A 57,671-nucleotide genomic window follows, 5' to 3' on the forward strand; every position below is an offset into this window, starting at 1 on the left:
AAGCCCACAGTTTCCATGTCCGCAGCACCGCGAATTATTGTTATTGGCGCCCGCTCCGTGCGCCAGGGCACCGGGCCGTTTCTCGCCGCAGGCCTGTCACGGGCCGGCGCCGATGTCGCCGCCGTGGTGGGCACGACCGAAGCCAGCGCCGCCGAGGCGGTTACCGGGCTGAGGCGGGACTGGCAGCTGGAAACACAGGGCTTCGCCGACCTCGACCGCGCACTGGCGCAGGTTGAGCCCGATGCCGTGGTCATCAGCTCACCCTGGCGCTTCCACGCACAGCACCTGGAAACCGTGGCGGCGGCCGGCTGCCACTGCCTGGTGGAGAAACCCCTGGCCTGGCCTGCAAGCCTGGCCGAGGTGGAGCAGTTGGTCGCGATGTTCCGGTCCCACGAACTGCTGTTGCAACAGGTCGCCCAGTGGCCCACTACCCTGCCTGCATTCGCCCGCCTGCATGGCGGCCTACCCGAACGACCGGGCCGGTTCATCATGCGTCTGAGCCCGCTTTCCATCGGTGAGGACATGATCACTGACTCGGCACCCCACTTCCTGAGCATGCTGCATGCGCTGGCTGGCCCCGGTGACTGCGAGGAGGTGGCTATTAACCACCGGGACGCCCAGCTGGCCCTGAGCTGCCACTACCGGCACGCTGGCGGCAGTATCGAGGCGACCCTGCTGCTGGCAACCTGCGCACAGCGCCCGCGGCCGGCCTGGTACCAGGTTGACGCCCTGCGCGCTGACCGCGAGGTAACACTCCCGGAATACACCCAGTCACTCGTCTGCGCTGAGCACAGGGTGGAACTGGAGGACCCCATGCACCAGGTCGCCGCGCAGTTCCTGCAGGACCTGCGCAGCCACAGACGCACCGATGGCCCCGCCCTGCTGGGCGCCCATCGCAACCTGCAACAACTGGCCGCCGCATGGCGTTAGCGCGAAAGCGCATGCCCCTGTAGAATCGGCGCTCAAGACATGCCCAAGCAAACACACCGAGGTTCCCTGTGAGCGACACAATCCCCCTGACTGATCTCGACGCACCCGCCGGCGAAGAAAATGCCGAGCAACTGGAGCTGGCCAGCATTCATGATTTCGCTACCAAACTGGTGCAGCCTGGCAGCAAGGAAGCGCTCGAGCATTACGTGCGCTGGCAGGTTGCCGTGCGCAACGCCGAGGATACGGACGCCACAGAACTGGACCCGGACAAGGTGCCGGACTTCGCCCCCATTTCCATCAACCTGGATCTCACCACGGCCTGCAACTACGCCTGCGACCACTGCGTGGACCTGGATATCCTCAATACCGGTATCCGCTTCGATCATGACAAGCTGCTGGAGTCCCTGAAGGTGATGGCGGATCGCGGCATGAAGTCGGTCATCGTCATCGGTGGTGGAGAACCGACGCTCTACCCCAAGTTCGAGGAAGTGATCCGCTTCATGAAGGACCTGGACCTGCAGATCGCCATTGTCTCCAACGGCACCGGCAACGAGAAAATTGCCAAAGTCGCCGACTGCATGGACAAATCAGACTGGGTGCGACTGTCGCTGGACTCGGGCACCGACGCAACCTTCCAGCCCATGCACAAGCCGCGCAAGAACTTCACCCTCGAGGGCATCTGCGCCAAGGTACCGCTGATCAAGGCGGCCAACCCGGACGTCACCGTGGGCTTCTCCTATATCGTGACCTGGCGCGGCGCGGAGATTAACGATACGTCTATCGTGGAGAACCTGCACGAGATCGCCCAGGCGGCAAAGCTGGCCAAGGACAACCAGTTCGACTACATCAGCTTCAAGCCGTTTCTCACCCGCGATGAGGTCAACAACGCAGAGGTGATCGACATCAACGCCAAGTCCGGCCTCGACGACATCATCGACCGCATCACGGCGCAGGTAGACGAGGCCATGAAACTGGCCGACGACAGCTTCCGCGTGCACCAGTCCACCGGCCTCAAGGCCATGCTCAAGCGCCAGACGCAAACCCTGGCCAAGCAGCCGCAGCAATGTCACATGCAGTTTTTCCGGCAGGTGCTGTCACCGCTGGGCCTGTACAACTGCCCGGTGTACCGCAACCAGGAACACGGCAAGCTCGGTGACAAGAACGCCAACGCGGGTGTGGAGTCCTACGATGCCACCCGCGCGGTCACCGCAGACCTGGTCAAGCACTTCAACGCCACGGTCACCTGTGAGAAGGTCACCTGCCTCTACAACGATGTGAACTGGTGGATCGAGAAACTGATCGCCAACCCGGATGAGTTGGCGAACCTCAAGTGGGACGATTCCGCGGAGCCGGATTACTTCCTCTGATCACCACTTCGCGTTTGCGCGAGGTGTTGGCTCAACGGTCCGCTTTACCCAGGTAACCACTGCTCCAGGGTCCGCTGTTGCGCGATGTCGGTCCTTGGCTCTCCGCGCCGCGCCTGCGCCGGTTCCCCTCTCTGGGACCGCAAAAGCGCCATCCATGGCAGCTCGGGCTCGCACATCCATGTGCTCGCACGTCCCTGAGAGGGGAACCGGCGCAGGCACGTCGCTAGCTTCTGTCACACAGCTGTTACCGGACGCGCGAAAAAAAACTCTTCTTTAAACGCTGTTCAAAGAGCGTCGGTTATGGTGTGTCCCTTTCCGGGGGCGTGCGAGCACATGGATGTGCGAGCCCGAGCCTAGCAGGGATGCTGCTTTTTGGCGGTCCACGGAAAGGGACACACCATGACCGATGATCGGGCCGCCCTAAAGATCCTCAAAGGGCCTAAAGCACCGCCGATAGTTCCTGCTCACAAGCCTCATAAACCGCATCCACCGTGACCCGCGTCATGCAAACCTGCTCCTCCAGCGGACACACCTTCTTGTGGCACGGGCCGCAGGGCACATCCACCTTGACGATAGTCTCGTTGCCATGGGATGTGTCGGTCCAGCGTTGCTCCGTGGGCCCGAATACCGTGACCCGGTGCGTATCGAAGGCACGCCCGAAATGGCGCGGGCCAGTATCGTTGCCCAGCAGCAGGTCCGCGTCGGCAATCAGTGACTTCAACTCACCGAGGGTCAGGCATGGCTCGGTGAGCAGGAACGCGCGCTCACCCATCGCCGCCACGATCGCCTCCGCCAGCGGCTCTTCCCCCGGGCCCGGGCTGATGACGATGGCGGCATCGTGGCGCTGCACCAGGCGGTCGGCGACAGCCGCGAAACGCTCGGGGTACCAGCACTTGGAAGCGCCGAAATTGGCGCCGGGGCACAGCACCACCAGGGGTTGCTCGGGGCGCACCCCCTCGGCGACGAGTCGCCGTTCCACTGAGGCGTCGGCCTCGTCCGTTACATAAAGCGCCAGCTCATCGCCCGGATGCGGCATACCCAGCGCATTCGCCAGCACCGCGTAATAGTCACAAAGGGGCATAGGTTCGTAGCCACCCTTGATACGGTTGGGCACCGGAATCCGGTCGGTCAGCAGCAGGCCGCGGCCGTCGCGATTGAAACCGATACGGCGTTTTGCGCCGGCGCGAAAGCACAGCCAGGCGCTGCGCAGGGAATTTGGCAGCATCACCGCGAGATCAAAGCGTTGTGCACGCAAGCGTGCCAGCAGTTCACGCTGCTGCTGTTTGGCCTCGGCGGTTTTCTTGCGCGGCGGCCAGAACTCGCAGTGCGCCACCCATGGGCTCCCTTCCAGCAGGGGGTAGAGATGACGGTTCATCAGCAGGGTAATGCGGGCCTCGGGGAAGCGCGCAAACAGCGCATGCACAAACGGCGTGGCCATGACCACGTCACCGACCCAGGTTGGCAGCACCAGCAATACGCGCTGCGGCTCGGATTCGAATTGCAGGGCTTGCATCGCGCTTTCTGCCTACTTCGCCGTGGAAAGGGCCGGAGTATATATTCCGCAGTCAATCCCCGCTACACTGCGCTGCAGAACCCGCAGGCAGCGACCGCAGCAGAACCCGATGGATAGTTTTGAAAAAATCTTCGGCAACCCCCATGACCTGGTTCCGATTCTCGAGGAGCGCCGGGCACGGGGGGAAACCATTGTCTTCGGCAACGGTTGTTTCGACCTGCTGCACGTGGGCCACGTGCGCTATCTCGAGGCGGCGAAAACGCTTGGCGACATACTGGTTATCGCCGTCAATACGGAAGCGTCTATCGCCACCAATGACAATCGGGAACCTTCTATCAATCCCTGCGAGGAGCGCATGGAAGTGATTGCCGCGCTCGAAGCCGTCGACTACGTGGTCCCGCTGAACGCCGCCATACCGATACCGCTGATCGAACTCTACAGGCCTCACATCCAGGCCAAGGGCACCGACTACAGCCTGGACAAAATGCCGGAACGCTTCGCCGTGGAAGCGGGTGGCGGTCGCATCGAATTTGTCGGCGATGAAAAGACCCACAGTTCTACTGCGCTGCGCAATGCCCTGCGCGAGCGCGGTGAAATCTGATTACTGAAAAGGAACGCATCATGAAACCTACCCTCTCCGCACTTGCCGTCGCCGCCCTCGCCCTGGTCACCGGTTTCGGCCAGGCCGTCGCAGCCGAACCCGATCCGGCGCTGGTACAGGTTGTCGAGTCGCGCAGCGAAGCGGATCGAGCGCGGGACGGCGACCGCCATCCCGTGGAAACACTGACCTTCTTCCAGGTGAAACCGGGTATGACCGTGGCCGAAACACTCCCCGGAGGGGGCTGGTATACACGCATCCTGGCTAACTACCTGGGCAGCGAAGGCACGCTCTATGGTGTGAACTACGTGGATCGCATGTGGCCCATGTTCAGTTTCGCCACCGAAGAGTTCATAGAGCGACAGCTTAAAGCCAGTGCCGCATTTCCCGGCAAGGTAGAAGAGTTCACCGACAATGGTATCTCGGCGAAGGGCTTCACCTTCAACACCTTCCCGCCGGAAGCAGCCGGCACCGTGGATCGGGTGCTGATGATCCGCTCGCTGCACAACCTGAATCGTTTCGAGGCCAGCGCGGGCACCCGCAGCCAGGCTCTGGCGGCTGTACGCGCCATGCTCAAGGAAGATGGCCTGGTTGGCGTGGTACAGCATCGCCTGCCCGAATCCCAGCCTGAAGAGGGTGCAGACGGCAGTCGCGGCTATCTCAAGCAGTCAGATGTGGTCGCCATGTTCGAGGCCGCGGGCTTCGAACTGGTGGCGAGCAGTGAAATCAATGCCAACCCGAAAGACCAGCCCGGCGCCAATGACAGTGTCTGGCGCCTGCCCCCCTCCCTGAGGGTGGATGGCGACGACCCTGAGCAACGCGCAGCCATGCAGGCAATCGGCGAATCCGACCGCATGACCCTGCTGTTTCGCAAGGGCGCCTGACGATCCGGCGCTACCAAGAAATAACCTTTGGTTATGCTAAGAAATAATAAAATATCATAAAGTAATTTCTTGCCCTCTGATTTTCCCCTCCTATACTTTCAGGACAGGCGACGGATTCGGCATCACGCATGGGGTGAGCCGCAATCAGGAAGCGTCGCCTGCCTTCGGGGATTGCGTGTGGACATTAGTCAGAGATGGCCACAGCCAGAGGAACGTGAACGATCCGGTAGCGGGCCGGAACCAGAACAACCTGGGCAGTTTGTTATCGCTTTTCCCCTCGCGCGCCGCCGGTCGAACTCTCCCGGCGGCGTTTTTTTAATTCCGAAAACCAAAATCTCACGCGCTGCTAATAGCAATGCGCTATGCTTGGCTCATTACACAGGGAACCAACATGGCCAGTATTGAGCAACTGCTAGCGGACATCGAGGCGGCCCCCGAGGGCCCGCAGATTACCGCCATTTTCGATTTCGACGGCACCATCATCGCGGGTTATTCCGCCACCGTTTTCATCCGCGAACAACTGCGTCGCGGCGACGTGTCACCGCGTGAATTCCTGGAGATAGCCGGCGCCATGGCCAACTTCGGCCTCGGCAACCTGGGCTTTTCCGGCATGATGGCCGTGAATGCCCAGTTCATGCGCGGCATTGATGAAGACACCTATTACGAGGTGGGCCAGGAGTTATACACGCGCCAGATCGCCCGGCGCATCTACCCCGAATCCAGGGCCCTGGTCGATGCACACCTTGCGAGGGGCCACACGGTGGCAATCATTTCCTCGGCGACTCCCTACCAGGTACAACCCGCGGCCAACGATCTCGGCATTGAACACGTACTGTGCACACAACTTGAAATCGAGGACGGCAAGTTCACCGGCTCCGTGGTGCGACCCACCTGCTTCGGACAGGGCAAGGTAGACGCCGCACAAGACCTCGCTGACAAGGTGCAGGGCGACCTGGACGAGGCCTTCTTCTATTCCGACAGCACAGACGACCTTTTGCTGCTGGAACGCGTCGGCCACCCCCGCGCCCTCAACCCGAGTGAAAAGCTCGAGCGACTGGCGCAGAAGCGCGGCTGGACATCGGCCAGCTTCGGCAGCCGGGGTCGGCCCAGTGTCAGCCAGTTCGTGCGTTCGGTAGCTGCCACCGGCAGCCTGGTAACCAGCTTTATTGCCGGCCTGCCCATCTACGCGCTGACCGGCTCCAAGCGTGATTCGGTGAATTTTTCTTTCTCCCTGTTCGCCGATACGGCCAGCGCCCTGATCGGCCTCGACCTCCGGGTAAAGGGCGAGGAGAACCTCTGGCTACAGCGACCGGCGGTGTTTGTTTTCAATCACCAGAGCAAGGCCGATGTGGTAATCATCGCGCGCCTGCTGCGCCGCGACATAGCCGGTATCGGCAAACAGGAAATCAAGACCGAGACGCCGATCCTGGGCAAAGTCCTGGAGTTCGGCGGCGTGGTATTTATCGACAGGGGCAACGCCAAAAGCGCTATTGAGTCCATCTCTCCCCTGGTCGAAGCCATGCGCAACGAGGGCAAATCCGTGGTGTTGGCGCCAGAGGGCACCCGCACCGTGTCACCAAGACTGGCGCCCTTCAAGAAAGGCGCTTTCCATATTGCCATGCAGGCCGGCGTGCCGATGATCCCGATCGTCATCCGCAATGCCGGTGACGTTGCCCCCAAGGGCGACTTCGTATTTCGGCCGGCCACGGTGGACGTGGAAGTACTGCCACCGGTAGACACCAGTGAGTGGACGGCTGCGACTATCGACCGGCATGTGGCGGAGGTACGCAACATGTTTGCCCGCGCGCTTGGCCAGCCAGAGGTCGATGTGCCGGCGGGCAAAACGCCGGGCAAGCCCAAGGCCGCAGCAAAGAAGAAAGCGTCGGCCAGGCGCAAAAGCGCAAGCACGAAAGACCAGCAGGCGCCAAAGGTTGCGTCTAAAGCCAAGACCAAGATAACAGCGAAGCCGAAAGCAAAACCAAAGGCCAAGCCTAAGCCTAAGCCTAAGCCGAAAAGCAAAGCGAAAACCCAGGCCAAAACAAAAACCAGAGCCGCCGCACGCCGACCAGCAGCCGGGAAAAAACCCGCTGCCGGATCGCGCTCGGGGGCGGGCAAGAAAAGCAGTCGTTAAACTGACACCCGGGAGGCAGATTGAACCTGGAGCCACTTTACAATAAGAAAAACCCCTGGCCGCAACGTAATGCGCAACAGGTGCTGTTCATTCTCGACACCCGCAATAGCCTGGAACAGGAGGTGCTGCGCGGCTGGATCCAGCATCATGCCAGCGCTGACAACCAGGCCTTCGACGCCCCACAGGTGAGTATTAACCTGAAGGACGAACGCACCGGCTTCGACAGCGGCCAACTGGTCATGTCTCTGGCGCTGCCCGCCGATACACTGGTGGTGCCACTGCGCATGGTGTGGACGCCTTCCGAGGAAGGCGCCGTCACGCTCGGGCGACTGCGACACCTGGTCACCGGCGACCCGCGCAAACCCTCGGCCCGGCGCGGGCGGAAGATTCTCGAAGAGGCTCCGGATCGGGTACACCTGCTGGTCGGCAAGCCGGACACGGTGGACAACCTGCGTCACCGCTTCGAAAACAACAACACCGTCAGCAGCAGTTCATCGCAGGAGGCCTTTGCCAACTTCGTGGCGCGCCAGGCCTCGGTGGTGCTGGACATGGCCGAGCGCCAGCTCAAGGGCGGTCGCTACAAGATGCCGCGACACGTTGCCTCAACCCTGATGGCCAGCGCCGGTTTCAACGCCGCTGTGCAGGAACTGGCCGACGCCCAGGACCGCCCCAAGGAAGAGCTGATGAAGGAGGCAGCTGAGTACATGAAGGAGATGGTGAGCACGCCCAGCTCTTTCTGGCTCGACGTGTACGCGCGTTTCAACACCTTCTGCCTCGGGCTGGGTTACGAGGAGGATATTGTCTACGACAGGCAAGCGGTAGAGAAACTGCGCGAAGTGGTGCGCAACAACCCCGCCATGTTGTTGTGGACCCACAAGACCTACCTCGACGGCATGGTTGTGCCCAAGGTGATGTGGGACAACGACTTCCCGATGCCGCACATGTTCGGTGGCGCAAACATGAACTTCCCCGGTCTGGGTTACCTGCTGCATCGCGCCGGGGCCATTTTCATCAAGCGCAGCTTCCAGGATAACGAGTTGTACAAACTCACCCTGCGTCACTACGTTGGCTACCTGATGGAAAAGCGCTTTCCGATGAACTGGGCGTTTGAGGGCACACGCTCACGCATGGGCAAACTGATGCCACCGCGCTACGGCCTGCTGAAATATGTGCTTGAGGCCTGCCACACCACCCAGGCAGAGAACATCCACATCATCCCCATTTCCATCAACTACGACATTATCCGCGACGTGGAGGAGTACGCCACCGAGCAGACCGGACGCGGCAAGGGTGCCGAGTCACTTAAATGGTTTATCGGCTACGTGCGCAGCCTGGCCAGGCCCATGGGCAAGGTCTATATGGATATCGGCGAGCCGGTGGTGCTGCCGCAGGCGCCGGACCCGGAAGACAAGCTGGCGTTGTCAAAGATTGCCTTCGAGGTCGCGGTAGAAGCGAATCACGTCACCCCCCTCACCTTTCCCTCGCTGGTTACCATGAGCCTCCTCGGCGCTGCGCCCAAGGCGCTCACCGAGGCGGAAGTAGTGGAAGACCTGAATGCGCTCCTGGGCTGGGCAGAGAGCCGCGGCGTGCGCATATCCCATGATTTCGACCGCAGCTTCGCCGACCAGATGGAAGGCCTGCTGGGCATTATGATCGACGAGAATATCGTCACCCGCTACGACGAGGGGCCGGAAATTGTCTACGGTATCTCGCTGGAGCAACACCCGGTAGCCAGCTACTACCGCAACACCGTGATCCACTTCTTCGTCAACAAGGCAATCATCGAGCTGGCACTCGTACGCGCCAGTGAAGAAACCGGGGCATCGGCACTGGAATTGTTCTGGCAGGAGGTCGATCACCTGCGGGACTTGTTCAAGTTCGAATTCTTTTATGCGCCCAGCGAAGAATTTCACCGCCAGATTCGCGAGGAAATGTCGCGCTACGGGGACGACTGGGAAGAGTCGCTCGGCCAGGGCGCCGCGGGTTTCGGTAAACTGCTGCAGAACATGACACCGCTGGTTGCCCACGTCACCCTGCTGACCTACGCCGAGGCCTACTCCGTGGTGGCGTCGCTGCTGGCGCGCAAGGAAGGCTATGAATCGCTGGAACTGAACGATTGCGTGTCAGAAGCGCTCACTTATGGGCGTCAGGCCTACCTGCAGCGCCGCATCTCCAGTGAATCCTCCATCGGCAAACAGCTGTTCAAGAACGGATACCAGATGCTGCAGAGCCGCGGCCTCACCGAGGGCGGCACCGACAGCCTGAAAGAAGAGCGACGCGAACTGGCGCGCGAGTTGCGCGAACTGTTGCGCCGTATTGAAGTGATTCGCGCAATTGGCGTTGCCAACCGGGGCGCTGGGAACTAGGGCCCGGTCACACTGCGGCAACGCGCCCTGCCGCAATACAAATACAACGCCCTTCGAGGCGCGAGGAGAAAATTTGCTGATACCAACTATAAAACAGCCCGCCCCGGGAGCACCTGCTTCGCTGGATAGCACAGCAGCAGGCAGCCCGCTACCGGGAGCTGGCCCTGGGAGATACCTATGCAGCATTTGAATGTAGCCGTATTGGGCGGCGGCTCATGGGGCACCACTGTGGCCTCGCTGGTGGCGCGCAACACCGATGTCAAAATCTGGGCGCGCGATGCCACTACCGTGGACGAGATCAACAGCGAGCATCGCAACAGTCGCTACCTGCCCGGCGCCACCCTCCATGAAAAGCTGGTGGCGACGCACGACATCGCCGAGGCGGTGAGCGATGCCGACGTGGTGGTCATGGGCATCCCATCGCAGAACTTCCGTAACGTCCTGGAGGAGGTGAAGAAACATATCCGCGCCTGGGTGCCGGTGATCAGCCTGACCAAGGGCCTGGAACTGGACACCCGCATGCGTATGACCGAGATCGTGCAGGAAGTCCTGCCCGGTCACCCGGTCGGCGTGCTGACCGGCCCCAACCTGGCCAGGGAGATCATGGCCGGGCAGGCGGCTGCGGGTGTCATCGCGATGGAGGATGAGATCATCGTGCAGGCGCTGCAAGACGTGTTCAAGAGCGGACTGTTTCGCGTGTACACCAACACCGACGTGATCGGCTGCGAGCTCGGTGGTGTGCTGAAGAACATCATCGCCATTGCCGTGGGCATGGGCGATGGCCAGGGCGCGGGCGACAACACCCGCGCCGCCCTGATAACCCGCGGTCTGGCGGAGGTGAGCCGACTCGGTGTCGCCATGGGCGGCAGGCCGGAGACATTCTCAGGCCTCGCGGGCATGGGGGACATGATCGCAACCTGTACCAGCCCACAGAGCCGCAACCGCCATGTCGGCATCGAACTCGGCAAAGGGCGCGATATGGAAGACATCATCGAGGAAATGACGATGGTCGCGGAAGGCGCCAAGAGCGCCCCGGCGGTCATGGCTCTGGCCCGGAAATATGATGTAGAAATGCCGATCGCCTCTGACGTCTACAGAGTGCTGTCCGGCGACGCCACTGCAAGCCGCGCCTTCCGCGGCCTGTTGCGCGTTGAAGCCGGGGCGGAATCGGAACCCGGCTGAGGCGCAGCCCGACCGAGCGCGGCCCGACCGAACGCGGCCCGACCGAACGCGGCCCGTCCGAACGCGGCCCGTCCGATTCTGGCGTTTTTTTGCTCACTAGGGCAATATAAGCTCATATAACTGTAGGAGCGGCTACAGCCGCGATAAGGTTTGGGCAAACCGGGTACTGGCCGACAGGTGATCGCGGCCATAGTCGTTCCTGCAAACAAAACAAAAACATAACGGACGTGTAAGACCATGAGAATAGCCAAGACGCTAGCCGTTTCTGTGGCCATGTGGGCGCTCGCTTCGACAGCGGCCCACGCCGGCACCTCGAAATTCACTGATCTGCCCGGCAACCCCGAGCTCAAATCTGCCTCTGCGTTGGTCATGGATGATGAAGGCAACGTGATTTACGGCAAGGACGTGAACGCCGTGCGCCCTATCGCCTCGATCACCAAGCTGATGACAGCCATGGTGGTGCTGGATGCAGGCCTGTCGCTGGATGAAAAGATCACCATCACCAAGGCGGATCGCGACCTGATTCGGCTCACCGGTTCACGCCTGCAATACGGTGCCAGCCTCAGTCGCCGGGAGATGATCCTGCTGGCGCTGATGTCCTCGGAGAATCGCGCCGCCACTGCCCTTGGACGCACCTACCCCGGCGGCATGGAAAACTTCATCGCGCACATGAACCGCAAGGCCAGGGCCCTGGGCATGCAGAACACCCGCTTCGCCGACCCGGCCGGGCTCAAGGCCGAGAACGTGTCTACCGCTGCGGACCTGGCGCGAATGGTGAAGGCCGCAGAAGCCTACCCCCTGATCACCGAGGCCTCCACGACCACACGCATGGATGTCTACCCGTTCAAGGGCCGCGGACACCTGACCTACGGCAATACCAACCGACTGTTGAAAAATGCCAGCTGGGATATCGAACTGTCCAAGACAGGCTATATCAACGAGGCTGGACGCTGCCTGGTAATGAACGCCACTATCGAGGGCGAGGACGTTTCCATCGTGCTGCTCAACTCCTTTGGCAAGCTGACGCCTTTCGGCGATTCCAACCGACTGCGCAAGTGGATGCTGGCAAGTAGCTGATGAACCCGGTCATTCCCGCGCCGGCGGTTATCCGCCATTGCGGAATCCGGGAACAGCGGGCGGGACGTGCCACCGCGTACTCGCTCCCGCCCATTGTGGGCGTTACCTCAATAAAGTTTGCCGTACCTGTTCTGGCCGCCCTCCTCCTTGCAACACCAGCCCTGGCCAGGGAAGAACCCAAACCTCTTATGCAGGCTTTCCTCGGCAGCCTCAAACTCGACGACCAGACCGCCAGCTGGGACGATGTCAGCGATGAAGACGTCGACGTGGAATTCCCGTCATCACTGCCCAGTGGCGGCATCGAGGCCGAATACCGCTATGGCGGCAACGATGCCTTCGGGTGGGGCATCAACTCTGGCGGCAGCATCGGCTGGAAGAACAGCGACACACGCATTTCCGGCGGATTTTCCGGTGACACCGGTGGCGTCATACGCTTCGACTTCGACAATTCGCTGTTTATCGGTGAATTGCACCTCGGTGGATATGCCCGCGCCCACCTGGGCCCGCGTGTTTCAGTCTACGCCGCCGCCGGCCCCATGATCATGTACGGTCGACACAAGGTAGAAGAGGAGGATGTGGCCGCGCCGACGGCAGAGCGGGAGGTCGAGATCAGCACCAGCGAAGAATCCAGTTTCGCTTTTGGCTACTACAGCCGCGCCGGCATCGACTTCCAATACAGCCCCGGGCAGCACCTTGGCCTGGGCGTGCGCTACATGGCCGCGAAAATGGATTTCGACGACACCGTCGGCACACTGGACCTGCGTGGCCCGCAGTTCGTTTTCACCTATAGTGCACAACTTTAGCGCAGGGACTTCAGCGCTGTTGGTAAAACAGGGGCAATGGCCATTGCCGGGCGCGGCCACTTTTGACTGCGAGTGGTATAACTGCTATCTACACTACTGTGCCCTGTGGGAACTCAAATATGAATAACCGAAGCAGCGGTTTCGACCTGGCCTTGACCTGTTTCCTGCTGTGTGTGCTCGGGCTGCTGGCTGGCTGCAGCACAGCAACGCTTGAACGAGACGCACCTGCGAAGGCGCTATCTCGCGCCCTGCCGCCGGCCAGTTCCGGGCCGCTGGCTGCGATGGCTGCCGATATTCGTGCCGATCACGGCACCGAGTTTTCCGGTTTCCACATTCTCGACAGCAGCCGTGAAGGCCTCATGTGGCGCCTGGCCCTGATCGACTCCGCCACCACCTCACTGGATATACAGACCTACCTCTGGTATCCCGATTCCAGCGGCCTGCTACTTCTGGAGCGCGCCATACTCGCGGCTGAGCGCGGCGTAAAAGTGCGCCTGATTGTGGATGACCTGATCCTGCAAGGGCATGACCAGGTGATCGCCAACCTGCACGCCGCACCCAATATTGATTTCGGCATCTTCAACCCCTGGGAAGGCCGCAGCTCGCTGCTGGACCGGGCCGGTGAGATGATCGCGCAGATGGAGCGCCTCAACATCCGCATGCACGACAAACTGATGATTGTCGACGGCCGTGCCGTGATTATCGGCGGCCGCAACATTGGCGACCATTATTTCGGCCTGAACAAGATCTACAACTTCCACGACACCGATTTGCTGGGCGTTGGCCATATCGCCCTCGAAGCCAATGACATGTTTGACCATTTCTGGAACAGTGAATGGGTCGCCACCGCCGATGCGCTTAGCACCAAGCCGGACCTCGCCATTGCCCGCCAGCAACGCCGCAACATCCAGCAGGCTGTGGCCACGGCCCCCGAACTATCGGCTTTTCCGCGCGAACCAAAGCAATGGGATGCAGAACTCAAGGCCCTGCCGGATGAGCTGCACCCTGGTCGCAGCAAACTGGTCTACGACGAGGCAGCGCGGGAACAGATTTCGCAGAAGATGGCCGGCAGCATGTTCAATTTTTTCAACATCGCCGAACAGGAATTGCTGATACAAAACGCCTATGTGATCCCGGGTGACGATGCCATGGAATTCATAGAGCAAAAAGTTGAAGCCGGCGTAAAAATCCGCCTGCTCACCAATTCACTGGCTTCACATGACGTTCCCGCGGTGAACAGCCACTATGAGAAGTGGCGTGGCAAATTCGTGAACGCGGGAATAGAGCTCTGGGAATTCAGGCCCGACCCCGCCATACAGGCCACCGTGGTCGACGTGCCGCCCGTGAAGGCGGAATTTACCGGCCTGCACAGCAAGTGCGCCGTGGCCGACCGCAGGTATGTCTTCGTCGGCTCCATGAATATGGATCCACGCTCCCGGGCTATTAATACCGAGATGGGCGCCATGGTCGACTCTCCGGGGCTCGCCGCTGAAATGGCGGCGATTATCGAACGCAACATGAGCGGCGAGAATGCCTGGCAAGTCAAGATGGATGACGCCGGCAAGCTGTACTGGGAAAACAGTGAGGAGCGCGTAAGCAGGCAACCTGCCCGCGACGGTATGCAGCGCCTTATGAACACCCTGATGAAGCTTGGGCCGCAGGAGCAATACTGATCTCGTGAGTAATTACACCCTGCCAGCTGGCCCCATGGTCACGCCCCCCTGGCGCAGTGCCTTGCTGCTCCCGTTACTGGTGCTGCTCACGGCCTGTGCCATTCGTCCGTACCAGGGCCAGCAGCTTGCCCAGGCCGGGTTTCTGGACAGAGTCGTGGTGCAGGAGATTGGCGGCATCACCATCAGTGCCGCGGTACCCGACGCGGAGGAAACCGAGGCACTGACAGGGCTCGATCTTTACGCGCAGGGTATCCAGCCGGTGTGGCTGCGGGTGGAGAACAACAGCCCAACCCGATCGCGGCTGGCATTGTGGAGCATCGACAGGGACTATTTCTCGCCCATCGAAGTAGCGTACATGAACCGCAGGCCGTACTCTCGCCAGGGTTACGATGCCATGCAGCGCTGGTTTTACCAGAATGCCTTACCGCGCTTCACCGAGTCGGGCGGGGTTAGCGAGGGGCTGGTGTTCACCCATCTCCGGCCCGGGACCAAGGGCTTCAACCTGACTGTCTTTGCCAACAAGACCGCGCATGACTTCACCTTCTTCGTGCCACTCCCCGGTTTCGTGCCGGACTTCATGGAAGTTGATTTCACCGCACTGTATGCGGACAGCGAGCTGCGTGATCTGGCAGTGGGTGAGCTGCGACCGGTGCTGGAGAATGAGCTGGGCTGCTGCGCCACCGATGCCAGCGGGGAACTGGATGGCGCGCCACTCAATACTGTGCTGATCGGAACCGGCCAGGCCGTGCGCCGTGCCATGCTGCGCGGAGAGTGGGATGAGATGCGTTCCGACGACCCCCGACGCATCTGGGCACAAGCGCAGAACTTCCAGGGGCGCCCCCCGGATGCCGTGTTCAGCAAGAGCCGGCGCGACGGCGATGAACGCATACAGCTGTTACTGTGGATGTCTCCCTGGCAGTTGCAGGGCACACCGGTGTGGGTTGGTACAGCGGCCTATCTCACCGTGAATCACGGACTGGGCGGGCCTGCTGAGCTGGACGCCATGCTGCGGGACGTGAAGTTCCTGCGCCGCTTTGCGCAGGAGAGTGTAACGGCGGACCTCGACAGCGCCCAGCGCTTCCTGCTGCAGAATATCTGGTACAACGGGTCCCTGGCCCTGACCGGCAATGTGCGCGGCATGCCGCCGGTGACGGTAGACAATCCCCGCGTGGGCTTTGGCGGCGTCGCCTACTTTACCGACGGCTTCCGACTTGTCGCAGTACTGTCGGAAGAACCGCGGGCACTGGATGAAACGCAGTTCGTATACGACGTGGTGCTGGACGAACTCCTGTCTGGAGAGAACCCATGAGGGCTGGCAAGCTACTGGCGCTGGCGGCCGCTTGCCTGGCACTGGGCCTGGGCCAGGCGGCCCGGGCCACCGAAGTAAGCGAACTGTTTCAAGGCAAGCAGGTGCCGCCCCCCAACCAGCGTATCCAGGTGCAGCGCCAGGGCGACATAGTGGTTGCCACTGCGGTGCCGAGCGCCGCCGAAACCCGGGAGATCTTCGGCGTGGACCTGTACAAGAAGAACGTGCAGCCAGTTTGGATTCAGTTGGAGAATCGCAGGAACGTGCCGGTGCTGCTGACGCCCATGGGCGTGGACCAGGCCTATTTCACCCCTCGCGAAACGGCGAATCGCGGTCGTGAAGTCAGCGTGGGGGCGCGCGCGCAGGATTTTGAGAAGCGCGGACACCTGCGCCTGGCGGTCAGGGCCAACAGCATCCAGTCGGGCTACATCTTCACCCGGGTCGACGAGGGCACCAAGTCGTTTAACGTTGACATCGTGAGCGAGGATGACGCGCAGTTGATGACGTTTTTCGTCCCCGTGCCGGGCCTGAAAATAGATCACTATGAAAAGGAATGGGACAAGCTCTTCCCCGAGGACCAGATCAGGGACGTGTCATTGCCAGAGCTGGTGGCAGAGCTGGAGTCCATGCCCTGCTGTGTAGTAGACGCCAAAGGCAAGAACCGCGGCGACCCACTCAACCTGGTGCTCATTGGCGACAATCTCGATCTCTACTACGCCTTTCTGCGCGCCGGCTGGGACGAAACCGAGACCATTCACGGGGCCTCCCTGTGGAAAACCGCCGCGTCCGCGCTGACAGGCGGTCTGTATCGCTACTCACCGGTAAGCGCGCTGTATGTGTTCGGCAGGGCACAGGACGCCGCTTTCCAGCGTGCCCGCACCAGTATCCATGAGCGCAACCATCTGCGCATCTGGATGACGCCGTTGCGCTACGAGGGAAAACCGGTCTGGATCGGTCAGATCAGCCGCGATATCGGCGTGCGCCTGACCTGGAAGACCATCACCACGCACAAGATCGACCCGGACGTGGACGAAACCCGCGAGTTCCTGCTGGAAGACCTGGCCTACGCGCAGTCTCTCAAGGGCTATGGTTACGTTGCCGGGGTGGGCGCAGCCAGCTACGACGCTCCAAGGGGGAACCTCACGGGTGACCCCTATTTTACAGATGGCAAACGCCTGGTGCTGTGGATCGCCGAGGAACCCACAGGGCTGGATGAAATTGAGGTTATGGTCCTGACGAGCCCGGCAGAGTCAGGCCAGTAAGCCTACCCCGGTGGGCAGGCCGGGCCGCATTTGCGTTCCCCGGGATCTGCCTTTCCTTTAAACTGGTGCCATGCGCTTTCAACAACTGCCATTTCTGGCCTGTGCACTGGCCTTGCTCCTGATCAAGGGCTGCGAGCTCACCCGCCCCGAACTGCGCATGCTGGTGACCAACCACGAACAACTTTCGCACCTGGAACTTAAGAACATTATTGAGGAGCAGTCGCAGCTTCGACTCAGTGAGGCGTTGGTCCCGCCCGACGTGGACCCGCTGGAAGCCCTGCGCAGCGGCGAGACGGATCTGGCGCTGGTTGAGAACAGTGCCGCATTCGTCCCGGGTGTCCGCGCCGTGCTGCCGGCTTACGAGAGCGTGCTACACATCGCCATTCGCAACGATTACAACCCGGCGGACTACAGCAAACCCTTGATGGGCGCACAGTTCTACGCCGCCAACCGATCAGCGGCAGCGGCCAGCTTCATCGATGTGGTGACGCGGCGCCAGGAGTTGCAGCCCGGCCAGTTCGGCGTGTCACGCGAGTTCGATGCCAACAGCACAGACATCATCGTATATTTCGGGCCGATCAACCCGGAGAAAACCGGATGGCTGCCACCGGGTTTCAGCCTGGTTTCACTGGACAATCAGTTCAACCCGCAACGCGACTTCTACAAGGAAGGCATCGGCTACCTGGTCCCCAATATGAAGCCGAAGTTGATTCCGGCGTTTACCTATGAGTTACCGGGCAACCGCGAGCCCCTGCTCACTGTCGCCGTCGATACGCTGTTAGTTACCCGCAAGGATGTGGCCGAGCGCGCGATCTATGAACTGACAAGAACGTTCCTGGAGCAAAAGCAGAGGCTCACCGCGCTGGCACCACACCTGTTCGCCGGGATCAATGAATCATTCGATCCGCTGGATCTGAGCTTTCCGCTGCACGAAGGGGCACGCGCCTACCTGGAGCGTGAAGAACCCGGTTTCCTTGAGCGCTACGCCGAACTGATCAACTTGCTGGTGTATATCGCCTTCCTTATGATTTCTGCATTCCTCGCCTTCACGCGGTGGCGCGAGCACCGGCGCAAGGACCGTATCGATGTATTCTATGATCGCGTGCTCGCCATCCGGGATGGCAGCGCTGGTGTTGATATTGCGGCAAGGTTGGAAGCTCTGGACGCCCTGGAAAGGGAAGCATTTGCATCGCTTGTCGCAGAGAAACTGGCCGCCAACGAAAGCTTCAGGATTCTTACGGACTTGATTGCGGTGGCGCGCGACGAGGTTCGCTACAGAGCGAATGATGCAGCGGCCGCGGCGAAACAGACACCTGCAACCAGAAAAGGATAATACCCAGCGGATGACAACAACACGTTTCTTTCCACCGTTGGCAACAGCCTTGCTGGCAGTATTGCTGACCGGCTGTGGCAATACAGCCTACTTTGAGCCCGCAGTGCCTGCGACCGATGAGAGTATCGTCTATTTGTATCGCCCCGCCGCGAGCAACCCAGGCAAGAAACCACTGCGCACCAGTTACCCGGAGATACTCGTCGACGGGGAAGGGGTCGGCTTCCTGCACTATGGGCAGCGGCTTGAGCTTTCGCTACCACCCGGACGGCACACATTTGTTGCCACCGGGCTAACACCTGAGGCGCGCTGGAAGCCCGAGGACCGGGAATATACGCTGCAAGTAGAGCCCGGCGAAGTTCATTACCTACGCCTGCGCGTGGAATTCGACACCGATCACATGACGATTGGCAGCTTTCGCGACCAGTACCTGATCCACCTGCACCCGGTAGAGAGCGATATTGCGCGCTACCAGATTCGGGAAACCAGAGCCGCAGACTGAAAACTGCCGCAAATGTGATAGCGCAATTCCCTTGATTGCGTTAAAAGAACAATCTTAAACAGGCGATGGCGCTCAGCGACACGCTGCAACCGCAAGGAGAACAATATGAACAAGGCCACCAAGCTGGCTTCAACAATCGGCCTCACCGGCTGTATGGCCCTTTCTGCTGCACAAGTCGTGGCACAAGACCATGGCTGGGAATTCAACGTGGCCCCGCTTTACCTGTGGGGCAAAAGTATCGACGCCATCTCGGCAGCCGGAGGCAGGGAACTGCCCGTGGACCTGACCTTCAAGGATGAGGTGCTGGAGAACCTGGAATCTGCTTACGCCATTCACTTCGAAGCGAGTAACGACAAACTCACCTTGTTCGCCGAGTACAACTACGCCAACCTCGAGCCGTCCGGCGGTACCAGCATTGGACCGATCGATGTCAAAGCCAGGATCGACTTCCAGGACATCATGACAGAGGGCGGGGTTACGTACGCCTTCGCCGAGACCGGCTCCATGCGCTGGGAGGCCCTTGGCGGCCTGCGTTACTACAAGCAACATGCCGAAATAAAGTTTTCGTCCAATCGCCCGGGCAACATCCCGCTCCCCAACAAACTGCGCATCGGCGACAGCTGGGTGCATCCTTTTGCGGGGTTGCGGGTCATCACCCAGTTCAACGAGCGCTGGAGCCTGCGCCTGCGTGGTGACTATGGCTATGAAGACAGCGACAACTCAGCGCTGCATGGCATTGCTCTTTTCAACTACCAGTTTCGTGGCTGGGGCTCAGCCTTTTTCGGATACCGCTACTTTGATATGGACTACCAGGGCAGTGGCAAAGGCCTGGACGAATATGCCTTCGACGGCGACCAGCAGGGGCCTTTGATCGGGCTCAATCTGCATTTCTAGCTACGCCGGGAAATACACTTGTATGTGTCTTACGCTGTGGGCTAGATAGGCGCAATCAATCTGCACCCCGCAAAAAAAAGCCGCTGTAAACCAGCGGCTTTTCCTGATCACACTATCTGCTACTTCTTCTTGCCGGCTTTGGGCTGTCAACGATAGTTCGCTGGCCACAGCAAACTGAGTCCGCAGTAATCCCTGGATGGCGACCACACCGCGCATCAATGTCGCAAAATCAGACGAAATCGTGCTATCACTGCCGAGCTTTTAGGAAAAAGAATACTCGTATGGATAGCAGTGATAAAGAAGCTCGATCGCCACGTCGCCGTGGCCGCCCGCCCGCCCCGCCGGGGGTCTCGCGCAATCATCGTGTGGTGACATTTGTAAATGACGCCGAATTCGAGCGTTTGCACGAACTTGCGCGAAGGGATGACGAGACCCTCTCAATGGCTGCTTACCGCTTACTGACCAAAGAGCTGAACGCCCAGCAATGAGTCAGGCGGCGCGGCTTGTATGGGAGGGCAGCTCACCGAACATGCGCTTGTAGTCTGCCGCCAGCTTGCTCATGTGCCAGAAGCCCATGCGAGCGGCGACATCCCCGATAGACTCCTCACGACTGGAACAGAGTAACGCCTTACGCACCCCACTCAGGCGAACTGCCATCAGGTATCTCTTGGGGCCGATGCCGAATCGCTCGCGAAACGCGCGTTCCAGAGTACTGATGCTGCAGGCACTGGCGCGACACAACTCATCCACGGTAATACTTTCATCAAGCTTGTCATGGATATAGTGCAACGCAGCGCGCAGCGCACGCGAACGATTCTTGGTCCGATCGGCGACCTGATCTCCGGAGGCAGAAAACGCCAAGGCGAGTTCCTCAGCGATTTGCGCTTGCAAACCCTGTAGCAAAGAGGGAGGCACATCCTCCGACAGCAGAGATCTGTTCAGCAAATCCAGCATTAGCACCCTGAGCGCCTGGGCACGGCCCGGAGGCACCCGCATGTGGCGGCTGCCAAGCCGGGCCCGAAATGCTTCGGGGCCCAACCCCAGTCGCAGCAGCATTGCTTCGAAGGGCTCAGCGGCAAAGCTAGCCGTAAACGCTCCAAAATCGCTCTCGCTTACCGCATCAAGACCCTCAGTGCTGTCAAACAGGGTAATAGTGTCACTTCCAACCTCGCGGTCTCCAAATTTGACGGGGGCCTGGTCGCGCACTGGCAAACCGAAGGTGTAACTATCTTTGGCCAGCTCACCCATTTGATGAGTACGACCGTTGAGCTGGGTTTTCAACAGCAGAAAAGACGTTGTGGCAAAGGCGTCAATTGCAACAGGCGCCCTGCCTGCCTCAAGCTGGCGCATATCAAAATTCCAAATGGAGCCGGGCACCACCTCGGACAATTCTTCGACAGAATCCAGCCTGACGCTGATCGAGTGACTCGTTTCTGTCATGATTCCCTGCGACTCCAAGATTTGACCATATTTTATCGCGCATGCTAACCATAGCGAGTTCTGAATTCTATTACATTTCCTGCAATATTAACTCGCTGTGCAATTTATATTGCAGGAAAAGTAATAAGTACTAATAGCAGAAATTCGTCAGCCAACATCGCGGTGATCAGGGAAAAACCTCAACACAGTCCTTCAGCACAGGTGCGCTGAGGTGGTCGAAGTCCTCGGAGGAGAGATTTTTCTGGATTGCGTGCAGAGAACATGCCCGGCCAGAGGAACAGTGCCATGAGCGCAGCTCTGGCATATGTGGCTGGAGAAGATGGTGCAGTATGCACCCGGTTCGAATACCACCGGAACGGCAGTTAGCGCAATAGCTATGGCACAGATCAAACAGGTCTGGGCATGTTCATCGACCGGGGAAGAACGCCGATCAACGTCCATCGCTGCTCCCCAGAAACAAAGGAAAAAATACATCTTTGCCTGGCGATCCCGGTTCCGGGCACTGGAAAGTATCAGGTGTTGTGAGTGGAACGATGGAACAGATTCAAAAAATCTTCCCTGCGCTTCACGAGACCCTGTTCATGGGTATACCGCATCACCCGTTCCAGTTCTTTCCGGTTGGCCTCGATCCCGTAACGCCAGTAGTCCCGCCCCATCAACTCTCGCGTCTGCTCAAACTCCTGGGTCACCCACGGTAGGGACACTTTCAGCGACGTGGTGGTTTCCAAGTCGCTGTAGGCGATCTGCTTGGCCGAGCTGTACATCTCGTATACGGCCATGGGTAAACCCGGATTCTCTTCGATCGCGCTGGTGCGCACCCCCACCACGTGCATAATCGGAAACAGCCCGGTCTTCCTGAAATACGCCTGCTCCGTGGCCTTGACGTCGTGGAACAGGCGCTTTATGCCGGAATCCCCGTCGATAAAGGCCTGTGGCGTTATCGCGGTAATCAATGCATCGCACTGACCACTGAGCAGGAGCTCACTTTCATCCACGCCAGCTGGGCCGGGTTTCAGCGGAAATCCCTCCGGCAGGAAGTATGGCGACTCGCCGCCGGGCTCGAAGGCACTCCAACCACTGCCGCTGAGCTCGCCGGCATCGGATGACTTGGTGGTCTCTATCCACTGCATATCGTCGGCTTCTACACCGTACTCATCCTTCAGAAACCCGCGAATCCAGGTATTGGCACTCATGCCGTAACCAGGCGTACCCACCCGTCGGCCCTTCAAATCCTCTGGCTTTTCAATACCGGAATCCGCCCGCACGAAGATATTTCGGTGCCGGAATACACGAGAGATAAACACGGGAATGAGGGTGTAACCACGGTAATCCTTGTTAATGAATTTGTTTACATAGGGAATCAGCCCCAATTCGCTAACCTCGTAGGGCTTGTCATCGCCGAATGCGAGCTCATTAACCGAGTAGATATCTTCGTAGTGAAAACTGACCTCGGCGCCTTCGATCCCGGCACGCCCATCCATAATGCCTTTCACCCGGTCGTAGTCGTAACCCGCAACCTTGACCTGGGGCAATTGCCGGCGCACTTCGGAGGTCGCACCAAGAGAAGTCCCCAGTAGTGAAGCACCACCGGCAATGGCTCCGGCTGATTTCAGTAGATTGCGCCTAGTGCTTGTGGTCATCGCATTGTCCATTGATATCACGTTTTCGCTGGAGCATTCAGCAGTAACATTGCGGTGAGTATTCTCACCGCACTGCCGAGAAACGTCTCAATGCCAGGACATAAACCTCTCGACGGTTTCCACGCTTTCAGGGCGCAGATTCTCGATGCCGGTATATGGCCTGTCTTTTCCAAGTTTGTTATGGGGGTACTTCTTGATGGTCATCATGTGCCGTTTGGCCATATCCTGGAAGCTGGCGCCGCTCCAGAGGGAATGCCCGATCAGGGGATGCTCCTCTCGGGGATCGCGGTAGACGTTGTAAACCCCTGCAGCAGCCGCTGGCATGCCGGGCGCCGGCAGGTGCATTTTCCATTCCTGCTTCACGACTGCTCGCAACAGTTCGTTCTGGTAAACATAAACGTAATCGCGGCGTCCGTGGCCATTTCCCTTGAACAACACCGGCGTCTGGTCGATACCATCGATCACCCGGTCACGAGGGACATGCTTTTCTGCCTGTGCGACCCGCGCAAACGTGGTGAACAGGTCCGAAGCATGGACGATATCTGCTGCACGGCTACCTGCTTCAATCGCACCAGGCCAGCGTGCATAGGCATCCACGCGAATACCGCCCTCTGTGAAGTCGGTTTTACCGCCACGGTAGACCAATTGGCTCATACCGGAGGTGCCCTCATAGTGGTACATCAGGCCGTTGTCAGCCATGAACACCACCAGAGTATTTTCAGACACGCCGAGCTTGTCCATCTCGTCGAGTATGTCGCCAAACCACTCATCAATCACTTCGAGCTTATCCGCCATAAAGCCCCCATTCAGAGAGCGGGCCTGCTCGGGATGCACGAAATTCAACGGATACAGCGGCCAGTACTGTAAAAAGAAGGGCTCGTCTTTCCCGGCCATATCACGCAGCTGTTCGATAGTCTGCCGCTGGTAACGCTCGTTCATGCGCTCATAGTGCGCCTGCGTCCAGGTCTCCCCGGGCTTGAGATCCACCTCGCGTGCCTTGCCGCCCTTGCGTGCCTCGACGCCGGTGACCAGACCATTAGGCTTGAACTTCTTATCAACCGCCAGGCTGTTGTTCTGGGTACCCTCGTACCAGCCCAACAAGTTGTTGGCGCGGGCAGATTCTGGTGACATCAGCGCCAGTTGCACCTGTTGATGCAATGGGAAAGCGGCAAAATCAAAGCCCTGGTTGTGAGGATAGGCCTGCTCAATATCACCCTGGTGCCACTTGCCTATATGCGCAGTGTTATATCCCGCCTTGGAGAGCACTTCGGCGATGGTCACCTCACTAGCACCCAGCCCCTCACCGACAAGCGCCACCTTGACCTCCTTGATTCCCGTCCGCACCGGGTGGCGACCAGTCAGGGTGGCTGCCCGTGTGGGAGTGCAGGAGGGTTCCGTGTACATGCGGTTTAGCGACATGCCCTGGCTGGCAAACTGGTTAATGCGAGGGGTTTGCACACCCATCACGTCATTCAAAGCCGGCTTACCCATCTGTCCGAAACTAACATCATCGATCAATACGAATACGATGTTTGGACGCTTGTCTCCGTTGGCTTTGCGAATATCGGCGAGCTTCTGGTCTATTTCCGCATCTTCCCTGGCCCACTCATCCTCGTACTGTGATTGCAGGAAATAGTACTCCCCATCATGAATGATGGGCTTCGCCGCCATGGTCGGCGCAATCATGGCCACACCGACAACCAGGCCAATTAGACTTCCAAGCGCCCTGCAGCGCCCGTCTAGTGTTTGCTTCTTCATATTCTGCTCCAAGCGATAATCACTATGATGCACAGGTCAGACCCAGCATCACTTTTTCACTGGTAGTAGAGCTTAGTGACTGCCCACGGGCTGCATTAGCAGTAAATCGTCAACTTCCCGGAACACAGCGCGAAGCAGATGACGAAGATCGCATAACGGATGCGATGGCCAAGCCACTGGCCTGCATAGGCAACACTGATCCAATTCTGCTGATCGCTGCAACCGCTGTATTGCTCACGCTGCCACTGATGGTCTGGGTATCCCCGGTGCGGCGAGCGTCGGTGTGAGCACATGCACGGCCATGCGCTTTTGTAATACACTGGTTTATCACTTATCACTTATCACCCTATTACCTGCACAAAGGACAATCGCCATGCCAGCACTGATTCGCCCTATTGCCCTCGCCGCCTGCCTCTCGACCGGCGCCATTGCTGACACCATTGAGCTGGCCGATGGTACCCTCCTGGAAGGCGACTTCATTGGCATGAGTAACGGCATCATGATGTTCGACACCGGGGCAGGTATCGAAGCTTTCCCGGAAAACGAGGTCGTCGCTATCTATAACAGCGAGGGCGTTGCGGCTCGCGAAGCCAACGCAGGAGAAGCACAGGATACTGCGGCGACGGCAGCGCAAGCCGCAAAGACCATTACCGTCCCCAGCGGCACCCGGCTGGTTATCCGCGTCGCCGAGAGCATCGATACCCGGCGCCACTCTGCCGGTCATCGCTTCCGCGCCCAGCTCGAGAGCGCGCTGAGCGTTGATGGCATCACCGTCGCGCCCCGGGGCACCATGGTGTATGGACGTGTCGCCCAGGCCAGTACCGGGGGGCGAACTGTGGGCTCAGCCAGTCTCAGCCTGGAACTTACCGACATTATGCTCGACGACCAGATGTACGAAATCAGCACCCAGGCGCTGCAGGCACAGACGCAGAATGAAGCCGGTCGAACCGCAGGTCGCACAGCCAGGGCGGCAGCCATAGGCGGCCTCTACGGTGGCAGTTCCAGTGCCAAGAAAGGTGCCAAGATCGGACTGGGCGCCTCTATCCTGACCAGCGGCGCCAGCATCAATATACCCGCGGGCACGCTGGTCGAGACCAACCTGCGCACCGCGCTGACAGTGCCACGCTAGGGCACGACCTCCCGGTACGGCGATGCCCGGCAAAGACTCTACTGATTCCAGCGTAACCCTCGCTGCAACGCCCGGCGTCGCCAACACCGGTTCATACTGGCAGGCTGCGCCTGCTTTCAATCCGTCTACGTCGCTGGGCTTTCAGCGACAATCCCAATGCTGCTGAAGCGCCTGGCACTCCTGGCAGCCGCCCTGTCGCTGCTGCTGGCCGCGGCCCTTGGCGCAGCGTACGCCTGGTTGCAGCACGACCCGCAAAACATCAGGGTTCCACTGGAGTGGCTGGCAGGGCATGTGCTGGACCGTGAGCTACGTATTGGCGAGGTGACAACCGTGCAGCTGGGCCAGCACACCCGCCTGGCGGCTCGCGACGTCACCCTGGACAATCCAGGCTGGGCCACGGAAGCGTACTTCGCCCAGGCGCGTTATCTCGAGGTAGAACTCGACCTACCCTCATTATGGCGCCAGGGACCGGTGGTCCTGGACTATCTCGAGTTGGCTGGTGCCTCACTGAACCTGCAGCAAACTGGCGACAGGCCAGGCAACTGGGATTTCTGGCCGGACGCAGAGCCCTCTCCCGACGCCGAGGACGGGCCACTGCCGATCATCATCTCCCGCGCCCTGGTGCATGACAGCATCGTTAAATTTGTTGACGATGACCAGGACGTGACAGCAGCGTTGCAAAGAGTGCACCTGTCAGAAGATTCCGCCGGCATGCTGGCGCTGGCGGCCAGTGGCAGTATCAACGGTTTTCCCCTGCAGGCCTCAACCAGGGCGGGACCTTCGCGCGCGCTGTTCACCGGCCGCGACCTGGATCTCGACCTGGAGCTGAGCTGGGGTCAGTTGCAGGCAACACTGGGCGGTACTGCGGGTGACCTTGGCGCCCTGGAGAACGTGGCGATGCAGTGGTCCCTGCAGTCTCCAACCAGTCGCCCGCTACTCAACCTCCTCGGTGCACACGAGGTGCGCGACGGGCCAATTGACCTGCGGGGCAGCATCGCGACCACCGGTAGCGGGCTTCAAGTCGACGCCCGCGGCCAACTCGACGCTTTCGCACTTGTCCTCAATGGCGACCTCGGCAAGCCGGAACAGCTTGACGATCTTGATCTCTCGTTTGACCTCAGCGGCCCGTCCCTGCATGAGGCGGGCACCGTACTCGACCTGCGCAGATTGCCAGATGTCCCTTTCGCACTCTCCGGCAGCCTGTCGCGACAGGGTCGGCTGCTGGTATTCGACAGCGTCGAGGCGCAGGTTGCCGAGAGCCAGCTGACAGCATCAGGGCGCCTGCCTGATTTCCCCGACATTGATGACTGGCGCGTCAGCTTGCGTGGCAGCGACATCGACCTCGCCCTGCTCGGCCCCGCACTGGGCCGGGAACAACTGCCCGAGCGCCGCTTCTCACTGGCGGGCGACCTCTCTTCCAACGCTGCCGGTGTCGAATTGCTGAATATGGTCCTTAACAACGAGGATTCCCGACTCGAGATCAGCGGCATCGTCGGTGAGGCACCCGAATACGCCGGCACCGAACTCGAACTGCAACTCAGCGGCGATGATATCTCCGGCAATGCGCCCTGGATTGGCCTGGAAGGCATGCCTGAAACGCCCTTCACGCTCACGGCCACAGTCCACCTTGATGAGCATCACTGGGTGATGCAGCAGGCAGAACTGATATCGACCGACCTGGTCATCGGCATGCGGGGCAAACTCGAACGCAGCGGACAAAGCCCGGGAATCGACGCCTATGTACAGGCGTCAACACCGGACCTGTCTGCAACCCTGGCCGCGTATCAACTGCACAGCAACCACATACCGCCCCTGCCCGCCGCCTTCTCCGGCCAGGTCAGCGGCAACCGCGAGCAGTTGCACTTGCGAGATGGCAAACTGGCACTGGGCCAGGCAAGTGCCGCAATCAACGGCACGCTGGGCCGGGCCGATAGCGTTGCGGGCATGAAACTGCGCGTTCATGCAGAAACGGCGGATTTCCGCGAATTACTCGAGTCACCGCTCCCCGGCAAAAAGGCGCTGGGCCTGGAACTGGCAGCTGAGCTCCATGCGGACAACAAAGCGATTCACCTGCGCGGCCTGAGTGGACAGATGGGTAACGACACCGTCACCTTCGACGCTGACACAGCGGTATATTTTCAAGACGCCAAACCGAAAGTCCGCGGCGAGTTCGACATAGCAGGGGCAAGCATCAGCAAACTCCAGACCTTGCTTGAGCTGGATTTGCCGCTGACCGACGGCGCCTTCAACATCAATGCGAACATCGCAGGTGACGCCGGTGTTTACCGGGTATCGCCATTGAGCGCGACTTTCGGGGAAAGCGATCTCAACGGCAGCATCGAGTTGCGCCAGGGTGATACCCCCGGTATTCACGCCGCACTGCGCTCCAAGCAACTGCACCTGCCCTCCTTACTGCCAGACCCGGAAGACCTGGAGGCAGAGGAAGAGGCCCGCGGGAACCCCGGGGATACGGCACAGCAGGAGGACTTCAGCGACGAGTTGACCGCGGCGGAACTCAAGGAGCGGATCATCCCCGACAGGCCGCTGCCGCTGGCATGGATGCGTCATATCAACGCCAGTCTCGAATACAGTGCCGAGACCATTTATCTCCGGGAAGACGCGTCCAGCCAAGGCTCCCTGGCGCTGCGAGTGGCCGATGGCAAGCTCTCGGTGGCGCCCGTGGTCTGGGGCGGTACCTACACTGCGGGGCGCGCGATGTTCAGCCTCGATGCCACCACCGACGACTATGCCTTCACCCTGATGATGGATGGCGAGCGTTTCCCGCTGCTCTGGCTGGTAGCCGGCGAGCCGGACTACACAGCGAAATCCATGTTCAAGGCCAGCCTCACGGGACAGGGGAATACCGCCAGGGCGATGGCGGCCAGCCTCAATGGCGGCGTGCTCTTCCACGGCGAGGGCGGGCGCGTGACATACCGTGGCATGGACCTGATCATGGGCGACCTGTTCAGTGAAATCCTGGATGCACTCAATCCCGCTACGCAACGCAAGCCTCACACACGCGTCAAGTGCAATGCCGGTGCACTGAGCATCAAGGACGGTGTGGCAGAGGCCATTCCGGGATTCATGGTGCGCACCAGCAAGTCCGATATCCTGGCCGCGGGGTCGATCAACCTGAAGAACGAGCGCCTGGATCTCGCCTTCAGCACGCGTTCGCGCAAGGGTCTGGGCATCAGCGCCGGACGCACGTTGAGCAAGTACGTAAAACTGGGCGGTACCCTGGCCAATCCAAAGCTGACCCTGGATGCGACGGCAGCGGCCGTCCAGGGCAGCGCCGCGATTGCGACAGCGGGTTGGTCGATCCTGGCAGGGGGCATCTGGGACCGCTGGATCGCGACCGCGGGCGATCCCTGCGGCAGGCTCATCAAACAGGCGCAAAAAGACAAGCGGAGGGACTACGATAGCCTCCTGCAACTGGGCATTCCCGGGACACCCTCAGCGGAGCGCGCGGACCCGCGACTTCCCCAGCGCTGAGGGCGACGCGCCAGGCATCGACCTCGCCCCCTGCAGGGTCTCGCGACTTGACCGGTTGATCGATGACTGAAAGACTGTCGCCGGGTAACTAACCGTGGCAGACAATATGATCACCCGCAGACAATTGCTCAAGCACAGCGCCTCACTGGCGGCATTGACAGCACTTCCAGCCGGCGCCCTGGCGGATGCAGCCGCCGTCATTCGCAGACCGATTCCCAGCTCAGGCGAAACCATTCCGGTGATTGGTATGGGCACATCACGCACTTTCGATGCCGGCGCGGACCCGGAAACGGTGGCACGGCTGCGCCATGTGATGCAGATATTTTTTGCAGGTGGCGGCAGCGTTATCGACTCGTCGCCGATGTACGGTGAAGCCGAGGCCCGGGTCGGTGACGTGCTGCGCACACTGTCGCCGCGACCCGAGGTGTTCTCGGCAACCAAGGTATGGATAGAAGGACGCGAAGCCGGTATCGAACAGATGCAGCTTTCGGCGCAGCGTATGGCAGTGGAGCATTTCGACCTGATCGCAGTGCACAACCTGGTCGACTGGAAGACGCAACTGGCAACCCTCAAGCAATGGCGTGAAGAAGGTAAGGTACGCTACATCGGCATTACCACATCGCACGGCCGCTTCCACAGCGAACTGCTGGATATCATGCGCAGGGAGCCACTGGACTTTGTGCAGTTCACCTACAACATCGGCAACCTCACCGCGGAAGATGAACTGCTGCCACTGGCGGCAGATCGCGGCATTGCCACCATGATCAATCGCCCCTATCAGCGCGGATCGCTGTTCCAGCGCACCAGCGGACACGCGCTGCCCGAGGTCGCCACCGACCTGGGCTGCAAGAGCTGGGGCCAGTTCTTCCTCAAGTACATCATCGGCCACCCCGCCGTGACCAGCCTGATCCCCGCGACCTCCAAACCCCATCACATGGAAGACAACATGGCGGCCAATGTCGGCGCCGTACCGGATGCGGACCAGCGCGCGGAGATGCTGCGCGCATTCCGCGCGCTGCCCGCCTGATTGATGAGTCCGGAAGAGCGTACGCCGCTGCAGCGGCTGATGGCGCTGGCCTGCGAGGTCGAGCCACGGGAAGTCCGCGCCACGCTGGCGTCTTTTTCGCTGGTACTGGTGCTGATGGGCTCCTACTACATCCTGCGCCCGGTGCGGGATGCCATGGCCAGCGACTGGACCGACGCGGAAGTCAGCTGGCTGTGGACGCTCACCTTCTTCTTCAGCGCTGCGGCCGTCTCCCTTTACGGGGCCGTGGTCTCGCGCGTCAGCGTGCGGCGCCTGGTACCCGGCATCTATGGTTTCTTTGCGCTGAGTTTCACCCTGTTCTACTTCGGCACCCAGTTCTCCAGCGACCGCACCCTGGTGGACAAGAGTTTCTATGTCTGGGTCAGCCTGTTCAGCCTGTTTCATATTTCCGTGTTCTGGACCTTCATGGCCGACACGTTCAGCCAGCAACAGTCCAAGCGCTTGTTCGCATTTATCGGCGCAGGCGCCAGCGTTGGCGCTATCGGCGGGCCGGCGATGGCCACGGCACTGGCCGGCAGCGGCAACACCGACCCACTGCTGCTGATCGCGGCAACCACCGTATTGCTCACGCTGCCTCTGGTAGCCTGGGTACAGCGGCTGAAGTCGCAGGACATGGGCAACGTCAATGTCAGCGCCACGGACAAGGACTTCGACTACCTGGGGGGGAATCCGCTGGCGGGATTTGGCGATTTCATCAGCAGCCCTTACCTGCTGGGCATCGGCCTGTTCATTTTCCTGTACACGGCCATCGGTTCGTTTGTCTATTTCGAGTTGAAGAACCTGCTCGCAGATTACAGCCGGGCTGAACGCACCCAGATCTGGGCCGCCATGGACCTGGTGGTCAATACGCTGACACTGCTGATCGCCATGTTTGCCACCGGGCGCATCGCCACGCGACTGGGCCTGCCCTTCACCCTGTCCAGCATTCCGCTGCTGATCGCCGTCGGCATGTTGTTACTGGTCGCCGCGCCCTCGGTGGCGGCGGTGGTCGCGATCCAGGTAATTCGCCGCGCGGGCAACTACGCGGTATCGCGGCCCGCCCGGGAAATGCTGTTTACCGCTGTAGACAGGGAAACCCGCTTCAAGGCCAAACCGGTCATTGATATTGTCGTCTACCGCGGCGGCGATATGCTGAACGCCTGGGGATTTACCGCGCTCACCCAGGGCCTGGGCCTGGGTATCGCCGCCACGGCGGGCGTGGGTGCCGGCATCGCCCTGGTCTGGGCGATTGTTGGTGTGGCACTGGGCCGCGCTTTCGACCGGCGAGGTTCAGCCAGCGATACCAGCTGACGCCGCAGGGATGAATTATTGAGCCAGTAGCCCCTGAGAAGCGCAGACCCCGCCGCTACACCGTTCCAGCGATCCCGCCGCGGACTATACTGTATGACCTGAACACACGAACAACAGGTAATACAGATGGCAACTGCAGCTGAATATGGACTGGGCCCCAATACCTTCCCGCGGGGTTGGTTTATCGTCGCCGAGAGCAAGGAGCTGGATGCCGGCCCCATGGCAGTGCGCTTCTGGGGTCGCGACCTGGCGCTGTACCGCGGCGAGAGTGGCAAGCCTGTCCTGCTGGACGCCTACTGCGCGCATATGGGCACGCACCTCACCGCCAGCACCAGCGCCATGATCGTCAAGAACGGCGAACAGATCGAGGGTGACTCGATACGCTGCCCCTACCACGGCTGGCGTTACAACGAACACGGCGATGTGGACGACATTCCATACCACGACGGTCCCTGCCCCAAGTCAGCGTCTATTCGCTCCTATCCGGTAGTCGACAACATGGGCTGCGTCATGGCCTGGTTTGATCCCGACGGTCGTGAGCCCGATTACGACGCGCCGTTCCTCAAGGAGTGGGACGATCCGCAATGGGTGAACTGGGAACTGGACCACCTGGGTGTGCTGAAAATCCATTCCCAGGAGATTCTCGACAACATGGCCGACTGTCGCCATCTCGGCCCCACCCACGGCGCACCCAGCGAGTATTTCGAGAACGAGATCAAGGACCAGGTCTACGTGCAGCGCCAGGGCGGCCCGATGCAGCTCTACGGCACCTATCTCTACACCACCACCTGGTACACCGGGCCCGGTATCCTGCTGTCCAAGCAGGTCTGGGGCGACACCGTTGTGTACGAGCTGATCGCCAACACCCCCGTGGATGACGGCGAGACCCAGTGCTGGCACGGCTGCCTGTACAAGGGCAGCGCGGCGGAAGCCACAGCGGAAGACAAGGCCGCGGCAAAGGAGATCCAGGCCGGCGCGCTGGAAGCCTTCGGCGCCGACTTCAACGTGTGGGCGCACAAGCGCCCGGCGCTGAAAATCATGCAAATGAAAACCGACGGGCCGTTCCGGACCGGGCGCAAGTGGTACTCGCAGTTCTTCGCCACCCCGGAAGACGCGGCGGCTATTCGCGCGGAAGTGAACGGCACACACCCGACGCAGGGCTTGATCAGCCCCGCCGAGGCCAAGCACAGCATCGACGAAGGCCTGCCCATCTAGGCGCGCCGCCAGCGAGCGTATCGCGGCTGTGGCCGCTCCCACAGGAGCGGGGAACCACACCCGTAGGAGCGGCTACAGCCGCGATGAAAACCCGCTACCCTATCGCGGCCGTGGCCGCTCCTCCAGGAGCGCGCATGGAACCACACCCGTAGGAGCGGCTACAGCCGCGATGAATGCCCGCTACCCTATCGCGGCTGTGGCCGCTCCTCCAGGAGCGCGCATGGAACCACACCCGTAGGAGCGGCTACAGCCGCGATGAATGCCCGCTACCCTATCGCGGCTGTGGCCGCTCCTACAGGGGCGCGCATGGAACCACACCCGTAGGAGCGGCTACAGCCGCGATGAAGGCCCGCTACTCTATCGCGGCTGTGGCCGCTCCTACGGGGACGCAGTCGGGCGCAGCAGCAGTTCGGTGTCGGTATGCGCGTCAATGGCGCTGTCGGAGAACCACCAGTACCGCCTCTCCCCGCTCAGCCAGTCCCCGGCAAAGGTCTTGTTCCAGGGATCAAACCAGCGCTCGCTGACGCCCCCCGGATAGTGCGCCGTCACTTTCTCCGTGTCGGACAAATCCACGACCATGCGTACGGAATCAACAATGCGCGCGCGGTAGGCCTCACTGAACTTGTACATACCGCGGTTCAAGGTTTCCGATGAACCGTCCATGGGATGCGTGCCACCGCCGATCAGCCCGGCGGCACGCTCCCCGGGGATAAACGGGTGGAACAGGGTGATAGTGTGGGCATCGCCCCAGCGCCAGGCATCGGGATCACTACCCCATGCGGCGGACAGCTCCGCCAGCGCGTCACGTCCCGCACGCCGCAGCAGGTCCGCACTGGTCTCCACCTCGTCAGTGCGGCTGTCGTCAATCCACGCCGGGTCGTCAGTTTCCAGCAGGTACACGAAGCGCTCTACCCAGTAGTACTGCTCATCCAGGTAATCGCGCAGCAGGTCCTCACTCATGTCATCGGCAAACACCTGGCCAGCCAGGTGGCGGAACACGGATTGAAACACCAGCGGCGCGGCGGCATCCTTGTCATCACGCAGGTCCCAGTCCTGCAGCAGGCGCGCGAGTGGCGCCAGGACCGGGTCGCTCGCGAAAGCATCGAGCAGCAGCGGCCGCAGGCGGCGCGCCAGGGTATTGACGATATCCTGGTTGGCCCGCCAGTGATCATCAGCATCGAGTACGTCACGCTGCATCAGCTCCTGCAGGCGCACATAGCGCCAGCGCGGGGAGAAATGCGTGGAGTAGGCAAAAGGGTAATCGGCGCTGGTCACCCGGTGATTGGTGGAGCCCACCCACTGCCGCTGCGGGTTGCGCTGAATCGGCATGTCCTGGTGCGGTATGCGCCCCTGCCAGTTGTCCTCACCGGTCACCTGCAGCGGCACCAGGCCGTTGCCCCGGGTGCGCAGTGGCACCATGCCAGTAGGCACCATGGCGATGTTGCCGTCTACATCGATCACCACGTGGTTGAGCGGCGTGGTCATCCTGCTCATGGCGGCGATCGCCTCATCCACTGAACGGGCGAGCATGAGTTCCCGGTTACCGGCATCGGGCAGCGCATACAGCGGTGTCGACCAGCGCAGCGACAGCACCCTGCCCTCTGCCATGCTCATGCCGTGATCAGAAATCACCGGGCCGCGGCGGGTTGCACGGATGGTCATGGTTTCCGTGCGATAGCCGCCCTCGGCCTCTTTGTCACGGATGCGCAGGATCTCTTCACGCACCTCGAACGGCAGCGAGCGCTCGCCTTCCAGGTAGTGCTGCGGGTTCTGCGGGTCGACGACTTCGAGGTAGAGGTCCACCACGTCTGCATAGCCATTGGTGGCACCCCAGGCGATATGGTCGGTGCGGCCGATGCCCCAACCGGGATTACCCGGGGTGGAGCCACCCACGATCCGCAGCTCCGGCGTCACCGCGCCCATTGGGTACCAGAAACCCGGCAGGTGCCGCGCATCCATATGCGGGTCACTGGACAGGATAGGCGCGGCGCCCGCGGACTTTTGCGGACCCGTTGCCCAGGCGTCGCTGCCCATGGCGTAGCGCGGCTGGAGGGGGCTAAACAGGCTGTCGTCGTAAGACAGGTCGATGGCAGCAAGGTCCTGTGCCAGCACCTCATTGCGGGCTTCCGGCAGCGTACGCGGATCGTCGGGATTGACCGCAATCGGCGCCAGTTGGCTGGCGCGCTCGGGCCCGAGTTCATCGTAAAGCCGCAGGGTCAGCAACTCCTGCTTCCAGTTCACGCTGCTGCTCCAGATCCGGAACTGGGTGACCGCAACCACGTCTTCCAGCGTCCACGGCTGCACGGTGTGCCCCATCACCCCGAGCATCAGCGGAAACTCATCGCTGCGGCTGGCAATGTAGTCATTGATGCCGTTGACGTAGCGCTGCAGGTAATTGCGTTCCTCGGAACTGATACGCGTGGCGTAGTCACGGGCAAAGCCGGGGATATCCACCAGGCGCACAATGCGGTCATTGCGCAGGCCACGCTCACCGATGAATTCCGCCAGGCGCCCGTGGGAAAGGTAGCGGTGCAGCTCCAGCTGGAACAGTCGGTCCTGTGCATGCAGGAAGCCCTGGGCGGTCAATACGTCATCAAGCGACTCAGCGTAGAGATAGGGCACGCCATCTGCGCCGCGCAGCACCCGCACCTCGCCCTGAAGGGAGGCAACGGTCATGGCGCCGTCACGCTGGGGAGCATCAATGCGCGGTACATACCAGGCGAGTCCCGCGGCAATAACCAGTAGCAACAACAACCATTTTTTCATAGCGGGTTTTCCTCGACTCCTGCGAATCTCTGTCAGGCAGCGATACCGCGCCCTCAGTAAGCTGCCACAGGGTGGCTCGGTGGCGGCATGCCCTGCGCGAACTGCCGGAGCATTGTAACCGCAGCACCGCGCCGCCAGCCGCTGTGCGGTTTGCCAATCAATACCCACGGGGCGCTTTCGCGGTGTTTTCCCGCAGGCGAAGCACCTGTCAGCCGGGGTACCGGGATGAACCTTTCGCCACCCCGGCGGGTCTCAGACTTGAGATGGCGTGCGCACTGGGGGAAGATATCGCCCCATGGGCGCTGCGCCGAGACGGTCTTCGCTGACCCATTCCACTGCCAACTTTTACAGGTACACCATGAAAAAACTGCTGTTTGTAACGCTTGCCCTCGCCCTGGTCAGCGGCTGCGCCACCAGCCCCACCGGGCGTTCGCAGTTGATGCTGATCTCTCCGGAGTCGGCCATTGTCGAGTCCAGGAAAGCCTACCTGAGCACAGTCAGCGAATTGGATGCCAAGAACAAGCTGGTGGATGACCCGCGCATGGTGGACCGCGTGGCCACCATTACCGGCAGGCTGGTCACCGTGGCGGTGCAGAACTATCCCCAGTCAGCCAACTGGGAGTGGAGCGTGGCGATTATCGACGACCCGAAAACCGTCAACGCCTGGTGCATGGCCGGTGGCCGCATGGCGGTGTACACCGGACTGTTCGAAAAGCTGAACCTGACTGACGATGAGTTCGCCCAGATCATGGGCCACGAGATTTCCCACGCCCTGGCCAACCACACCGCCGAGCGCATGTCGCGGGCCATGGCCACCTCCCTTGGCGTGGTCGCCGTGGGTGTGGCTTCAGACCACCACGGCGCCGCCATGATCGGCGCTGCAGCGGCGGCCAAGCTGGCGCTGGAACTGCCCAACAGCCGCACCGCCGAATCCGAGGCCGACGCCATCGGCATGCGCCTGGCCACGCTGGCCGGCTACGAGCCAGACGCCGCCGTGACCCTGTGGCAGAAGATGGCCAAAGCGGGCGGCTCGGCGCCCCCGGAGTTCTTGAGCACCCACCCGACGCCGGGCAACCGCGAGCAGGCGCTCGCGGCGATGATCCCGGAAATGCGCCAGCTCAACAGCTCGGGCAGGATGGCGGCCGTCAGCAAGGTCGATATCGTGCGCTGATCAGCGCACGAATTCGTCCAGTACCGCCTCGCGCAGCAGGTCGGGCGGCAGCAGACCCTGGCGCAGTATGAAATCATGGAAGGCGCGCTGGTCGAAGGCCTCACCCAGGGCCAGCTCTACTTCCGTGCGCAGACGCATCAACGCCATGTAACCGTAGTAATAGGATGTCGCCTGCCCGGGCGCCCAGAACGCGTAGCGATCTGCCTCGGAGCTGGCCATGGGGCGAGACAGCAGTAACTGTTCCATGAGGAAATCCCTGGCGCCGTCGCGGCTCAACTGGCCAGTGTTGACCATCGGGTCAAGGAACATCCGCGCAGCGCGCATGATGCGCGTATACAGGCTGAACAGCTGGCCCTCCAGCGGCAGGTACTCGTGCATGATCGATTCCGCGTACAGCCCCCAGCCCTCAGCGTTGGCGCTGTTCATGGCGTAGATGGCGCGCGCCAGCGAAGTACCGTCCTCGACCAGGCGGGCAAACTGCAGCTCGTGACCGGGGCGCGCCTCGTGCACCGTGAGTGCCCAGGTGATGGCGTCGTGGCCCCAGTCATCCATCTTCGCCTCGTCACCCAGGGCGGGATTGCTCTGCACCAGCACGAACTCACCGTACTGACCGGTGTTGTTGATCAGCTGCGGCGGTGTCATGAACGACGCGGGAATCGCGGCGGCCTCCGCCGGCGTGGCCATGCGGATACTGGCATCGCGCTCAGGCAGGGTAACGATGTCTTCGCGGCGGATGATGGCCTCGATCTCGGCGAGGCGCTGCTGGTAGGTAGCCAGCACCTTGTCTTCGGGCAGCTGCTGCTTTTTCAACGCCGCGATTACCGACAACAGGTCGTCCTTTTCCCAGCCGCGCTGCTTTGCGATCTGCGCCGCCAGCGCTTTCATTTCACTGCGCAGCAGCTGGTAGCTGTACTGGGCGCTGGCGATCAGCGCTTCCGGCTCGGCGTATACGCCGTAGTTTTTCAGGTTGTCGGCGTAGATATCCGGTGGCAGCTGGTTGCCAGCCCGCGCCCGCGGCACCATCGCCTGTTCCAGCCAGGCCCGGTATTCGGCCAGCTGCGTCTCGAGCACAGCGAAGTCCGCTTCCCAGCCCTCGAGTCCCGCGGCCACGAACAACTCGCGCATGCCCGCAACATATTGCCGGGTTTTGCCGAGATCGCTTTCCAGTTGCCCGGCGTAGGGTCCCAGCAGGCCCTTCACGCCAAAGCGCTCCTGGGTGCGCGCCCTGGCCTGCTCGGTCAGGGGCGTATAGCCCTGTTCCCGGCCCGTGTAGCGACGCAGGCGCTCCAGTGCAGCCGGGTAACGCGATGCATCGTTGCGCGGGTCCAGCAGGGCGTTGAAATTCCGGAAGAGTCCCTCGTGCAGGTTGTAGTAGGGCAGCATCAGCTCATGATTCAGCTGCTCACTGGTAATGTTGTCCTGGAGCGCCGTGATCAGGATGCTGATGTCCTGGCTGACGCGGGCGTCCTTTTCACCCGATTGCAGCGCTTCCAGCCGCCGTATCTGCTCCTTGAGCCCGTCGATACGGCGCTGGTGAAGATTCTCACCCAGGTCACTGACCTGTGCGTCGAACTCACTGAGGCCGAGGTCGGAGATATTTTCCGGCTCAAAACCCGCGTTGAAACGCAGCACCTCCATGGTGATGGCATTGGAGCGCTCTATCCAGTCGGCATGGGCCGCCGCGGACAGCAACAGCAGTCCCGCGGCCAGCAGTGTTCCCAGTTTATGCATGGTCAACCTCGCGTGCAGAAAAACGCGCGCAGGCTACCAGCAATTGCACCCCATTGCAGCGCCGTTTACGACGAACGGCAGCCACGGCGAGACGAAAAGCCCTGGGCGCTGCCGGTGACAGCCCGCTCCGGGCCGCCTGTGAGTGCAGGGCCAGCCTTAGTGTGCTCGCCAGAACGCCGTGACCTCCCGCCACCAGCTCGCGCCCGGATCGAAGTCCAGGGAATTGTGCCCGGCTCCCGGCTGTTCGAACTGCCATTTCGGCCCCTGGTAGCTGTCGTACAGGCTGCGACCCAGCCTTGCGGGCACGATCTCGTCATCACCGGCGATCAAGAACGCCACCGGGCCGCTGTACCGACCCAGCGCCGCCACCGAGTCGAAACGCTCGCTGAGCAGGGCGCGCACCGGCAGCATCCCGTAATGTTCGCCGGCAACATCCGCCAGACTGGTGAACGGAGTGACCAGCAACACCCCCCCGATCTGCTGCCGGAACCTGCCGGCAAGGTAGCTCGCGACCCCGCTGCCCAGCGACTCGCCAACAAGGTACAGCGGCGCCGGGTCCCCGGCCAACAGTTCGGCCAGCGCGTCGGCGGCGGCGGCTTTTATGCCCGCCTCCGATGGCTCACCGGGGCGGGCACCGTAGCCGGGGTACTCGAACAAATACACCTCCCAGCCATCCCCCTGGGCAAGAAAACCCGCCGCGAAGTACTGCCGATGCAGCGCATAGCCGGCGTTCCCGTGAAACACCACAAGGCGGCGCGCGCCCTTTCCGGCAGGGTGGCTGCGCCAGCCGATCAGTTCATCTTTGCCACTGCGCCACGGCAACATGCCCACGCGCCCGGCAGCGTCCAGCAACACCGCTTCCGGCGCCACCTCAGGAAAGTAAATCAACTGGCGTTGCAGTGATGTGAACATGAACAGGCCTCCTGTAAGCACCAGCACAGCAACCATGACATGCCCGGATATTCCCCGTGGATTGCGGTGCGTCACCTGCATGCCTCGATCGCCCTGGTGCCTCTATACACAGGTTAATGAAAAGCGGACCGGGGGCACAAGCTCTCCCGTTCATGCAAATAGGCCCATTCACTGCGCAAGTCTGAATAAAGTGTTGCTCCCCAACCGGGGGCACGCAAACCAGGGATTACTCAATTGTGTCCGGCGTCTATACTCCGGCGTTTTGTCAGTGATATTCTAGCCAAGATAGTACAGCAACAAGCATCACGATCAGGAGACGGTCATGCAAGCAGCCAAGCAGGATGCTCTGAACATCATCAGCCAGCTACCCGATACTGCTGACATGGATGAGATCATGTACCGGCTCTATGTCCTGGATAAAGTACGCAAGGGCAAGGAAGATATCAATCAGGGTCGCTTGACCTCCGCCAAGGATCTCAAGCATGAGATCGAGCATTGGTAACCTGGTCAGATCACGCCAAGGCCGACTTGCGTCATATCCATGATTTCATTGCCGCCGATTCCCGGCATTACGCCAAATATGTCATGCAGGCCATTATTAATAAGTCCCTGCTCTTATCTGAATCACCGCGCATCGGCAAGATAGTACCTGAGATTAACGACAAAGATATCCGCGAGTTACAACTGTACTCATACCGAATCCTCTACGAGATCCGTGGTAATCAAATTCACGTGCTTGCAATAGCTCACAAACGGAGGGACTTCCAACCCGGTGAGTTGAGTGAGGAAATCGTGCGCTGATCAGCGAGAGGAACGCACCGGCAATACTCTGTATGACGCCACAGTGGCTTAGGGTCATAAGCAGGTCTAAGGTGCGTGCGCCAGGAAGCAACACTGTTTCATCGCCTGCAAATTTATAGTGACCTTGCTTTGACAATAATCGGTTTTGCAGGCGTTAGGCATCATTTACATGAATGGGCGCATACAGAGGTCACCCCGCGGGCAAGGTGGCCCGGAGCCTGTCGATCAGGTATCGCGCAATCCGCGTGTTTGACGCATACAGCACGCCCCGGTGATTCATAAACGTCGAGTCCTTGCGGTTGAGCTCCAGCGGCTGGCCATGGATATCACTGACCCAGCCACCCGCCTCACCAACGATGCAGGCGGTGGCGGCGAAATCCCAAACGCTGCCGCCACCCTCCCCGGGTTTCGGCAGTTTTACGTAACACGCCGCGGGGTAATCCAGGACCTGGCAGGCATTTTTCACCGCCCCGCTGCCATACACCATTTCCACGCCAGCCAGGCCTAAAGTCTGTGCACATCCGTTCAGGATGTCGGTGATGGCAGCGCAATGTTCATCTGCGTCGAAGCTGGCGTCGGCAAAAACCCTTAGCGACCTGGATTCCAGTGCGCCGGTTTGGATTGCAGCCTGCTCGCGATACGCACCATCGCCCCTGATGGCATACACCAGACTGGCACCTGGCGGATCGTAGACCACGCCGATCAGGGGCGCGCCGGAGTGGTCGACCAGGGCGATGGAAACCGCGTAACCCCTGCGCCCCTCCACAAAGGGCAGCGTGCCGTCGAGCGGGTCGACACACCAGAAAAAGGACTTCGTCAGGCGCTGGGGTGTCACGCCGGGCACTTGCATTGCCGACTCTTCTCCGCAGAAAGCGATATCCCACTGCTCAGAAGCCGGCTGCAGCCTCTGGCGTATGATCGCCTCACTGCGCACGTCCACTTCCGTCACCACCTGGGAGGCAGCACTGCTGCCGGCATCCTTGAAATATCGCTGCAGCCCGGTGCGGTCAATGCTTTGTACAAATACGCCGGCCTCTCGCGCGGCATGAATGGCTACATCACACAACTGCTGCAAGGGCAGTGTCGTTTCCGTCATGGCTTTAGTCGCTCGATAACCCTGCGGGTCAGTCGCTCGCTGTAGCTGTTTATTTTCCAGTGACCCGGGCTCCAGCCCTTGAGAAAGCGATGGAAATCCGCCCAGGCCACGTCGTAGAGTCCCCGCCACTCGCTCTCCAGTGCAGTGGTATCCACACCGGGCTGCTTCTCCGCTACGCGCTGCCCCAGCCTAGAAAAATAGTAATTCAGCAATGGTGCTTCCAGGGCCTCACATTCCTCCTCTTGCAAACAGCTGCCTAAGAAATAGGCCACGTCCTTCATGCCGCAGCCCTGGCCCACGTACTGGAAATCCACCGCCGCCACGCCGGGTTGCGGGGCATCGCCGGTGAAACAGAAATTGGCCAGCTTGGCGTCACCGTGGACCAGGGTTTGAAAGTGGCACTGGCGCAATTGCCGGTCAATCAGCGGTGCAGCTTCGCGCAGCGCAACATCTTCGAGCGCTGCCAGTTCATCGGGGCGGGTATCGAGATGCCAGTAGCTGCCACATTGCCAGAGCCCCGCTGCCGGGCTATTGAGGAACGTGGCATGAAAACTCGCCAGCCAGTCCAGGCAGGCATGGATGTCCTCCACCGTCACACGGTCTTTCCTGAGAATGAAACCCGCAGCATCAAGGTCTGTCAGCACCAGTATGGTTTCATTCTCCCGAGCGCTAACGGCCAAACAGCTCGGCACCGGGCACGCCGCGTCACATCGGCCGGCGTAGTCCTGGTACCAGTGTGCCTCCACCTGGTAGGAACGTATTTTGCGCTGGTGGGAACGCCCCGTGTTCCAACCCCGGGGGTGGCTACCTGCTTCCGGCAGTTTGACGTGCTTGAGAATCACCGAGGGATGGGTACTGCCCTCCAGCTCGAGACGAACAATCTCACCGTAGCCACTCCATAGCGATTGAATGACAGTGGCGTTGCGAATCGTCTGCGCCCCCGTTGCCGAGAGGACTGTGTTAGCGATGGCTGCTTGCATGGCAACAATATAACGGGGAATCGGCCGATGTTCACCGCCGCTGTGCCAAAGACCACCGGCAGCGACGGGGGTTGCGCAGCGCAGACTACATACGCTTGCTCTGCACGATGCGGAAGCGGCTGGCTACAAAGGCCATGTCCGTCAGGCAGGCATTGCCGGCGGGATTGAGCCCGGTGACGTGGTAGTCTGAATACGCCGCGGCAAAATTTATCGGCATGCCGACCAGGTTGCAGGCGACGGAGGCGCCGGCGTTGTTGTAAGCCTGCTCCGCCTGGTCCAGGAAGTCTTCGTTCAGCGAGTAAACGTGGGAAGTGATGGCGCCGCATTCGCGGGCGTTGGTGGTGGCCTCGCGCAGGCAGGCCTCCGCGGATTCGCCCTTGATCACAAAAGACACCGGCCCGAAGATCTCGTCGCGGTAGATATCCCGCGCCGCTTCGTTCACTTCCAGCATCAGTGGCGACGCCGTGCGCGCACGGGGAAAGTCCGGGTAATCCAGCGGGCCGGAATCGCGCAGCAGCCTGCCGTGTTCTGCTGCCAGGCCGCGATAGCGCTCGATGGTGCCCAGGATCGCCTCGTCCACCAGGGTGCCGCACAGCACCTGCGGATTGGCGAGGTGGCGCTCAACCGCCGCCAGCAGCGCGGCGGCGACCTCATCGAAGCTGGCGCGCCCGTCGCCCACGACAATGCCACCGGCGGGCACGTGAATGTTCTGCACGCTGGTGCACATCTGTGCCGAGGCCTGGCACAGGGAATGCGCCACCGCGCCGGCCATGGCCTCCAGGTTCTCGCAGGATTCGATTACCACGGAGTTGCAGCCGGCGGTCTCGGTATACACCAGCTTGTCGGTGCAGTTGCGCTCGATCCACCGGCCGAAGCCGGGACTGCCGGTGAAGTCGACGATCGCCGTCAGCGGGTGCTCCAGCAGCGGCATGGTGGCGGGCTCATCCCGGGTATCGGCCACCATGCTCACCAGGTTCGGGTCGAAGCCCTGCTCCGCCAGCACCTCGCGGGCCACGGTGGTCAGCAGGGCCACCGGCAGTATGGCCGCGGGGTGCGGTTTCAGCACCACCGGGTTGCCCGTGGCCAGGCTGGCACACAGCGCCGGGTAGCCGTTCCAGAGCGGGAAGGTAGCGCAGCAGATCACCACGCCCACGCCGCGGGGCATGATGCGGTAACGCTTGGCCAGCTTCGCCGCCCCGCCCTTGCCGAACTGGCGCTCCCATTGCGCCGCCTGCGGCACATCGGCCATCGCCTTGTAGGCATAGGCCAGCGCTTCCAGGCCGCGGTCGAGGGCATTGGCGCCGCTGCCGGCAAAGGCCATTATGTAACTCTGCCCGGAGGTGTGCATGGTGGCGTGGGCGTTTTCGAACAACTGCCCGGCGCAGCGGTCGAGAATCTCCAGGCAGATACCGATGCGCGTTTCCGGCGCGGCATCACGCCATGACGGCATTCCCTGTTCTATCGCAGTGTAGAGCGCGTCCACGTCCATCTTCGGGTAGCTGATACCCAGGGGCTCGCCGGTATAGGGCGACACCTCGGCGCCGGTGCGGCCGATCTCCCCCGGCTGTGCCAGCGGATAGTCCTTGCCGAGCAGGGCTTCAAACCGCGCCTTGCCGGCTACGGGCGGCTCCTGGCCCCAGATCTTGCTGCTGGGGCTTTCCGGGTAGGCGGTCCAGGAATAGCGCTGGTTGCAGGCGTCGACGGCCTTGTCCAGTGTCTCCCGGTGCCGGGCGAAAAGATCACTCATTGGCGGCGGTCCAGTTGTCTATCTGGCTCGCCTTCATCCAGCAGGCGTGGAATCCCGGTGGCACGCGCCGGGGCAACTTGATGCGCGCCACCGGTCCCTTGCTGATATCCAGGGCGTCAAAAACCTGCAACTCCTGGACCTCGGTCCTGTCGTTCCAGCAAAAGCTCACCACGTAGCCGTGATCTTCACTTGCCGGGTTGTCGGTCGGGGCGAACCAGGGCTCGCTGTACCAGCAGTCGTCATGCCCGTCGGACCATTCGCCGACGCTCTCCCCGGTATCGGTATTCATCTTGCGGATGCCCGTCCAGCGCAGCATCCTCGGGTCGTGATCCACGAGGTAGGCCCACTGCGTGTAGCGGCCGGTATCGGCACTGTTATAGGTGGGAAACTCCACATTGTGGTCGGCGTTGAGGCATTCTTCGCTGGTCTCGCCGGTCTTGATATTCATCCGGTAGCGCCACAGGCGGGCGTCCATCTCCAGCATCGCAATCATCCTGGCGGTGCGCTCTTCATCGATACTGCCGTCGGCTTTTTTGGCCGGCATATAGCGGCAGGCGATCATCACCACCTCATCGCCCTCTTCCCAGCAATTCACCACGTGGTAGAGGAAGCACGATGAAAATTCAAACCAGCGAATGCTGTCCGACGCGCCGAAGCGGGGAATCACGCCAAAGCGAATGGGCAGCGACGAGTCGAACCTTATCTTGTGTCGACCCGCTTTCAGTGCCTCTTCATCATGGTAGACCGGCACGTCATGCAGTATCGAGTAATTCTCGGTGATGCCCATGTCATGCATCAGCCGGTCGCCCGGCAATTCAATGGGAACATGGTGCACAAGCCTGCCATCCGCACTCACCACCCCGTAGCTCATGTGGGGCTTTTCCGTGAAGTAGTCGAAGAACAGCAGCTCGCCGGTATGCTCGTCTACCTTGGAGTGGGCGGACATGCCCTTGCCGGGGCCGCTGACATACTCGGGGGCGGCCTTGATGGTGTCCAGTGTGATCGGATCGATGATGTAGGGGACGCCCGCGAGGTACCAGCTCACCACCGCCTTGCCGCCGTGACCGATAACGTCGGTATTGGCCGCATCGTTCATGGGCCTGTCAGTAGAATCCTTGACGGAGTTCATCACGCCCCAGTACAGCTCTGCACCGGCGGCGTCATTGTTTTTCCAGCCTTCGGTGCGAACGTACTTGTTGCGGTAGCAGAAGCGCCCGTTGCGAAAGACACCGGAATGTATCATCCCCTCGCCGTCGAAGTAGTGATGCGTGCCCCTGGGTTCGAACTGCTGATTGGGGCCATTGCGCAAATACACACCATTGAGGTCGCGCGGGATTGCTCCCTCAACAGGCAGCTGCTCAAGTACCAGTTCGTCCGCAACCGGCGCAAATGTGCCGGTCAACAGTGGACCGTGTTCATGGCCAAAGGGCGCGTCCGTATCGGCAAATCTCTGTTCCATTGTTCTGTCACCTCGCATGACGATCACTAAACCGGCTCAGCTAGTTTGCCGGCTTTGGTTTTTTTATGCAAGCAACGAAACAACTGCTCCGGCACCGGCAATCTGCCCGCTATTTCCTGCCCATATTGCACGGTGCGCCGTTGCGCCGTTGCGGGGCTCAGGGCAGCGAAGCGGGTGCCGGCGCTCTCAGGGCCCGGCGTCCGGAGCGGCAGATAACTCCACGCGCCAAGGCGGATAGCGCCGGTTCTCGCCGGCCCGGTACAGCTTGATCTTGTTGCCGGACGGGTCGTACAGGATGGCCTCACGCCAGAGGTAGGACATATCCCGGGGCGCCTGCGCAAACTCAAAGCCCTTGCCCTGGAGTTCGGCAACCAATTCATCGAGTTGCTCGTGCTCAAAATAGATCACGCTGCCGTTGTGGCAGGATCCGTCTTCCAGCGACAGGGAAAAGGTGGCGTCCCCTTGCGGGCATTCGAAGCGGGCGTAATGGGGCGTATCCACAATCTGCAGGAATCCCATGCGGCGATAGAAAGCTGTTGCCTCCTCCATATCGCTGACCGGCAGCGTCACCTGGTTCATGTGCATTTTCCTACTCCCTACGCTGCTTCGCCCAGCGGTCCCGGTTACCTCAGTAACGCTCGATCAGCAGTGCCGAGCCCGAGCCGCCGGCGCCGCTCGCCGACACCACACCACGCCGCACATCCCGGCGTTCCATTTCATCCAGCAACACACCGGCCATGATCGCGCCGGTCGCACCCAGCGGATGCCCGAGGGCAATCACCCCGCCATTCACATTGAGCTTGTCGTCGCCGATGCCGAGATCCCGCTGGCACTTGACGACGGTGGCGGCAAACGCTTCATGCACTTCAAACAGGTCCACGTCCGCTGCGCTGATACCCTGCTGGTCCATCAGCTTCTGCGCGGCGAGTACGCAGCCGCTGAGCACCTGTAGCGGGTCATCCGCTGCCGTGGCACTGGCGACCAGCCTGGCCCGCGGTGCCACTTCCAATTGCTCGCCCATTGCCAGGTCGCCCAGCAACAGCAAGGCTGCGGCGTCCGCCATGGCCGGGGAGTTGCCCGCGGTATGCACGTGCTCGATAGCCGCAAGCCGGGCATTCGCCGCCAGCTGCAGGGCATCCACGCCCTTGGCACCAATGCTGGCAAAAGCCGCCGGCATCTCCGCCAGTGACTCCATCGTGACGTCGGCGCGAATACATTCATCCTCGGTCACGGTAATGCCCTTTACCGGATTCTCGACCGGCACGATGGACTTGAAATAACCCTGCGCCCGCGCATGCGCAGCCCGCTGCTGACTGTGCAGGGCGATCGCGTCGGCCTGCTCGCGGCTAACGTCGTTCAGGGTGGCGATCAGGTCTGCACCCGAGCCCATCATCAACATCTGGCACTGCGCGGCAAACGCCGGGTCAACGAAGGCCCGGGCCTGGTCCGAGAGCATCGGCACCCGCGACATCATCTCCACGCCGCCGGCGACCACGGCCTGCTCCTGCCCGGCGGCAACCTTCAGCGCGCCCATGGCAATGGCGTCGATGCCCGAAGAACAGAAGCGGTTCACCGTGAGGCCACTGACCGTCGACGGCCAGCCCGCGTACATCACCGAGGTCTTGGCGATATTGCCTGCCTGCTCGCCGTGCTGGGTAACACAGCCGAGCACCACATCACCGACCAGCGCTGGGTCGAGCCCGGTGCGCTGGCCCAGGCTGCCATACAGGCTCTTCAGCAAGGCCTGCGGCGACAGGTCGTGCAGCCCCCCGCTCTCTTTGGCGCGAGCGCGCGCCGAGCGGATGGCGTCATAGATGAATACGTCTTTCACTTGCCTACTCCAACAACAAAACTGGCGCAGGTGGTGGTACTGCCACCCACGTTAAAGGTCATCATGTTCTGCGCGCGCGGAATCTGGTACGCGCCGGCGCGACCGGTCACCTGTCGCGCGCAGTCCAGCAGCATGCGCACCCCGGTGGCGCCCACCGGGTGGCCCAGGCCGATCAACCCGCCACTGGGGTTGATGGGGAAGCTGCCGTCGCGGGTGATGCGCCCGTCCTCCACGGCCTGCCAGCTCGCGCCTGGCGCTGTCAGCCCCGCGTGATCGATGGCCATGTACTCGGTCATGGTGAAACAGTCGTGGGTTTCCAGTCCGTCCAGGTCGGCAACCTGGGCGAAGCCCGCACGCTGCGCCGACTCCTGCAGGCACATGGCAGCATGGGGGAACACCAGCGGCTGGTCGGCGCTAAGTTCCAGCTTGCGCGACAGCAGGATAGGCGCCGAGCGGTGGCCCCAGCCCTTGATACGGGGAATATCATCGAGGGCCAGGCCGAGTTTTGCCGCGTGTTGCTGCGCCTGCGATTCACTGGCGAGTATCACGCAGGCCGCGCCGTCGGTGATCTGGCCGCAGTCCTGCTTGCGCACGCGGCCCTCGATCACGGGATTGAGCTGGTCATCGCAGGTGAAGGCGCCCTCGGGGAACTCCCACTTGCGCGTCTGCGCCCGCGGATTCAGCTTGCCGTTGCCAAAGTTGATCTCGGCGATACGGTTGAGGTGATCCTCACGGATGCCGTAGCGACGGTCGTATTCATCGGTGAGGCGATCGAACATATGCGGCCAGGGAAAATCGCACTCCGCCGGGTCGGCCTCCTGGCCGCGCCAGGCAGCGGAACCCAGGTATTCGGCACCGGTCTTGCCGTCGACGTTGCGCATCAGTTCCAGGCCCAGCACGCAGGCGATATCGTAGTGCCCCGCCTCGATATCGCGCATGGCCGAGAGAATGGCGATGGAGCCGGAGGCGCAGGCCGCCTCGTGACGGGAGGTCGGCAGGGCCGCCAGTTCCGGGTAGACCTGGCCGAAGAAGCCGCCGAGCAGGCCCTGGCCGGCAAACAGCTCGGCAACGAAGTTGCCCACGTGCCCGACCTGTATCTGCGCCGGCTCGATCGCCGCATTGGTGACGGCCTCGCGCAGGGACTCTTCGAACATCTCGTAAATGCCCCTGCCCTCCCGCGCCCAGTTGCGGGCGAAGTCGGTCTGGCTGCCACCGAGGATATAAATGTCGCTCATGGTTTATCGCTCCTGCACGCCGCTGACGCGCTCCTGCAAACTGAAGCGCTGTACCTTGCCCAGCGGGTTGCGCGGCAGGGCCGCGAGCACTTCGATGCGTTCGGGTAACTTGAATTTGGCAAAGCCCTGGTCGAGCAGGTACTGCTGTACTTCCGCCAGGGTCGGTGGCCGGGCATCCGCCTGCAATACCAGGCAGGCACAGATCTTTTCACCCAGCCTGTCGTCCGGGTAGGCGCACACCGCCGCCTCGACTACGGCGGGATGATGTTCGAGCGCAAGGTCCAGTTCCACCGGGGAGATCTTCATACCGCCGCGATTGATGATGTCCTTGCAGCGACCGACGATGCGGTAAAAATTGCCGCCCTCACAAATTTCCACCAGGTCGCCGGTGCGGAAGTAACCGTCCGCGGTGAACACGTCGGCGTTGTCGTGGTGGAAGTAGCCATCGAACACCGTGGCGCCGCGTATGAGCAATTCGCCGCGCCCGCCGTCGGCATCCACCGCCTCGCCACTCTCCGGGTCAGCCACCCGGGTCTCGATGAGGGCGCCGGGATCAGGCCTGCGAAAACGACTGGCACGTACCTCCGGGTCCGGTGCATCCTCCGGTGTGGAAAACAGGGAGATGCCTTCATTGGAACCGTAGAAATTGACGATTTCCACGCCGTAGTCCCTGTCAAACGTGGCAATCATCGACGGTGCCAGTGGCGCTGAACCGGAGCCGATCCGACGCAGGCGGGAAAAGTCGAACTGCGTCCACATCTGCGGCGCTTTCGCCAGCTGGTTGAGCAGCGCCGGCGGCGCAATGGTGAAGGTCACGTTCTCGTCCTGCATCTGCGCCAGGAACAGCGCCGGATCCAGGGGGTGATGCAACACCAGGCTTGCGCCCAGTATGGCGGCGGGAAACAGGAAGCCGCCCAGCGCAGCCATGTTGACCAGCGGAAAGGGGTTGAGCAGCACATCGTCGCCGGTCATGGAACCTGCCGCGATACTGGTGTGCCCGGTGGCCACCCACATATTGTGTGAGCGCGGCACGCCTTTGGGGGTACCCGTGGTACCCGAGGTCCAGCACACGCTGAGAATGCGGTTGGCATCTGCCGGCACCAGTCCCGGCGCGGCGGGCCGCGGCTTCAGGTCCAGCAGCAGTTCGCGGCCGAATTCCAGCACTGTGACGCCGGGCAGCGCGGCCCTGGCCGCCTCCGCCAGGGGCTGCTCGCGCAGGCGTTCGATACTGATCAAGGTACTGGCGCCAAGGGCGCCGGCCAGCATCTGCAACTCGTGGGCGCCGTACTGCACCGGTACCGGTGAGGCCACGGCGCCGAGCCGGGACAGGGCGTAGTAAACGACCACCAGTTCGGCCACGTTGGGCAGCTGCACGATCACCTCGTCACCCACGCCGATACCGGCCAGCGACAGCTGGCGCGCCAGGTTGTGGCTGGCGGCCTGCAACTGGGCCCAGGTGAGTGTGACCTGGGGGTGGCCGGTAAGCGCCTGTCGATCGGGCTGGTCGCGCACCGCCAGTCGCTGCGGGCGGTTGCTGGCGTGGCCATCAAGCAGTTCGTGCAGGGTCTGCCCCGACCAGAGGCCGGCACTGGTCAACTCGGCGCTGCGGGACTCCGGTGTGGTTTTCATATGCGCGCACTCGCAGGGGTTTAAGCTTTTATAAAGAGACTAAGTGTAGGCTATAATCCCTGCCTCATCTACAGGACAGAGGCGCAAGGCAATGCAGTTCAGTGTCGTCACCCCGCTGTGGCAGGACCGTGCCCCGGGCGAGAATATGGAAGTCGCCCGACTGGCGGATCAACTGGGCTTTGGCGACCTGTGGATAGGGGAAATGGCCACCTATGATGCCTTCGCTTTCGCCACCGCCGCCGGCCTGCAAACGCGACAGATCGGCCTTGCTATCGGCCCCCTGGCCGTTTCCGTGCGCAGCCCCATGACCATCGCCATGGGCGTAGCCTCGGTAGCCGACCTGACCGGGCGCCGGACGCAGATTGCGCTGGGCGCTTCCAGTACAGTGGTGGTTGAAGAATGGCATGGTCGCGAGCGGGCCCGCACCGCGACCCACCTCGACGAGACCGCGCAGATACTGCTCACACTGCTGGCCGGGGAGAAGGCTAACTTCGCCGGCGCACTGGCCAGCTGCAGGGGCTATCGCCTGCGCCTGGATGCACCCCGGACCCCGATCACCATCGCCGCCTTCGGGCCCGCCGCCGTGCGCGCCGCCGGGCGCCGGGCCGACCGCATGCTGCTGAACATGGTCACGCCCGCGAGCCTGGAAATGCTGCGCGGGCAACTGGCGAGCGCGGCACAACAGGCGGGACGGGATACGCCGGAGGTGGCCGTCTGGCTACCCTGCGCCGTGGACCCGCAACGGGAGACTATCGACCAGTTGAAGCGCGCCATTGTCGGCTACCTCGCCGCACCCGGCTACGGTGAAATGATGATGCAGGCCGGCTTCAGTGAACTGGTGGCATTCGCCCGCTCACGACCCCACCCGAAAGCGCTGCTCGAGGCGATACCGGACGAACTGATCGCCGCAGTCGGCCTGGTCGGCAGCGAGAGCGTCATCGCGTCACGGATTGAGGAGTACCGCCAGGCCGGTGCCGACAATATCTGCCTGGTACCGGCCACCGCCGGGGACGCGCATGGAGAACGCACCCTGCGCGCGCTCGCACCTACCCCTATGGAGTAGTCGCCTTCGCCGCAGGGCAAGGTAATATACGCCGAAATTCGTCACATTCGACACTGCGGAGGCAGCACCATGCTGGTAGGCGTACCCAAAGAAATAAAAACCCTGGAATTTCGCGTCGGCCTGACCACCGGCTCAGTGGAAGAACTGGTGCACCACGGTCACCAGGTCATCGTCGAAACACAGGCCGGCGAGGGCGTGGGCCTGACCGACGACATGTACCGCGCCGCCGGCGCCGAGATCGTATCCGGGGCCGAGGAAATCTTCGCCCGCGCCGACATGATCGTGAAAGTGAAAGAACCGCAGCCCAACGAGTGCCGCATGTTGCGCGAGGGGCAGGTTTTGTTCACCTACCTGCACCTGGCACCAGACCCCGAACAAACCCGCCTGTTGAAAGAGTCCGGCTGTATCGCCATCGCCTATGAAACCGTCACCGACGCGCGTGGCCACCTGCCGCTGCTTTCGCCGATGAGTGAAGTGGCCGGGCGTATGTCCATCCAGGCCGGCGCCCATGCCCTGGAAAAACACAAGGGCGGTTCCGGCATGCTGCTGGGCGGCGTACCGGGCGTGGAAGCGGCCCGCGTGGTAGTAATCGGCGGTGGCGTGGTCGGCACCAATGCCATCCGCATGGCCATGGGCATGGAAGCGCACGTCACCGTGCTGGACCGCTCACTGGATCGACTCAAGGAACTGGACTTCCAGTTCGGCTGCATGCTCAACACCATCTACTCCACCCGCGAGTCACTGTGGAAACACGTTACCGGCGCCGACCTGGTGATCGGTGCGGTGCTGGTGCCCGGCGCCGCGGCGCCGAAACTGGTGACCCGCGAGATGCTGCGCGAGATGCGCCCGGGCTCGGTGGTAGTGGACGTGGCCATCGACCAGGGTGGCTGTTTCGAAACCAGTCGTCCCACCACCCACCAGGACCCCACCTATGTGGAGGAAGGCGTGGTGCACTACTGCGTGGCCAACATGCCAGGCGGCGTGGCGCGCACCTCCACTTTCGCGCTCAACAACGCCACCCTGCCCTTCACCCTGGCGCTGGCCGACAAAGGCTACAAGCAGGCGCTGCTGGATGACCCGCACCTGATGAACGGCCTCAACGTGCATCGCGGTGACATCACCTACCAGGCCGTGGCCGACGTGCTCGGCTATGAGTTCGTGCCCGCGGCCAACGCGCTCGGCTGAGGGCGTCACCGCTTTACCCACAAGCACCCGGCGGGAGCGGCTACGCCCTCCCGCCCCACCGGGGACGACCCCGCTCAGTATCGCAGCCAACGCTCGCATCAATGCGGCCATGGCAATGGGCAGCGCCAGGCGAAACAGTTAGTATCGTTGCATGCAACATCGCAACTTTATATGGCGCTGGCTCATTCGCGCGGCCTGGGGCGTAACCGGTGTCGTCCTCACCGCCGTGTATCTCTACTACCTGCGCGCACAGGCCCTGCCGGACCTGCAGTTCTGGCACCAACAGGACCTGGCCGCAGCGGTGGTGCCTGAGCCTGAAAACTTTCGCAACATGAGCCTGGACGATTACCTGGCACATGAAGAGAACATGTTCAGCAAGCTGGACGCAACCATCGTGCAGATTGCCGCTGACGTACCGGGGTGGCACCGCTACGGCGCCACCGCCTACTCGATTTACCGGCAGGGCTGGCCCGAGGGCAACCGCAGCCAGCTGCGCACGCCAGAGTACAAGCGTGGCGTGGCGGTGCTGGTGCACGGGCTGTCGGACTCCACTCACAGCATGCGCGCGGTAGCGGGATCCTTGTACACAGAGGGCTACGAAACCCTTAATTTGCGGATGCCCGGGCACGGCACCCTGCCGGGTGCGCTGCTGAACACGCGCTGGCAACAGTTCAGGGGGGCGACGCGGCTCGGGGTGCAGGCCATGGACCAGCGCCGCGACGCCTCGCAGCCCTTAATCCTGGTGGGCTACTCCAACGGTGCCGCGCTGGCCGTGGATTACACTGTGGACGCACTTCGCAGTGGCGGGGACATGCCGGTGCCGCAACTGCTGGTGTTGCTGTCCCCGGCGATCAGGGTCGCCCCGGTGGCCGCCTACGCCAACATCCAGCGCTGGTTTTCCGAACTGCCGGGCATGGAAAAACTGGGCTGGACAGACGTGGTGGCCGAGTTCGACCCGTTCAAGTACAACTCTTTCCCGGTCAAGGCCGGCGAAGAAATCTACCAGCTGACGTCACGCCTGCAGCGACGCCTGAACACACTGACGCAGGAGCAGCGCCAGCGCTTTCCCCGCGTTATCGCTTTCCAGTCGGTGCTGGACTCTACCATTCCGGCAGACGGGGTAGTCAGTGGCCTGCTGGACAAGCTCGCCGACACGCCTGCCGAAATGGTGTATTTCGACATCAACCGCAACGCCAGCCTGCTGCCACTGCTGGTGGACAGTGGCAGGCCGCTGCTGCAGGCCCTGTCCAGCAGACCGGAGCTGGGTTTTGATCTGACCATTGTGGGCAATGCCAACGACTATTCCACCGAGGTCAGCGCGCGCACGCGGCGGCGCGGTGAGGTGACATGGTCGGAGCAAGCGACGGATTTGCACTGGCCACGCGACGTGTACTCGCTGTCACACGTGGCGCTGCCTTTCACCGTCGACGACCCGATCTACGGTATTAACGGGCAGGGCGCTACTGCCACGGTCAGTGAAATCTGGCTGAAAGGGGAACAGGGCGGGCTGGCCATTCCGCTTGCGCTACTGGCGCGACAGCGCTTCAACCCGTTCTTTGCTTACCTCGAAGAGCGCATGCTGGCGGCCGTGGCAGCCGTTACGCCTTCGGCAACGCCCTCGGCAACGCCCTCGGGACCAACGACAGCAACGCCTGCGCGCCGGCAGGACTAGTCGTCCCACTCGGCACAGTGCTCTCCCAGCATGGGCGGTGCGCGACGGTAACTGACCGGCGTGCGTGACAGTCTGATCGGGTTGCCAACCAGGTTGAGGTCGGGGTTGAGTGGATGTGGCAGCGCCACCTGCATCTCCCGGGCCTGGATCTGCGGCTCGGCAAACACATCGGCCACGCTGTTGATGGGGCCGGCGGGCACGCCCGCGGCTTCCAGCAGGCGAATCCATTCCGCCTTGTCGCGATCCAGCATCCTGGCCTGCAGCAATGGCACCAGCTGCTCGCGGTGTTGCACGCGATCGCGATTAGTGAGGAAGCGCTCATCAGCCGCCAGTTCCGGGACGCCCAGCACCTCGCAGTAACGGCGAAACTGGCTGTCATTGCCGACCGCCACGATCAGGTGGCCATCCTTCGCCACGAAACTCTGGTAGGGCACGATATTGGGATGGGCATTACCCAGCCGCGTCGGGTTGAGCCCACCGACCAGGTAGTTGGTGGCCTGGTTGGCGAGGGTAGCGACGGTGACGTCCAGCAGCGCCAGGTCCACGTGCTGGCCGAGGCCGGAGCGCTCGCGTTCGGCCAGCGCGGCCTGGATACCGATCACCGCGTACAGGCCGGTCATGATATCGGTCAGCGCCACGCCGACCTTCTGCGGTCCGGCGCCGGGTTCACCATCGCGCTCCCCGGTCACACTCATGAGGCCGCCCATGGCCTGCACCAGGAAATCGTAGCCCGGGCGGCTGGCCAGGGGGCCGTCCTGGCCGAAGCCGGTGATAGAACAGTACACCAGGCGCGGATTGATGGCCGCCAGGCTGTCGTAGTCGAGGCCAAAGCGCGCCGCCCCGCCCACCTTGAAATTCTCTATGACCACGTCGCACTCGCGCGCCAGCTCACGCAACTGCGCCTGGCCGGCCGCACTCTTCATGTCCACGCAGATCGAGCGCTTGTTGCGGTTGGCGCACAGGAAGTAGGCAGACTCTGCCGTGGCCTCACCCTGGCCGTCCGCCATGTAGGGAGGCCCCCAATGCCGGGTGTCGTCGCCAGCACCGGGGTTTTCTACCTTGATGACGTCAGCCCCCAGATCGCCCAGTATCTGGCTGGCCCAGGGGCCGGCCAGTATGCGCGACAGATCGAGAACCCGTATTCCTGAGAGCGCGGAGTTCGACGCGGCGGCCGGCGAGGTCATCAGAACGCGGGGATATCGGTCTGGCTGCGGCCCAGGATCAGTGCGTGCACATCGTGGGTGCCCTCGTAGGTGTTCACTACCTCGAGATTCATCATATGCCGCATGATCGGGTACTCATCGGAAATACCGTTGCCACCCAGCATGTCGCGCGCCTTGCGGGCGATGTCCAGCGCCTTGCCGCAGGAATTGCGCTTGATCAGCGAAATCAGTTCCGGCGCGATCTCGCCGGCATCCATCAATTGGCCGGCGCGCAGGCAGCCCTGCAGGGCGAGACCGATCTCGGTCTGCATGTCCGCCAGTTTCAGCTGCACGATCTGCTTCGACGCCAGCGGCACACCGAATTGCGTGCGCTCCAGGGTGTATTCACGGGCGGCGTGCCAGCAGGCCTCGGCGGCGCCCATGGCGCCCCAGGCGATGCCGTAGCGGGCGTTGTTGAGACAGCCGAAGGGACCCTTCAAACCCTCCACGTTGGGCAGCAGGTTTTCCTCGGGCACGAACACCTCGTCCATCACGATCTCGCCAGTGACTGACGCGCGCAGCGCCAGCTTGCCCTCGATCTTGGGTGCACTCAGCCCGGACATGCCTTTTTCCAGCACGAAACCGCGGATCTTGCCGTCATCGGTCTTGGCCCAGACCACGAACACGTCAGCAAAGGGGCTGTTGGTAATCCACATCTTGGCGCCGGACAGGCTGTAGCCGCCATCGACGCTGCGCGCCCGGGTGACCATGCTGCCGGGGTCGGAGCCGTGGTCGGGCTCGGTCAGGCCGAAGCAGCCGATCCACTCGCCGGTGGCCAGTTTGGGCAGGTACTTCTCACGCTGCTCCTCGGTGCCATAGGCCCAGATTGGATACATCACCAGGGAAGACTGCACGCTCATCATCGAGCGGTAGCCGGAATCCACTCGCTCCACCTCGCGCGCAATCAGGCCGTAGGAAATGTAGTCCACGCCGGGGCAGCCGTAGCCGTCGATGGTCGAACCGAGCAGGCCCATGTCACCCATTTCACGGAAGATGGCCATATCGGTCTCTTCACGACGGAAGGCCTCACGCACCCGCGGCGCCAGTTTTTCCTGCGCGTACTGCCTGGCACTCTGCTGCACCATGCGCTGCTCGTCACTGAGCTGACGATCCAGCAGGAAAGGGTCCTGCCAGTCCAGTTTCTGCCATTTCTTGCCTGCCATGCCTGCGCTCCCTTGAAGTATCGGATGACTGCAAATTAACAGAACATGTAAGATATATTAAATATATGTTTTTTATCTTTATAATATATTCTGGATATCCTCTTCGTGGGCATCGAGGGGAATCGCGGCTGTAGCCGCTCCTACAGGCCAGGCCGTACCCGCGCAGGCAGTGGCCGGCCATCCGGAGGGAGGGCAGCCAGCTCGAATCCCGCATGGGGACACAGGCATGGATTTACGCAAACTCGAAATTTTCGTTGCAGTCGCCGGTGCCGGCAGTTTCAGTGCCGCCGCCGAGCAGATACCGATGGCGCAGCCCGCAGTGAGCATCGCCATTCGCAAGCTGGAAGATGAACTGCAGCTGACGCTGTTCGACCGCAGCGGACGGCGCATACAACTCACCGCCGAAGGTGAGCGCCTGCTGCAACAGGCGCAGGCCATTCTGCAACAGGTGGAGGCCCTGCAGGCCTCCGCCGGCTCGTTGCAACAACTGCTGCAGGGGGAACTCAGCATCGCCTGCCCGTCCATGCTGGCAACCTACTTCCTACCCGACCTGCTCAGCGGCTTTCTCAGCCAGTACCCGGGCCTCAGCGCCTCGGTCACCCAGGCCGGTACCGAGGAGATCGAGGCGCTGTTGCTGCGCGACGAAATCGAAGTGGGGGTGACCACGGCCGACGCGACCACACAGGAACTGGAACTGGTGCCACTGGTGAACGAGCAAATGGTCGTCTGCGTGGCCGAGGACCACCCCTGGGCGCGGCGGCGCTACCTCAACGTCAAGGATCTGCATCGCACACCCATGGTGGTATACGAAAGCGGTTATTTCATCCGCGCGCAACTGGACACCCTGTGCCGGCAGCACGAGATCCGGCCCGAGCTGCGTATCCAGAGCAACTTCCTGCCACTGCTGGTGCGCATGGTAAAGCAGGGCGTCGGTGTCACCGTAGGCCTGCGCATCATGGCGCAGCAGGAGGCTGGCATTCACGGCATCCCCCTGTCGCCGAAGGTCAGCGTACCCATGGCCCTGGCCAAGCGCCGCGGCCGGGTGATTTCCCGGGCCAACCAGGCCTTCCTCGACTGGATGGCCGCGGCGGGTGAAGGTTAGCTAGTGCCCGTCCGGATGGCCAGCCCCTGGATGGCCAGCCCCTGGATCCCCGCCTTCGCGGGGATGACAGAAAAGGGTGTTTCCGGGGCCGGCCCCCGA

Annotated in this window: 45 protein-coding genes; 28 read left to right on the forward strand and 17 right to left on the reverse strand. The window is 61.7% G+C overall.

Annotation, left to right across the window (positions count from 1 at the left end):
• Positions 1-15: 15 nt before the first annotated feature.
• On the forward strand, positions 16-930 hold the full coding sequence (locus tag F0M18_RS14290) for a Gfo/Idh/MocA family protein (RefSeq protein WP_149612133.1): 915 nt from the start codon (positions 16-18) through the stop codon (positions 928-930).
• Positions 931-998: 68 nt separating this feature from the next.
• The gene (locus F0M18_RS14295; protein WP_149612134.1) at positions 999-2,297 is read left to right on the forward strand and encodes a radical SAM protein; all 1,299 of its coding nucleotides are present in this window, start codon (positions 999-1,001) and stop codon (positions 2,295-2,297) included.
• A gap of 439 nt (positions 2,298-2,736) precedes the next feature.
• On the opposite strand, the gene waaF is transcribed toward F0M18_RS14295, so the two are convergent.
• Entirely contained in the window at positions 2,737-3,810 is a 1,074-nt protein-coding gene (gene waaF / locus F0M18_RS14300; protein WP_149612135.1) for a lipopolysaccharide heptosyltransferase II, read from the reverse strand.
• Between the two features lie 109 nt (positions 3,811-3,919).
• On the opposite strand from waaF, the gene F0M18_RS14305 reads away from it, so the two are divergent.
• From F0M18_RS14305 to F0M18_RS14370, 14 genes are all read left to right on the forward strand, one after another.
• Entirely contained in the window at positions 3,920-4,411 is a 492-nt protein-coding gene (locus F0M18_RS14305) for an adenylyltransferase/cytidyltransferase family protein (protein WP_149612136.1), read from the forward strand.
• Positions 4,412-4,431: 20 nt separating this feature from the next.
• Positions 4,432-5,292 (forward strand): class I SAM-dependent methyltransferase, encoded by an 861-nt coding sequence (locus F0M18_RS14310; protein WP_149612137.1) that lies wholly within the window; start codon positions 4,432-4,434, stop codon positions 5,290-5,292.
• Positions 5,293-5,683: 391 nt separating this feature from the next.
• A complete protein-coding gene (locus tag F0M18_RS14315; protein WP_149612138.1) occupies positions 5,684-7,423 on the forward strand; it encodes an HAD-IB family hydrolase in 1,740 nt (579 codons plus the stop codon).
• Positions 7,424-7,443: 20 nt separating this feature from the next.
• Positions 7,444-9,789 carry a glycerol-3-phosphate 1-O-acyltransferase gene (locus F0M18_RS14320; RefSeq protein ID WP_149612139.1) on the forward strand — a complete coding sequence of 782 codons (2,346 nt, stop codon included), beginning with the start codon at positions 7,444-7,446 and terminating at the stop codon, positions 9,787-9,789.
• A gap of 177 nt (positions 9,790-9,966) precedes the next feature.
• Positions 9,967-10,971 carry an NAD(P)H-dependent glycerol-3-phosphate dehydrogenase gene (locus F0M18_RS14325; RefSeq protein WP_149612140.1) on the forward strand — a complete coding sequence of 335 codons (1,005 nt, stop codon included), beginning with the start codon at positions 9,967-9,969 and terminating at the stop codon, positions 10,969-10,971.
• A gap of 237 nt (positions 10,972-11,208) precedes the next feature.
• The gene (pbpG, locus tag F0M18_RS14330; RefSeq protein WP_149612141.1) at positions 11,209-12,048 is read left to right on the forward strand and encodes a D-alanyl-D-alanine endopeptidase; all 840 of its coding nucleotides are present in this window, start codon (positions 11,209-11,211) and stop codon (positions 12,046-12,048) included.
• Complete coding sequence (locus tag F0M18_RS14335; protein WP_149612142.1) at positions 12,048-12,851, forward strand: outer membrane beta-barrel protein; 804 nt, start codon at positions 12,048-12,050, stop codon at positions 12,849-12,851. Before pbpG ends, F0M18_RS14335 begins: the two co-directional genes overlap by 1 nt.
• Before the next feature lie 119 nt (positions 12,852-12,970).
• Positions 12,971-14,524 carry a phospholipase D-like domain-containing protein gene (locus F0M18_RS14340; RefSeq protein WP_149612143.1) on the forward strand — a complete coding sequence of 518 codons (1,554 nt, stop codon included), beginning with the start codon at positions 12,971-12,973 and terminating at the stop codon, positions 14,522-14,524.
• Positions 14,525-14,528: 4 nt separating this feature from the next.
• Positions 14,529-15,833, forward strand: coding sequence for a hypothetical protein (locus F0M18_RS14345; RefSeq protein WP_149612144.1), 1,305 nt, complete (start codon positions 14,529-14,531; stop codon positions 15,831-15,833).
• The gene (locus F0M18_RS14350) at positions 15,830-17,092 is read left to right on the forward strand and encodes an LssY C-terminal domain-containing protein (RefSeq protein ID WP_149612145.1); all 1,263 of its coding nucleotides are present in this window, start codon (positions 15,830-15,832) and stop codon (positions 17,090-17,092) included. Before F0M18_RS14345 ends, F0M18_RS14350 begins: the two co-directional genes overlap by 4 nt.
• A gap of 70 nt (positions 17,093-17,162) precedes the next feature.
• On the forward strand, positions 17,163-18,425 hold the full coding sequence (locus F0M18_RS14355) for a TAXI family TRAP transporter solute-binding subunit (protein WP_149612146.1): 1,263 nt from the start codon (positions 17,163-17,165) through the stop codon (positions 18,423-18,425).
• Between the two features lie 10 nt (positions 18,426-18,435).
• Positions 18,436-18,924 carry a hypothetical protein gene (locus tag F0M18_RS14360; RefSeq protein ID WP_149612147.1) on the forward strand — a complete coding sequence of 163 codons (489 nt, stop codon included), beginning with the start codon at positions 18,436-18,438 and terminating at the stop codon, positions 18,922-18,924.
• Between the two features lie 105 nt (positions 18,925-19,029).
• Complete coding sequence (locus F0M18_RS14365; protein ID WP_149612148.1) at positions 19,030-19,818, forward strand: hypothetical protein; 789 nt, start codon at positions 19,030-19,032, stop codon at positions 19,816-19,818.
• 281 nt (positions 19,819-20,099) lie between these two features.
• Complete coding sequence (locus F0M18_RS14370) at positions 20,100-20,306, forward strand: hypothetical protein (RefSeq protein ID WP_149612149.1); 207 nt, start codon at positions 20,100-20,102, stop codon at positions 20,304-20,306.
• A gap of 1 nt (position 20,307) precedes the next feature.
• Here the strand turns inward: F0M18_RS14370 and F0M18_RS14375 are convergent, their stop codons facing one another.
• The 3 genes from F0M18_RS14375 to F0M18_RS14385 all read right to left on the reverse strand — a co-directional run bounded on the left by F0M18_RS14375 (position 20,308) and on the right by F0M18_RS14385 (position 24,656).
• On the reverse strand, positions 20,308-21,258 hold the full coding sequence (locus tag F0M18_RS14375) for a helix-turn-helix domain-containing protein (protein WP_149612150.1): 951 nt from the start codon (positions 21,256-21,258) through the stop codon (positions 20,308-20,310).
• Positions 21,259-21,770: 512 nt separating this feature from the next.
• A complete protein-coding gene (locus F0M18_RS14380; protein ID WP_188109730.1) occupies positions 21,771-22,898 on the reverse strand; it encodes an ABC transporter substrate-binding protein in 1,128 nt (375 codons plus the stop codon).
• A gap of 87 nt (positions 22,899-22,985) precedes the next feature.
• On the reverse strand, positions 22,986-24,656 hold the full coding sequence (locus F0M18_RS14385) for a sulfatase-like hydrolase/transferase (RefSeq protein ID WP_149612152.1): 1,671 nt from the start codon (positions 24,654-24,656) through the stop codon (positions 22,986-22,988).
• Positions 24,657-25,029: 373 nt separating this feature from the next.
• On the opposite strand from F0M18_RS14385, the gene F0M18_RS14390 reads away from it, so the two are divergent.
• The 5 genes from F0M18_RS14390 to F0M18_RS14410 all read left to right on the forward strand — a co-directional run bounded on the left by F0M18_RS14390 (position 25,030) and on the right by F0M18_RS14410 (position 32,827).
• Positions 25,030-25,785 (forward strand): hypothetical protein, encoded by a 756-nt coding sequence (locus tag F0M18_RS14390; protein ID WP_149612153.1) that lies wholly within the window; start codon positions 25,030-25,032, stop codon positions 25,783-25,785.
• A gap of 156 nt (positions 25,786-25,941) precedes the next feature.
• Positions 25,942-29,277, forward strand: coding sequence for an AsmA family protein (locus F0M18_RS14395; protein ID WP_149612154.1), 3,336 nt, complete (start codon positions 25,942-25,944; stop codon positions 29,275-29,277).
• A 94-nt stretch (positions 29,278-29,371) separates the two neighbouring features.
• Entirely contained in the window at positions 29,372-30,304 is a 933-nt protein-coding gene (locus F0M18_RS14400) for an aldo/keto reductase (protein WP_223177989.1), read from the forward strand.
• A 3-nt stretch (positions 30,305-30,307) separates the two neighbouring features.
• A complete protein-coding gene (locus F0M18_RS14405; protein WP_188109731.1) occupies positions 30,308-31,612 on the forward strand; it encodes an NTP/NDP exchange transporter in 1,305 nt (434 codons plus the stop codon).
• 126 nt (positions 31,613-31,738) lie between these two features.
• Positions 31,739-32,827 (forward strand): Rieske 2Fe-2S domain-containing protein, encoded by a 1,089-nt coding sequence (locus F0M18_RS14410; RefSeq protein ID WP_149612155.1) that lies wholly within the window; start codon positions 31,739-31,741, stop codon positions 32,825-32,827.
• Positions 32,828-33,205: 378 nt separating this feature from the next.
• Here F0M18_RS14410 and F0M18_RS14415 read toward each other — a convergent pair whose 3' ends face one another.
• A complete protein-coding gene (locus tag F0M18_RS14415; RefSeq protein ID WP_149612156.1) occupies positions 33,206-35,593 on the reverse strand; it encodes a penicillin acylase family protein in 2,388 nt (795 codons plus the stop codon).
• Between the two features lie 358 nt (positions 35,594-35,951).
• Between F0M18_RS14415 and F0M18_RS14420 the strand changes: the two genes are divergently transcribed.
• A complete protein-coding gene (locus F0M18_RS14420; RefSeq protein WP_149612157.1) occupies positions 35,952-36,764 on the forward strand; it encodes a M48 family metallopeptidase in 813 nt (270 codons plus the stop codon).
• Here the strand turns inward: F0M18_RS14420 and F0M18_RS14425 are convergent, their stop codons facing one another.
• Together F0M18_RS14425 and F0M18_RS14430 are read right to left on the reverse strand one after the other, a co-directional pair.
• Complete coding sequence (locus F0M18_RS14425) at positions 36,765-38,495, reverse strand: DUF885 domain-containing protein (RefSeq protein ID WP_149612158.1); 1,731 nt, start codon at positions 38,493-38,495, stop codon at positions 36,765-36,767.
• A gap of 156 nt (positions 38,496-38,651) precedes the next feature.
• Entirely contained in the window at positions 38,652-39,407 is a 756-nt protein-coding gene (locus F0M18_RS14430) for an alpha/beta hydrolase (protein ID WP_188109732.1), read from the reverse strand.
• 322 nt (positions 39,408-39,729) lie between these two features.
• Here F0M18_RS14430 and F0M18_RS14435 point away from each other — a divergent pair, with 322 nt between their 5' ends.
• Positions 39,730-39,909: a hypothetical protein gene (locus F0M18_RS14435; RefSeq protein ID WP_149612160.1), complete on the forward strand. Its 180-nt coding sequence runs from the start codon at positions 39,730-39,732 to the stop codon at positions 39,907-39,909.
• Complete coding sequence (locus F0M18_RS14440) at positions 39,903-40,208, forward strand: type II toxin-antitoxin system RelE/ParE family toxin (protein ID WP_149612161.1); 306 nt, start codon at positions 39,903-39,905, stop codon at positions 40,206-40,208. The genes F0M18_RS14435 and F0M18_RS14440 overlap by 7 nt, the downstream gene beginning before the upstream one ends.
• A 190-nt stretch (positions 40,209-40,398) precedes the next feature.
• On the opposite strand, the gene F0M18_RS14445 is transcribed toward F0M18_RS14440, so the two are convergent.
• The 8 genes from F0M18_RS14445 to F0M18_RS14480 form a co-directional block, all read right to left on the reverse strand.
• The gene (locus F0M18_RS14445) at positions 40,399-41,304 is read right to left on the reverse strand and encodes a 3'(2'),5'-bisphosphate nucleotidase CysQ family protein (protein ID WP_149612162.1); all 906 of its coding nucleotides are present in this window, start codon (positions 41,302-41,304) and stop codon (positions 40,399-40,401) included.
• The gene (locus F0M18_RS14450; RefSeq protein ID WP_149612163.1) at positions 41,301-42,284 is read right to left on the reverse strand and encodes a phosphotransferase; all 984 of its coding nucleotides are present in this window, start codon (positions 42,282-42,284) and stop codon (positions 41,301-41,303) included. Before F0M18_RS14450 ends, F0M18_RS14445 begins: the two co-directional genes overlap by 4 nt.
• Before the next feature lie 85 nt (positions 42,285-42,369).
• Positions 42,370-44,031 carry a phenylacetic acid degradation protein PaaN gene (gene paaN / locus F0M18_RS14455; protein WP_149612164.1) on the reverse strand — a complete coding sequence of 554 codons (1,662 nt, stop codon included), beginning with the start codon at positions 44,029-44,031 and terminating at the stop codon, positions 42,370-42,372.
• Positions 44,024-45,490, reverse strand: a complete 1,467-nt coding sequence (locus F0M18_RS14460) for a carotenoid oxygenase family protein (protein WP_149612165.1) — start codon at positions 45,488-45,490, stop codon at positions 44,024-44,026. The genes paaN and F0M18_RS14460 overlap by 8 nt, the downstream gene beginning before the upstream one ends.
• Before the next feature lie 186 nt (positions 45,491-45,676).
• On the reverse strand, positions 45,677-46,069 hold the full coding sequence (locus tag F0M18_RS14465) for a VOC family protein (protein WP_262500961.1): 393 nt from the start codon (positions 46,067-46,069) through the stop codon (positions 45,677-45,679).
• Between the two features lie 49 nt (positions 46,070-46,118).
• Positions 46,119-47,321, reverse strand: coding sequence for an acetyl-CoA C-acyltransferase (locus F0M18_RS14470; RefSeq protein WP_149612167.1), 1,203 nt, complete (start codon positions 47,319-47,321; stop codon positions 46,119-46,121).
• On the reverse strand, positions 47,318-48,556 hold the full coding sequence (locus F0M18_RS14475) for an acetyl-CoA acetyltransferase (protein WP_149612168.1): 1,239 nt from the start codon (positions 48,554-48,556) through the stop codon (positions 47,318-47,320). The genes F0M18_RS14470 and F0M18_RS14475 overlap by 4 nt, the downstream gene beginning before the upstream one ends.
• Before the next feature lie 3 nt (positions 48,557-48,559).
• On the reverse strand, positions 48,560-50,185 hold the full coding sequence (locus F0M18_RS14480; protein ID WP_149612169.1) for a class I adenylate-forming enzyme family protein: 1,626 nt from the start codon (positions 50,183-50,185) through the stop codon (positions 48,560-48,562).
• Between the two features lie 91 nt (positions 50,186-50,276).
• On the opposite strand from F0M18_RS14480, the gene F0M18_RS14485 reads away from it, so the two are divergent.
• The 3 genes from F0M18_RS14485 to F0M18_RS14495 all read left to right on the forward strand — a co-directional run bounded on the left by F0M18_RS14485 (position 50,277) and on the right by F0M18_RS14495 (position 54,105).
• Positions 50,277-51,248: an LLM class F420-dependent oxidoreductase gene (locus tag F0M18_RS14485; protein ID WP_149612170.1), complete on the forward strand. Its 972-nt coding sequence runs from the start codon at positions 50,277-50,279 to the stop codon at positions 51,246-51,248.
• Positions 51,249-51,317: 69 nt separating this feature from the next.
• Positions 51,318-52,433, forward strand: a complete 1,116-nt coding sequence (gene ald / locus F0M18_RS14490; protein ID WP_149612171.1) for an alanine dehydrogenase — start codon at positions 51,318-51,320, stop codon at positions 52,431-52,433.
• Between the two features lie 151 nt (positions 52,434-52,584).
• The gene (locus F0M18_RS14495; RefSeq protein ID WP_149612172.1) at positions 52,585-54,105 is read left to right on the forward strand and encodes an alpha/beta hydrolase; all 1,521 of its coding nucleotides are present in this window, start codon (positions 52,585-52,587) and stop codon (positions 54,103-54,105) included.
• On the opposite strand, the gene F0M18_RS14500 is transcribed toward F0M18_RS14495, so the two are convergent.
• Together F0M18_RS14500 and F0M18_RS14505 are read right to left on the reverse strand one after the other, a co-directional pair.
• The gene (locus tag F0M18_RS14500) at positions 54,102-55,289 is read right to left on the reverse strand and encodes a CaiB/BaiF CoA transferase family protein (protein WP_149612173.1); all 1,188 of its coding nucleotides are present in this window, start codon (positions 55,287-55,289) and stop codon (positions 54,102-54,104) included. The genes F0M18_RS14495 and F0M18_RS14500 overlap by 4 nt on opposite strands.
• Positions 55,289-56,470 (reverse strand): acyl-CoA dehydrogenase, encoded by a 1,182-nt coding sequence (locus F0M18_RS14505; RefSeq protein WP_149612174.1) that lies wholly within the window; start codon positions 56,468-56,470, stop codon positions 55,289-55,291. Before F0M18_RS14505 ends, F0M18_RS14500 begins: the two co-directional genes overlap by 1 nt.
• A 226-nt stretch (positions 56,471-56,696) precedes the next feature.
• Between F0M18_RS14505 and F0M18_RS14510 the strand changes: the two genes are divergently transcribed.
• Positions 56,697-57,572: a LysR family transcriptional regulator gene (locus tag F0M18_RS14510; RefSeq protein WP_149612175.1), complete on the forward strand. Its 876-nt coding sequence runs from the start codon at positions 56,697-56,699 to the stop codon at positions 57,570-57,572.
• The last annotated feature ends 99 nt before the right edge of the window (positions 57,573-57,671 follow it).

This window comes from Pseudohalioglobus sediminis, from assembly GCF_008370495.1.
Lineage (GTDB): Bacteria > Pseudomonadota > Gammaproteobacteria > Pseudomonadales > Halieaceae > Halioglobus.

Coding starts and splice junctions, on each gene's coding strand:
- F0M18_RS14290 (WP_149612133.1), top strand. CDS start 16: ATGTCCGCAGCACCGCGAATTATTGTTATTGGCGCCCGCTCCGTGCGC.
- waaF (WP_149612135.1), bottom strand. CDS start 3,810: ATGCAAGCCCTGCAATTCGAATCCGAGCCGCAGCGCGTATTGCTGGTG.
- F0M18_RS14305 (WP_149612136.1), top strand. CDS start 3,920: ATGGATAGTTTTGAAAAAATCTTCGGCAACCCCCATGACCTGGTTCCG.
- F0M18_RS14310 (WP_149612137.1), top strand. CDS start 4,432: ATGAAACCTACCCTCTCCGCACTTGCCGTCGCCGCCCTCGCCCTGGTC.
- F0M18_RS14315 (WP_149612138.1), top strand. CDS start 5,684: ATGGCCAGTATTGAGCAACTGCTAGCGGACATCGAGGCGGCCCCCGAG.
- F0M18_RS14325 (WP_149612140.1), top strand. CDS start 9,967: ATGCAGCATTTGAATGTAGCCGTATTGGGCGGCGGCTCATGGGGCACC.
- pbpG (WP_149612141.1), top strand. CDS start 11,209: ATGAGAATAGCCAAGACGCTAGCCGTTTCTGTGGCCATGTGGGCGCTC.
- F0M18_RS14335 (WP_149612142.1), top strand. CDS start 12,048: ATGAACCCGGTCATTCCCGCGCCGGCGGTTATCCGCCATTGCGGAATC.
- F0M18_RS14340 (WP_149612143.1), top strand. CDS start 12,971: ATGAATAACCGAAGCAGCGGTTTCGACCTGGCCTTGACCTGTTTCCTG.
- F0M18_RS14350 (WP_149612145.1), top strand. CDS start 15,830: ATGAGGGCTGGCAAGCTACTGGCGCTGGCGGCCGCTTGCCTGGCACTG.
- F0M18_RS14355 (WP_149612146.1), top strand. CDS start 17,163: ATGCGCTTTCAACAACTGCCATTTCTGGCCTGTGCACTGGCCTTGCTC.
- F0M18_RS14360 (WP_149612147.1), top strand. CDS start 18,436: ATGACAACAACACGTTTCTTTCCACCGTTGGCAACAGCCTTGCTGGCA.
- F0M18_RS14365 (WP_149612148.1), top strand. CDS start 19,030: ATGAACAAGGCCACCAAGCTGGCTTCAACAATCGGCCTCACCGGCTGT.
- F0M18_RS14370 (WP_149612149.1), top strand. CDS start 20,100: ATGGATAGCAGTGATAAAGAAGCTCGATCGCCACGTCGCCGTGGCCGC.
- F0M18_RS14375 (WP_149612150.1), bottom strand. CDS start 21,258: ATGACAGAAACGAGTCACTCGATCAGCGTCAGGCTGGATTCTGTCGAA.
- F0M18_RS14380 (WP_188109730.1), bottom strand. CDS start 22,898: ATGACCACAAGCACTAGGCGCAATCTACTGAAATCAGCCGGAGCCATT.
- F0M18_RS14385 (WP_149612152.1), bottom strand. CDS start 24,656: ATGAAGAAGCAAACACTAGACGGGCGCTGCAGGGCGCTTGGAAGTCTA.
- F0M18_RS14390 (WP_149612153.1), top strand. CDS start 25,030: ATGCCAGCACTGATTCGCCCTATTGCCCTCGCCGCCTGCCTCTCGACC.
- F0M18_RS14395 (WP_149612154.1), top strand. CDS start 25,942: ATGCTGCTGAAGCGCCTGGCACTCCTGGCAGCCGCCCTGTCGCTGCTG.
- F0M18_RS14405 (WP_188109731.1), top strand. CDS start 30,308: ATGAGTCCGGAAGAGCGTACGCCGCTGCAGCGGCTGATGGCGCTGGCC.
- F0M18_RS14410 (WP_149612155.1), top strand. CDS start 31,739: ATGGCAACTGCAGCTGAATATGGACTGGGCCCCAATACCTTCCCGCGG.
- F0M18_RS14415 (WP_149612156.1), bottom strand. CDS start 35,593: ATGAAAAAATGGTTGTTGTTGCTACTGGTTATTGCCGCGGGACTCGCC.
- F0M18_RS14420 (WP_149612157.1), top strand. CDS start 35,952: ATGAAAAAACTGCTGTTTGTAACGCTTGCCCTCGCCCTGGTCAGCGGC.
- F0M18_RS14425 (WP_149612158.1), bottom strand. CDS start 38,495: ATGCATAAACTGGGAACACTGCTGGCCGCGGGACTGCTGTTGCTGTCC.
- F0M18_RS14430 (WP_188109732.1), bottom strand. CDS start 39,407: ATGTTCACATCACTGCAACGCCAGTTGATTTACTTTCCTGAGGTGGCG.
- F0M18_RS14435 (WP_149612160.1), top strand. CDS start 39,730: ATGCAAGCAGCCAAGCAGGATGCTCTGAACATCATCAGCCAGCTACCC.
- F0M18_RS14445 (WP_149612162.1), bottom strand. CDS start 41,304: ATGACGGAAACGACACTGCCCTTGCAGCAGTTGTGTGATGTAGCCATT.
- F0M18_RS14450 (WP_149612163.1), bottom strand. CDS start 42,284: ATGCAAGCAGCCATCGCTAACACAGTCCTCTCGGCAACGGGGGCGCAG.
- paaN (WP_149612164.1), bottom strand. CDS start 44,031: ATGAGTGATCTTTTCGCCCGGCACCGGGAGACACTGGACAAGGCCGTC.
- F0M18_RS14460 (WP_149612165.1), bottom strand. CDS start 45,490: ATGGAACAGAGATTTGCCGATACGGACGCGCCCTTTGGCCATGAACAC.
- F0M18_RS14465 (WP_262500961.1), bottom strand. CDS start 46,069: ATGAACCAGGTGACGCTGCCGGTCAGCGATATGGAGGAGGCAACAGCT.
- F0M18_RS14475 (WP_149612168.1), bottom strand. CDS start 48,556: ATGAGCGACATTTATATCCTCGGTGGCAGCCAGACCGACTTCGCCCGC.
- F0M18_RS14480 (WP_149612169.1), bottom strand. CDS start 50,185: ATGAAAACCACACCGGAGTCCCGCAGCGCCGAGTTGACCAGTGCCGGC.
- F0M18_RS14485 (WP_149612170.1), top strand. CDS start 50,277: ATGCAGTTCAGTGTCGTCACCCCGCTGTGGCAGGACCGTGCCCCGGGC.
- ald (WP_149612171.1), top strand. CDS start 51,318: ATGCTGGTAGGCGTACCCAAAGAAATAAAAACCCTGGAATTTCGCGTC.
- F0M18_RS14495 (WP_149612172.1), top strand. CDS start 52,585: ATGCAACATCGCAACTTTATATGGCGCTGGCTCATTCGCGCGGCCTGG.
- F0M18_RS14500 (WP_149612173.1), bottom strand. CDS start 55,289: ATGACCTCGCCGGCCGCCGCGTCGAACTCCGCGCTCTCAGGAATACGG.
- F0M18_RS14505 (WP_149612174.1), bottom strand. CDS start 56,470: ATGGCAGGCAAGAAATGGCAGAAACTGGACTGGCAGGACCCTTTCCTG.
- F0M18_RS14510 (WP_149612175.1), top strand. CDS start 56,697: ATGGATTTACGCAAACTCGAAATTTTCGTTGCAGTCGCCGGTGCCGGC.